Source organism: Streptomyces sp. CBMA291 (genome assembly GCF_014596525.1).
Classification (GTDB): Bacteria; Actinomycetota; Actinomycetes; order Streptomycetales; family Streptomycetaceae; genus Streptomyces.
Window position 1 is genome coordinate 1 of sequence record NZ_MSJP01000108.1, and the last position, 56,675, is coordinate 56,675.

Here is a 56,675-nt window from a genome sequence, read left to right on the forward strand (position 1 = left end):
TGGGCCTCGCCCGCGCCATCCGGCTCGTGGCCCATGCCAGGTCCCGCATCCGCAGGTCCGGCGCCCCAGACCCCGCATCCGCAGGTCCGGCGCCCCCAGGCCCGGCACCTCCAGCCCCTGCACCCCCCCCCCCCCCCCGCCCCCCCCCCCCCCCCCCCCCCCCCCCCCCCCACCCCGCCCGCCGCCCCCGCGCCCGCCGCCCGAGGCCGAGCCGCCGCCCCGTACGACCAGTTCGTGGTCGCCGATCCCGGTCGGCTCGCCGGGTCTGACCGGGAGCTGGCCGCCGCCCCGGGGGCGTAGCAGCAGCTCGCCCGCGCCGTTGCGGCGCAGCACATGGGCGGCGGAGGAGCCGCCGCCGGAGAGGCGGCGGAGGGTCGGGGGTGCCCCGTGGGGGTCGTCGACGGTGAAGGCGAAGGCGCCGCCGGGGCTCTGGCCTCTGCGGATGGTCAGGGAGTCCAGTTCCTGCCCGTCCCGGCGCAGTACGAGCGTGACGCCCGTGAGGTCGCGGCGGCGGCGCCGGGCGGCGAGGCGGATTCCGGCGAGGACGCCCACGAGGAGGAGGACGGCCGCGCCCGCGACGACGGCCTTCCACCACCGCTCCCACCAGGTCGGCGGGGCCTTCACCCGGATGTCGAGGAAGGCGGCGTTGAGGGCCCGGTCGCCGTCGGTGGTGTCGATGGCGACGACCCTGCCGCCGAGTTCGCCGAGGGGCGTGTCCTCGCCGAGGCCGATGGTGAAGGGGACCCGGGTGGCCTGGTTCGGCGGGGCGGTGACGGTCGCCGGGGCGACGGCGAGTTCCGCGCCCGGGATCTGGTCGGCCAGGGCGAGGCGCAGGGTGTGCGGGGCGGAGTCGTTGTTGGTGACGTCGAGGGTGCCGTGGACGGTGCCGCCGGGGTACACGGTCGTCGCGTCGGTGACGATCCCGGCGGTCACGAGCGGGACGCCCGCCGCCGCGCGGGCGTGCAGCGGGCGCCGGTCGGAGGTGATGCCGGGCGCCGCCATGCGGGTGCGGAGTTCCAGGTCGCCGGTGGCTCCGGCGGGCAGGGTGAACGTACCGGTGAACCGCACGTCGGCGGCCTTGGCGTCGGGGGCCTTGCCGTCGTCGGCGAGCCGGAAGCCGACGGGGCGGAAGCCGTCCCCGCTGAGTTCGGCGGTGACCGCGAGCCCGGTGAGCTGGCGCGGATCGGTGATGACGACCCCGCGCCGGGTCTGCATCCGCACCTCCACCTTGACCGGCTCGCCGGGGCGCGGGGAGGCCGGGTCGAGGACGACGGTGGAGCGGAGGCGCCCCTGCCAGATGGCCCGGACGGCGACCTCGCGGTCCCGGTGGCCCTCCGGCGCCTCGATGTGCACCCGCCAGCGGCCGGGCAGCGGGTTCTTGACGCGCAGCGCCTCGACGGGGCCGTTCTGGCCGCTGACCTCGAAGACGGAGCCGTCGAACTCGCCCCGGGCGGGGACCTTGCGGCCGGCCGGATCGTAGTAGGTGACCCGGACCTTCGGGTCGTGCTTGGCGACGGTGAGGGAGCCGTCGGTGGCGATGGGCGGGATGGTGACGGTCAGGTCGGCGGGGGGCTTGCCGACGGTGCCGTTGGCGATCCGGGCGCAGCGGGCGGCGGCGAAGGTCTCCTGGAGTGCCTGGTCGATCCCGGCGGAGGTGTCGACGACCCGCATGTGCGGGATGGCGCCGGGGATGTCGGAGCAGGCGCCTTGGTAGCCGCCGGCGGCCATGGCGCCGAGGGCGGACCGGTCGATCTCGCCGCCGAAGCCGAGGGGCCAGATCTGGACTCCGGCGCGCCGGGCGCGGGCGAGTTCCTCGGTGAGCCTGCGGGCGCCGTTGGCCTGCCGGCTCTCGCGGTCGGTGCCGTACTCGGGGCTGTCGGCGACGTCGAGCTTCCCGTCGGTGAGGAGGAAGACGACCTTCGGGACGGGGACCTTCGGGGCGGCGGGCTTCGGGGCGGCGGGCTTGCCGCTCGCGGGGGCGTCCTGGGTGAGCCGGGTGACGGCCTGCCGGACGGCGGCGGGGAAGTCGGTGCCGGGGCCGATGCGGTCACGGTCGCGGCGGTTCAGCTGCTGGACGCAGGTGCTGAGCCGCTCGCGGCCCGCCGCGTCGGCGACAGTCGGTTCGCAGATGTCGCGTACGGGCGACTGGCCGGCCTTCTCCGAGCTGCCGAAGCCGATGACGGTGGCCCGGGAACGTTCCGATATCTCGCCCTGGACGAGCAGTCCGGCCGCCTCGGTCTCACGCGCGAGGTCCTTGTCGGCGAGGCTGGCCGACTGGTCGACGACGACGGCGAAGTCGAGCGGATCGGGCCCTTCGACGGGGTCGGCGGAGGCGTACGGGGCGAGGGGGGCGCCGGGGGCGTGCGCGGAGGCGTACGGGCCGGAGAGGGCGACGAGCACCCCGGCGAGGAGCAGCAGGCTCCCCTTGGTGGTCCACTGCATGTTCTCTCTCACCACAGTTCGCTGAGGAGGGCCAGGAGGGCGCCGAGCGCGAGCGCGAAGACGCCCAGGCGCAGCCACCGGTACTTCGCGGCGAGCACGAGGCCGTGCACACCGGCCTGTTCGAGAAGCCAGTCGGCGGAGCCGGAACCGGAACCGGCGAGCCGGGCGCGCAGCGCGGCCCCCGAAGGGCCGGTGGTCAGCTCGCGCAACAGGGTGCGGTCGGCGCCGACGCGGGTGCGGGGCAGCACCACGGAGACGAGCATGACGACGCCCGCGGTCCACAGCACGCCCGCCACGAGCAGGACCACGAGTCCCGGCCCCTCGGTGGGCAGCGGGCTGCGCTCCCCCGAGAAGACGACGGCGAGGAAGGCGAGCGCGCCGGAGAGCAGGATCGCGGCCTTGGTGTCGGCCCGCCCTATGTCCTCACGGACGGTGGAGAGCAGATGCTCGGCCATGAACTTGAGCTCTTCTTCGGGAAGTACGGGAACGGGTCGCGGCGCGGATCCCGGCCCGCTCTCCGACCCGGCCCCGACGACGGAGCCCCGCCCTGGCCCCGCCCCACCCCGGGCCACGGCCCCCGGCGAGGCTTCGGAAGCGGGGTCCCGGGCGGGACCCGGCACAGGACCCGGTGGCGAGCCCGTAGGGGAGTCCGCGGCGGGGCCCGTAGGGGGGTCCGGTGCCGGGCCCGGCACGGTCATGTCTCGTCCCAGTCGTCGAAGGCGGAACTGGCCCTGCCGGGGCGGGAGGTCCGCCGGGTCCGGTCGCCGCCCTCACGGTCGTAGGGGTCGTCCCGGTCGTAGCGGTCGCCGCGCTCGTAGGAGTCCGTCCGCCCGTCGGGGTCGTCCTGGTCGTACCGGTCGTGGCCGCCGTCTCCTCGGCCCGGGTGGGGGTCGTCCCGGACATCGTCACGGCGCTCGCCCCGGTGACGCGACCGGCCCCGCTCCCTCCCTCGTTCCCGCTCCCGCTCCCGCTCGGAGCCCGACTCGACGCGGGTCGGTTCGTAGACCCGGGGGTCGCGCGGGGCGTCCCCGTGCTCCTCCTCCCCGTGCTCCTCCTCCCCGTGCTCCTCGTCCCAGTCCGGGAGGCTCGGTTCGGGCAGGGCGGGGCCGGGGTCGAGACGGCGGCGCCCGGTGTCCCCCGGCGGGTTGAGCACCCGGGTGGTGATGTCGTTGAGCACGCTGCCGGTCTGGGTCCGCAGATACATGAGGACCTGGTACATCTGCTCGCCGATGTCGTGCCGTTCGAGGACCCCGGTGTCCAGGAGCCGGTTGAAGACGGCCAGGTAGTCGTCCTGGCCCTCCCGCCGCTCCTGCTGGAGCTGGTTGCGGATCTCCCACTGCTTCTCGGGGTGCATGGCCATGTGGTGGGCGATCTGCGCGAGGTCGCCGCGCTGGAACAGGGCCTCCAGTTCACGGGCCCGCTCGGCGACCAGGGACCGCGCGGCGGCGTCCCGGCGCCGCTCGGCCTCGGCCACGCGCTCGTCGGCCTCCATGGCGACGTCGGCCCGGTCCCGCCGGGAGACCTCCGCCTTGACGGAGTCGTCGAGGTCGATGAAGACGAGGACCCGGGTCTTCAGCCCGATGTCCCGGCCGAAGGCGAGGCGCCCGGTGTTCAGTTCCTCCCGTACGGCCTCGTCGGCGCGCTGCGCCTCGGTGATCCGGAACCTGCGGGAGAGCCTGCGCAGCCCGTCGAGGAGTTCGTCGTGCAGGAACTCGGCGATGTCCTCGACCTGTTCGCGGACGACGAGGTGGGGATCGGTCACCATCCACTGGACCTTGGCGACGGCCTCGAAGAAGACACCGTCCCCGGCGGCCGGCAGCCGGAGCCGGAACTCGGTGACGTTCCGGCCCAGACGGACCTCGAAGACGGTGTACGGGACGCCGAACAACGGCTTGTTCACGTCCTCTACGCGGTCCGGCCAGACGATCCGATGGCCGCCGTTGCGGTAGAGGAGGACGGCCGCGACCCGGCCGCTCCTGCGCCGGTACGGGGGCGCGAACTCGCCGATCAGCGGGCCGCGCGGACGCTCCCACGCGGCGGAACCGGAACCGGAACCGGAATCGGCGTCCCGGTCCCGGCCCGTGCCCTCGCCTTCGCGGCCCGCGTTCCGGCCCGCGTTCCGGTCCCCGTCACGGTCGCCGTTCCGGTCGTCGAACCGCTGTCGTTCCCGGTCGTCCCCGGCGCGGGCGCGGCCGTCGCGGAGGCGCTCGTCACGGCGCTCCCGCCGGTCGCGCCCGTCGCGGTCCCGGTCGGACGCGCGGTCCCGGTCGGACCGGCGGTCCCGCTCGTCCGGTCGCGGGTTCCCGTGCTGCTCGGACCCGGTCATCGGTTGACTCCTTCCGTCACGGCGTCCCACGTCCGGCGCGCCGCGCCACGGTCCAGGGGCCGGTCACGGTCCCTGACCAGTTCGTTCAACAAGCCCCTGAGCCGGTCGCGGTCCCTGCGGTCCACCGCGAGGAGCGGCAGGAAATCGCAGACGTGCCCCAGCGACTCGGGGTCCTTGGCGGCCCGCCGCAGCAGACCGCCCAATGCCTCAAGGGCTGCTTCCCCGGATCGGGCCGTGGCCAGCGCGTGCTGTAGCAACCAGGCCAGTTGAGGGGCGAGTTCCGGACGGGTGGCGAGCAGGGCGACGAGCAGCGGGCGGGCCGCGTGCCGGTCGAGTTCGGGCACCTCGCGCAGCCCCCACAGATGGGTGGTGCGGGTGCTGAGCGCCCGGATGACGGAGAGGTGCACGAGGTTGGCGAGATTGAGCCGCCCGTCCTCCAGCCACTGCCGCAGCCGCAGGAGCACCGGCTCGGGTTCGCCGGAGGCGAGCAGCCGCGCCACGCTGAAGGAGGCGGGCACCAGGACGTCGCCGTCGGTTGCCTCCCGGGTCCTGACGACCCGGGCCAGCGCGTCGAGCGAACCGTCGACGCTTCCGGCGGCCAGGACACCGCCGTGGGCGAGCAGCGCGGTCCTGACCAGGGAGTCCTGGCCCGACTTCGCCCATTCCTTGAGCACGTCGGCCACGGCGGGCCGGACGCGCGGGTCGCGGGCCGCCTCGGCGAGGGCGGTGGCGGCGGCCATCCGGGCCACCGGCTGGTCGGCGGCGGCGAGCGGCACGATCAGTTCGCGAAAGCCGTGGATCCAGTCCCAGGAGCAGAGCACTCCGGCCGCGATGGAGGCCCGTACCCACACCTCGGGGCGCGAGTCGTCGCAGAGCGCCCGCAGCCAGCGGGCCACCGGGCCGCGCACGTTGTGGTAGCCGTGCCAGACCTCGCCGAGGACGGCCCTGGCCAGCGCCTCGCCCTGGAAGCGCACCGCCCGCACCGGCACCTTGGCCGGTCCGAGGTCCAGCTCACCGTCCTCCAGGACCGCGCGGGCCCGCATCGGACGGTGCTCGGCGTGCGTACCGAACAGGCGGCGCCCCGGCGCGTGTTCGGGGTCGAGCGTGACGGCGAACTCCCAGGCCAGCAGCTCGGCCGCCTCGGCGGCAAGGCTGTAGGCGGAACCGTTGAAGACGGCGACGGCGATACGGAACGCCCCGGCTCCCAGCGCGGGCAGCGCCTCGGGGAGCACACCGGGCCGATCCGCTCCGGCGAACCACTCACGGGCCTGCGCGTGGACGAAGGAGCCGCATTCGGCCACGAGTTGCTCGTCCGTCATCTCGCCGCGCCAGTGCCGGGCGAGATGGTCGGCGAGCCGGGCGGCCTCACGGGGCCGCAGTTCTTCCAGGCCGAGGGCGGCGGTGACGTCCCGCCGCCCGGCGCGCGCCCGCGCGGCGGCGAGCGCCTCGCCGGACTCGGCGCGCAGCAGATACCAGAGGTGCCGGTGCAGGACCTCCTCGGCGGGTGGCGGCGCGCAGTACATCCCGTAGCGGCCGCGCAGCAGCCGGTCGGCGAGTTCCCCGTCCTCGACGAGGACGACACCGTAGGCGTCCCGGCCGCGCAGCAGATCGCCGAAGCGGTCCAGGTGCAGCTCGCTGAGCCGGGCCGGGGGGCGGCGCGGACCGGCGCCGTCGCCCCGGGCGGCGGGCGGCTCGATCTCGGCACGGACGTCCTCGGCGAGGAGTTCGAGGAGATGGCCGCCGTTCTCCTGGAGGACGTCCTCGGTGATCTCGTCGACGCCGTGGCGCGGGTCGAGACGGAAGACCTTGCCGCCGGTCAGCTCGTCGAGCAGGGCGAGCGCGGTGGCCTTGCGGCCGCTGCCGGGCTCGCCGCACAGGACGAGGACACGGTGGTCCCGGAGGCGTTCGCGCATCCGGGAGTAGGCGGCGGTCGCGCAGTACACCCGCCCGAGGTGGTCGAGCGTCTCCTGCGGCACGGCTCCCTGGACGAAGTGCGCGGCGCGGTCGGAGCCGTACAGGGCGAAGAACTGGTTGCCCTCGAAGACGGTGCCGTCGCCGTGGATGGTGGTGAGCCGGTCGGCGCTGCCGGCGGCCCAGGTGCGGACGGCCCAGCGGGCGGTGGCGGCGCCGCCGGTCTCGCTCTCGCCGCCGAGCGGGCCCCGGTCGGCCGTCTCGAAGACGCTGGGCTCGCGGGGCGCCTGTTCGCCGCCCTCGCCCCCGTCCCGGCGCGTATCGCCGTCGCGTCCCCCTCGGTCGCTCCGGTGCCCCCGCTCGTCCCGCTGTCCCCGGTCGTGCCGGTCGCCCCGGTCGTTTCGATCGCCGCGGTCGCCCCGGTCGTTTCGATCGCCCCGGTCTCGGTCCTCCCGGTCGCCGGGCCCTCCTCCGGGGTCGGGGTCGTCGTGCGGTGCGCCCTCGTCCTCGTCGCTCACTTCGCGTCACCCGCCCTCGGCCCGGTGTCCGCGACCGTGTCCTCGTCCCGGTCCCAGCCCCGGTCCGTCCTTCCCGGGCCGGGCGGCGGGGTCACGTTCTTGCGGATGCCGGTGAACCCGCCGTGGATGGTGTTGCCGTGGACGTCGACCAGATCGCCGCCCACCTGGTACGTACGGTTCCCGCCCCCGGACCGGGGCGTTGGGCCGTCCCCCCGCGACGGCCCAACGCCGGTCCGTGCCGCCCGCTCCCTCTCGGGCGCGGACGAGGTCGGGGGCGTGCCCGGGAACGGGGAGGGGGGCGCGGGTGCCCCCTCGTCCTCGCCCGACGGATCCCGGTCGGGCCCGGACAGCGGCGGCTCGGTCCTGCGCGGTACGTGGAACCAGGCCGTCTCGTCGGTCTCCTTGGCCCGGACGCGGGCCGCCCGGTAGTGGCGGGGCTCCACGTACGGCCCGCCCTCGGCGACCACGCTCGTGTACAACCAGTCCGAGACGACGACCAGCAGGTCGACCTCGGGCGCCCCGTCCATGAGCCGCTTGGCCGGGGGGCTGTCGCAGAGCCGGGCGGCGAGGTCCACCGCCCGCCCGACGAGACCGTGCCGGTCCTGGACGACGAGCCCCGCGTTCATCCCGATCCGCAGCCGCAGCCGCCTGCTCCGCCCCTGGTTGCAGGCGCGCAGGCTCTCGTACAGGGTGTCGATCCACCGGCCGACCATCAGGGCCGGTGGCACGTCGGGCCGCAGCGCGGCGAGCACGCCGTCCCCCCGGTCCTCCTGGTGGAAGGTGCCGGGCTCGACGCCGACGGAGTCGTACGCCTCCTCGAAGGCGGAGTACATCGCCGCCCGCTGGGCTCTCTTCTCCGCCAGGTCCAGGGTCCCGGAGCCGCAGATGTCCCCGAAGACCACGAACCGGTGGATTCCCGCCGGTTCCCCGTCCGCTCGCCCGTTCCGTACCGCAGTGCTCACTCTCGGACTCCCTGTGTGATGCCCGGTGGCGTTCGTGCCGTGGTGCCACGTCCAGACTGGCCGCGTGGCGCGGCCGGCGATGTAGCCGTTTACACACCCGGCGGAGATTCGCCCGCCGGTTCCCCGCCGGGGTGCGCGTGCCCCGCCGCGAGCAGCACCAGGACCCGCTTGTCGAGGATGACGACGGTGCGGTTCGCGGTGCGGACCACGTTCTGCTCCCGTAGCAGCCGCAGCGCCTTGGCCACCGCCTCGCGGGTGGCTCCGATGGCGGCGGCCAGATCGTGCTGCGGCAGCGGGAGTTCGAGTACGGTTCCGGCGCCGTCCCGCCGCCCGGCGCGCTCGGCCAGCTCGACGAGCCGGGCGGCGAGGCGCTGGAGCACGGTCTCGGAGGCGAGCGAGCGGCGCTCCACGTCGGCACTGCGCAGCCGGGTGGCCAGCTGGCGCAGGATCAGCGAGGTGGCGTGCGGCCGGGCGGCGAGGAAGCGCCGGAACCGGTCGCCGGAGATCGCCACCGCCTCGACCCTGCCGAGGGCGGTGACGGTGGCGCTCCGCGGGCGCCGGTCGACGGCTGCCAGGTCGCCGACGACCTCCCCCTCGCCCCGGAGGGCGAGGATGAGGCGCGAGCCGCGTTCGGTGCCGACGGAGACGACGGCCCAGCCGGAGAGGAGCGCGAGGACGTAGACGCTGGTGTCGCGTTCGCGGATCATCACCTCGCCGGAGGCGTAGACGCGGCGGGCGCCCTCGGCGAGCAGCGTCGTGCGGTCGGCCGGTGGGAGGGCGTGGAGAAAGGCCCTGTCCTGGCCGAAGAGACTCACCCTCGCTCACCCCTGTACCGTCCTCGGGCCCTCCGGGGAAGACCGCCGCCGGTGATCGACCGGCCCGCTCGCGGGTACCTCCCCGTCCCATCCGCCGTATGGCGTCACAGTATTGACGCTGCGTCACGTCATGGGGTGAGAACGCTAGAGGGTGCAAAAGAAGGCGTCAACGGTTACGGGGGGCGCGTGGGAGCGCTGCCCCCGGACATCCCTGCGCCCCCTGCGAAGACCGCGTGAAGCCCCCTCGAAGACCTTGCGAAGGCCCGACGGGGGCGGGCGGGGGCGGTGCGCGGGAGCGGAGAGGCGGTGCGGGCCTGCGGGACGGGGGGCGGTGGCGGGGGCACCGGGACGGAGGGCGGGGACTTCAGGGCAGGGGCGTCGGGGCAGGAGCTTCGGGGCAGGGCCCGGCCGTACGGTTCCCCCCGCCGGGGTGGGAGGAGCCGGCCGCAGAAGGGGCGGCAGGGCCCGGCCAGGTCCCCCTGGCGCGGGCCCCGCCGTCTCACAGTCTCGGGTCCACCGGCTCCGATTCCAGGGCGAGGACCGCGAAGACCGCCTCGTGGACCCGCCACAGCGGCTCCCCGTCCGCGAGCCGGTCGAGTGCTTCGAGACCGAGCGCGTACTCACGGAGCGCGAGCGAACGCTTGTGCCCGAGGAAGCGCTGCCGCAGCCGCTCCAGGTTCTCCGGCCGGGTGTACTCGGGTCCGTAGATGATCCGCAGATACTCCCGGCCGCGTACCTTCACGCCCGGCTGCGCGAGCCGTCCCTTCCTGTCGCGGACCAGTGCCGCCAACGGCTTGACGACCATGCCCTCACCGCCCGCACCGGTCAGTTCCAGCCACCAGTCGATGCCCGCGCGGACCGAGGTCTCGTCCCCGGTGTCGACGAACAGCCGCCGGGTGACCTGGAGGAGCCCGGTCGGGTCGTGCTCCACGAGCCGGTCGAGCCACCCGAGCTGGCTGTCGTGCGGCTCCCCCGCCAGCGAACGCCCGCGCACCGCGAGGAGCTGGAAGGGCGCGAACCGCACCCCTTCCAGGCCCTCGGTCGGCCAGCAGTACCGGCGGTAGGACTCGGTGAACGCCGCCGCGTCCACCGCCCGCTCCCGCTGCCGGGCGAGCAGCCCGCCGACCTCGCCGACCCCACGCGCCACGGCTCGTTCGAGCGCCGAGACCGCCGCGGGCAGAACCGCGCCCGAGGCCGCGCCGACCGCCGCGTACTGGGCGCGCAGCAGCCCGGTGGACTTGAGCGACCATGGCATCAGCTCGCCGTCGAGGATCAGCCAGTCGGTGTCCAGCTCGTCCCAGAGCCCGGCGGCGCCGATCGCGCTCCGCAGCCGTGCGAGGACCTGCTCGGTGACCTCCCGGTCGTCGAAGAAGGGCCGTCCTGTCCGGGTGTGGAGCGCGCCGGTCACCCCTTCGTGGTCGATGCCGAAGCGCTCGCGGGCCACGACGGCGTCCCGGCAGACCAGGGCCACGGCCCGGGAGCCCATGTGCTTCTCCTCGCACACGACCCGCTCGACGCCGTCCGCCCGGTACTGGGCGAAGGCCTCGGCGGGGTGCTCCAGATAGCCCTCCTCCTTCGAGGTGGCGGTCGGCGCCATCGTCGGCGGCAGATAGGCGAGCAGCCGGGGGTCGACCGCGAACCGGCTCATGACCTCCAGAGCCGCCGCCGCGTTCTCCTCCCGTACGGCGACGTTGCCGAGCCGCCGGGTCTCGACGGTCCGCCGTCCGTGCACGTCGGTCAGGTCCAGCGGGCGCGCCGGGTGTCCGTCGGGCGTCTCGCCCGCGAGCGGCCGGATCGGCTCGTACCAGACGCGTTCGGCCGGTACGTCGACCAGTTCGCGCTCGGGCCAGCGCAGCGCGGTCATCCGCCCGCCGAACACGACTCCGGTGTCGAGACAGAGGGTGTTGTTGAGCCAGGAGGTGTGCGGCACGGGGGTGTGGCCGTAGACGACGGCGGCCCGCCCCCGGTAGTCCTCCGCCCACGGGTAGCGCACCGGCAGGCCGAACTCGTCGGTCTCCCCGGTGGTGTCCCCGTACAGCGCGTGCGAGCGGACCCGTCCGGAGGTGCGGCCGTGGTACTTCTCCGGCAGCCCGGCGTGGCAGACGACGAGGTCGCCGCCGTCGAGGACGTAGTGGCTGACCAGCCCCTCGACGAACCGTCCGACCTCGGCCCGGAACTCCTCGCTCTCCCGGCCCAGTTGCTCGACCGTCTCGGCCAGACCGTGGGTCACCTGCACCTTCCGGCCCTTGAGCAGGCGGCCGAGCTTGTTCTCGTGGTTCCCGGAGACGCACAGGGCGTCGCCCGCCGCGACCATCCCCATGACCCGGCGCAGCACCCCCGGCGAGTCCGGCCCCCGGTCGACGAGGTCGCCGACGAAGACCGCCGTACGGCCCTCGGGGTGGTGTCCGTCGACATAGCCGAGCGTGGCGAGCAGGGTCTCCAGCTCGGACCGGCAGCCGTGGACGTCCCCGATGACGTCGAAGGGCCCGGTGAGGTGGCGCAGATCGTTGAAGCGGCGCTCAAGGACCACCTCGGCGGCTTCGACCTCCTCGACGGAGCGCAGGACGTGGACCTTGCGGAAGCCCTCGCGCTCCAGTCCGCGCAGCGAACGCCGCAGCTCGCGCCGGTGCCGTGCGATGACGTGCGCGGGCATGTCCGCCCGGTCGGGCCGGTGCGCGTTGCGCTCGCGGCACACGTCCTCCGGCAGATCGAGGACGATCGCGATGGGCAGCACATCGTACGAACGGGCCAGCTGGACGAGTTGCCGCCGTGCCTCCTGCTGCACGTTGGTCGCGTCGACGACGGTCAACCGCCCGGCGGCGAGCCGCTTGCCCGCGATGTGGTGGAGGACGTCGAAGGCGTCCCTGCTCGCCGACTGGTCGTTCTCGTCGTCGGCGACAAGGCCCCGGCAGAAGTCCGAGGAGATCACCTCGGTCGGCTTGAAGTGCCGCCGGGCGAAGGTCGACTTGCCGGAACCGGTGGCCCCGACCAGCACCACGAGGGACAGATCGGTGACGGGAAGCGTACGGCGCTGGACGGTGTTCACGCCTGTCCCTCCTTTTCCTTGGCCGGATCGTCGGCGCGGGTGAAGACGGCCATCTGGGTGGGCGGCCCGACCTCGGGGTCGTCCGGTCCTACGGGGGTGAACCCGACGCCGTACCCGTACCGTCCCGCGACCGATTCCGCCCAGCCCCGGAACTCCTCACGGGTCCACTCGAACCGGTGGTCGCGGTGCCGGACGTGTCCGGCGGGCAGCGATTCCCAGCGCACGTTGTACTCGACGTTCGGCGTGGTCACCAGGACCGTACGCGGCCGGGCGGAGCCGAACACCGCGTAGGCGAGGCCGGGCAGCCTCGGCAGGTCCAGATGCTCGATCACCTCGCTGAGCACGGCCGCGTCGTAGCCGACGAGCCGCTTGTCGGTGTACGCCAGCGAGCCCTGCACGAGGGTGACGCGGGCGGCCTGCCGCTCGCCCATCCGGTCCAGTCGCAGCCGTCGCGCGGCGACGGTCAGGGCCCGGACGGACACGTCGACCCCCACGATCTCCGTGAACCGGGCGTCCTTGAGCAGCGCCTGCACCAACTGTCCCTGGCCGCAGCCCAGATCGAGGACCCGGCTCGCTCCCGCCGTCGTCAGGGCGGCGAGGATCGCTCCCCGCCGCTGCTCGGCCAGCGGCACCGGCTTCTCCTCGGTGTCCGCCGACTCGTCGACGGCGTTGTCCACGTCCTCGACCTCCAGCCCCTCGGCCTCGGCGAGCCGCACCAGCTCAAGGCGCTCGTTCGCCTCCCGGGCCAGCCCCCGGCGCCGGGAGAGGTACCGGTCCGTGATCAGCGCCCGCTCGGGGTGTCCGGCGAGCCAGCCGTCCCCGGCGCGCAGCAGCTTGTCGACCTCGTCGGGCGCGACCCAGTAGTGCTTGGCGTCGTCGAGGACCGGCAGCAGGACGTACAGCTGGTTGAGGGCGTCCGCGAGCCGCATCTCGCCTTCCAGGACCAGCCGCACATACCGGGAGTCGCCCCACTCGGGGAACCGCTCGTCCAGCACCACCGGCTCCGCCTCCACGGAGTCCCAGCCCAGCGGCCCGAACAACGCGCGCACCAGGGCCGCACCGCCCCTCGCGGGCAGGACGGGCACCTCGACACGGAGCGCGATCGGCGCCTCGGCCCGCTCGGGCAGGGCCTTGCACACTCCGTGCAGCGCCGTCTTGAAGACCCGCGCGAGCGCCACGGCCAACAGCGAGGACGCCGCGTACGGCCGGTCGTTCACATACTGCGCGAGCGCGGAGTCCGGGGCGCCGCCCCGGCCCTTGCCCTTGCCGCGGCGCACCAGCGCCACGGGGTCCACCTCCAGGAGTAGCGCCGCCGTACACCGCTCGTCGCCCGCCTCCGGGTAGAAGACGTGCGCGGTGCCATGCGCGGTCGAGAACGCCTGCGTCCGCTCGGGATGCTTGTGCAGCAGAAATCCGAGGTCGGTCGCGGGTCGCTCCGGGCTGCCGGTCGTACTGATGGGTCAGGAACACCCCACCGAGTATGTCCACCACCACCCGCTCTGACGAGGCATTTTCCGGGAGGGGCACGCCTCTTCATCGGTTTCGGTACGCGTCGAGCGCCGCACCGAGACGCCTGATCGCGGAGGGGCCCACGCGGCAGCAGCCGCCGATCAGACGGGCCCCCGAAGCGGCCCAGCCGAGGGCTCGGCCCGGATCGAAGGCAGGGCCGCCGCGCCACTCCCCCGTTCCGGCGTCCCACCGCTCCCCGCTGTTCGGGTAGACCACACCCGGCCGTCCGGTCACGGCCACCGCCGACCCCACGGCCTCCCCCGCCTCCGCCGGGTCACAGCAGTTCACCCCGACCGCCACGACCTGCTCGTTCCCCTCGGCGACCGCGAAGGCCTCCGCGAGATCCTGCCCGGCCCTTGTCCTGCCTCCCTCCACCGTGTACGAGAGCCATACGGGCACCCCGCACCCCTCGGCCGCCCGCAGCATCGCCTCCGCCTCCACCGCGTCCGGCACCGTCTCCAGGGCCAGCACATCCGGCGCCGCCCCCGCGAGGACCTCGATCCTCGGCCGGTGAAACGCCTCCAACTCCCGTACGGACAGCCCGTACCGTCCCCGGTACTCGCTCCCGTCCGCGAGCATCGCGCCGTACGGTCCCACCGACGCGGCCACCCAGACCTCGTCGTCGGTCCGCTCCCCGGCCGCCCGCGCCAGCTCCACGCTCCGGACGAGCAGCCGCGCCGCCTCCTCCCTGCCGACTCCTCGCCCGGCGAAGCCCTGGAACGTCGCCTGGTAACTGGAGGTGACGAGCACCCGGGCGCCGGCCCGTACATACGCCGTGTGGGCCGCCTCGATCCGCTCGGGTCCGTCGGCGAGGAGCCGTGCGGACCAGAGCGCGTCCGAGAGGTCGCAGCCCTGGGCCTCCAACTCGTTGGAAAGCCCGCCGTCGAGGAGGAGCACGTCCTCCGCGAGGGCCTCGGCCACCGTACGGACCGGCTTCATCGGACCGCCCCCGCTCAGCCCAGCTGCGACTGGACCCGGGCGGAGATCAGCTCCAGGTGGTCCAGGTCGTCCAGGTCGAGGACCTGGAGGTAGACCCGGGAGGAACCGATGGCCGCGTACCGTCCGAGCTTCTCGACGACCTCGTCGGGCGAGCCCGCGAGCCCGTTCTCCTTCAGTTCGTCCACGTCCCGCCCGATGGCCTCCGCCCTCCGGGCCACCTCCGCGTCGTCCTTGCCGACGCAGACGACCAGCGCGTTGGAGTACACCAGGTCGTCGGGCGCCCGCCCGGCCGCCTCTGCGGCGGCCCGGACCCGGCCGAACTGCCGCTCACTGTCCTCCAGGGAGGCGAACGGGATGTTGAACTCGTCCGCGTACCGCGCGGCCAGGCGCGGCGTGCGCTTCGCGCCGTGTCCGCCGACGAGGACCGGGATCCTGTCCTGCGCGGGCTTGGGCAGCGCGGGCGATTCGGTGAGCCGGTAGTACTCGCCGTCGTAGTCGAAGGTCTTGCCGACCTCTGTCCGCCACAGACCGGTGACGATCGCCAGCTGCTCCTCCAGCCGGCCGAACTTCTCCTTCGGGAACGGAATGCCGTAGGCCTGGTGCTCCTCCTCGAACCAGCCTGCTCCGAGGCCCAGTTCGATCCTGCCGCCGGACATCCGGTCCACCTGGGCGACCTGGATGGCGAGGACACCGGGCAGCCGGAACGTGGCGGCCGTCATCAGCGTCCCCAGCCGGATCCGCTTGGTCTCCCGGGCCAGCCCGGCCAGGGTGATCCAGGCGTCCGTCGGCCCGGGGAGCCCGTCGGCGGCCCCCATCCGGAGGTAGTGGTCCGAGCGGAAGAACGCGTCGAACCCGAGGTCCTCGGTGGCACGGGCCACCGTGAGGAGGGTGTCGTAGTCGGCCCCCTGCTGGGGCTCCGTGAAGATGCGAAGGTCCATGCCTCCATCCTGCACCGCCCGGTGCCTGTCAACCTCCCCGTCAGCCTCCGGTCGGCCCCGGCTCGGCCGGGTGAACATTCCGGGCACCCGGCTGACCGCCCGGCCCGGCCGGTGACCGTCGCCCGGCACCCCTCGTTCTGCCCGGCGGAGCCGGACCCCCCGGCCCGCGCGCCTGCGGCCGATGCCGGTGCGCCGCTCTCTCCCGTACTCCCGTCCTCGGCGGCGGGGCCGGGCCGAGGAGACCGCCATGTCCCAGGATGCCGCGCCGGAGCGGGCCGTACCCGAGCAGTCGACGCCACGATCCGCACCCGGTCCGCAGCCCTCCGGTGCCCCCGGAGGGCTGCTCCGGCGGATGGAGGAACTGATGGCGGCGCTCACCGCCGACCTCACCCGATGGGACGCCGACCTGCGGCCCGCCGCCGACGCCCGCCAGGAAGCCGAGCACGGCACCGCGAAGCGCGACCCGGCCGGCCAGGCACCGGGCCGAGGCGCTTCCGACGACGGCGCTCCTGGCCACGGTGCTCCTGGCCACGGCGCTCCCCGCCACAGGGCTCCCCGCCACGGTGCTCCCGCTCCCGGCGACGAGCCCTCGGGCCCCGACGCTCCGGGGCGCGGCACTCCAGGCCCCGGCACCCCGGGCCCCGGCACTCCAGGCCCTGGCACTCCGGGCTGCCACGCGGCGGACCACGACGAGCCCGAGCAGCACGAGCACCACCGCTTCTAGAGCACCTCCCACGCCTTCCACGCCGCCTCCCGCTCCCTCCACGACGCCTCCCGTCCACTCCTCACCGGCCCGACGCCCCTGGCGCCGGACTCCGCCTGCGTCTCTTCGGATTCCGCTCCCCTCACGACAGGCCCCGTCCGAAACCCTCCCGGTCGCGCGCGCGGTCGGGAGGGCGGGCCCGTTCTCCTTCCCGGACCGCGAGGCGGTGCAATATCCCCCGCACCCGGTCGCTCGACTCGTCCGCCGCGTCGATGGCCTCGATACAGGCCCAGTAGAGCCCCTCCTCGTCGGTGGCACAGGCCACCCCGACCAGCGCCATGCCCACCTCTCCGAGAAGCGACCCCAGCGCGGTCAGCGCCCTCTGGGGGTCCGACACCTCCGTCAGCCGGGCCGCCCTCGGCCCACCGTCGCCCCACGCGGGGGACTCCCCGATCTCGCTCAGCCCCCGCGCCTCGCCCCGCAGCTCCTGGGGCCCGCAGAGCGCCAGCCGATTCCCTATCGCCTGGGCCAGCGCCTGCGCCTGCCAGGCCTCCGCCACGATGTCCTGCGCCGTTCCGCTCTCCGCCAGCGCCTGCCGGCCGAGTGCGATGAGCCGTTCCGCCTCCATCAACACCGCCCCCGTTCACACGACTTGTCCGCCCATTCATTCCATTACCCAGAGTGAGGCGACCTGAGCCCCAACAGCAGAGGAATTCGGAAATCTGTGGACAGGCAGCCCGATGTGGACAAGTCGATCACTCCGAAGAGTGACGACCTTCCTCCGAAAGGCCTGAAGAGGCCTCGGGAGGGGCCTCTTCAGGCGTCTTCTCGGCGGCCTCCCTTCCCCCGCCCCTCCTCCGTACGGGAAAGCGGACCTCGTTCCGCTCGATCTTGGCCGCGAGCGCCTCCAGCGGGTTGACCCCGAGGACCTCGCAGAACTGGAGGAGATAGGCGAGGACGTCCGCGACCTCGTCGGCGACCCGGTGCGCCGACTCTGGGTCGTCCATCACCCGCTCCGCCTGCTCGGGCGTCAGCCACTGGAAGATCTCCAGCAGTTCGGACGCCTCCACGCTGAGGGCCGCCGCCAGGTTCTTGGGAGTGTGGAAGGGCTGCCAGTCGCGGGCGGCCGCGAACGCGGCCAGCCTGCGCTGAAGTCCCACTACGTCGTTGTCCGTCACCCGATCAGGTCTACCACCCGCCCGCCGGGTGACGGGTCCCGACGAGGCCGACGACGGCCGCCCCTCACTCCGCCAAATCGACCACCGTCACTCCCGCCGTCCGGCGTGCCTCCTCCGCGGCCCGCTCGCCGACCGTGCCCGTGAGCCGGATGTGTCCGTCGGCGGCGATGTCCACGGCGAGGTCGAGCAGCCCGCGCACCTGCCGGACGTCGAGTCCCCGGTCGAAGCCGTCCATGAGCAGGGTCAGGCACTGCATCGCGTCGGGCACCTCGGCGATCCGGTCCATCGCGAGGACTCCGGGGCCGGTGAGCAGGGTGAGCGCGAGGGCCAGGTAACGCAGTTCACCGTCGCCGAGACGGCTGAGCGGGGTGACGGGCCGACCGCCTCGTTCGAGGACCGCCCGGACGAGCCCCTCCGGCAGTTCCTGCACGCCGAGCCCCGTGACCGGACCCACGCACCCCGCCCTCGACACGGACGCGAGGCGCTGATGGCGGCGCGGGCAGTCGGTGTGGGTGCGGTGCAGGACCTCGGCGAGGTTGCCGCAGTCGCGGTGCAGCCGCCCTTCGCCCGGGGGCACGGGGGCCCGCATTCCCTCCGGCCGGGGGTCGCAGGCGAAGACCGACCGGAGCCCGATGACGACCTGTTCGGCGGCGGCGAGGACTTCCAGCTGTCCTCGGGTCTTGCCCGCGACCCGCAGCGGCAGCAGGGCCGTGCCGAGAAGGTCGTCGGGGAACGGAGCGCGGGTGACCGGTGTGGTGCCCGCCGTGCGCCACTCTGCCTGGACGCTGGAACGGCCTGGGTCGCGGAGGGCGGTGGCGAGCAGGGTGTGGCCTCGGCCGGTGAGGCGTTCGCCGACGATACGGAGCTGGGGTTCGGCCTGGATCGCGAGGTCGAGGTGGACGGGGCCCTGGGGCCCGTCGACGGTGCATCCGATCCGGAAGCCGCGCCTGCCCTGGGCGTCGGGGCGGGCCCATTCGGGGACGCAGTCGGCGGCGTCGGGGAAGACCTCTTCGAGCGGGTCGCCCGCGCCGAGCCGGGAGAGGGCCTCGTACGCCCTGAGGGTGGTGGACTTTCCGCTGCCGCTGGCGCCGGTGAAGAGGGTGACGGGTCCCAGCGAGAGGACGGCGGCGCGGTGGCCCGCGAAGGCGGAGAGACGCAGTTCGGTGACGGCGGGCCGGGTGAGGGTGCCTTCGCCGCCGCCCCCGGTCCGCCGCTCACGCGGAGCGAGAGCGGCGACCGGAGGGGTGGCGACCGAAGGGGTGGCGGCCTGAGCGGTGGCTACAGGCGGGATGGCGACCGGAGCTGCCGGGGCCGGGGCGGCGAAGGCGGGAACAGTTAAGGCCCGGACAGCCGGCACCGGACCGGCCGGGTCCGGGTTCTGTGCGGCCGAGGCCGGGACAACCGGGATCGCGGCGGCCTGGTCCGGGACTGCCGGGGCCTGTGCGGCCTGGTTAGCGTCCGAGGCGGCTTGGGCCTGGGGCGGACCGGCCTGGGCGGGAACGATCGGGGGCGGACCGGCCTGGGCCGGGACGACCGGGTTCGTGCCGACCGGGCCGGCGGGGGCCGGGGCAGGGTCGGCCTGAGCGGAGGCGACGGGGGATGGGACGTCTGACGTACGGGCGAGCGCGGAGCCGCCGGTGAGATCCATGCCCGGACCGTATGCACTCCATGCACTGACGAACCGTTACGTCTAGATGACCTTCCTACGATCGAGGGACGCTGGCGGCCTTGCCGCCCATCACCTCGTCCTCGCCCTCTCCCACGATGCCCTCGACCTCCGTACCCGCGGGGGCGAGCAGGAAGACGTTCCGGTCGACGCGGTGCATCCCGCTGCCGAGCCCGAAGACCACGCCGCTGCTGAAGTCGAGGATGCGCTTGGCGACCTCGGTGTCGGCACTCGTAAGATCGAGGAGCACCGGGATCTGGGCAATGAGGTACTCGGCGACCTCGCGTGCGTCTGCGAACACCTGCACACGGATCACGACCATGCGGCGCTGTTCGGCGGATTCGTACTGCTCGGGGATCGTGCGGTGGTCGACCCTGGACGGCCATTCGTCGCGACCGCGCAGGGGCACGACCTGGGCGAGGCCCTCCCACTGCTCGTCGGTGACGTCGTACCTCTCGTACCTACTCATGGCCCCATCCTCCCGCTCCTCACCCGTTCGGCCCAACAACGACACGAGGTGATGACCGGGGACGACGCGCGGGGCGCGGGCCCCGGGCGCCGTGGGAGGTTCCGCGAAGGCTACGCGAAGATCTTGGAGAGCCTCCGGAGCCCTTCCCTGATCTCGTCCGCCGAGTGCGTGGTGAACGAGAGCCGCATCGCGCCCGGGTCCGGCTCGCCGCAGAAGAACGGCGCTCCCGGCACATACGCCACCTCGTGGCCGACGGCGGTCGCGAGCAGCGTCGTCGCGTCGTATCCCGCGGGCAGGGTCGCCCAGATGAACATGCCGCCCTCCGGCCTGTTCCACCGGCTGCCCTCCGGCAGCGCTCCGGCCAGCCCGTCGAGCATCGCGTCCCGGCGCTCCTGGTAGGCGGCGCGTATCACGGCGACATGCGCGTCGAGGTCGCTGTCCCGCAGGTAACGCGCGGCCGCGGCCTGGTCGATGGTCGAGGTGTGCAGGTCGGCGGCCTGCTTGGCGATCACGCAGGCGCGTCGCAGCCCGGCGGGGGCGCGCAGGTAGCCGAGGCGCAGCCCCGGTGCCATCACCTTGGAGAAGGAGCCGATCAGGGCGGTGCGGTCGGCGGCGACGGGGTCGGCGGCGACGAAGGGGACGCGCTCTCCTTCGTAGCGCAGCTCACCGTACGGGTCGTCCTCGACGATCCAGAAGCCGTGGCGTGCCGCGGCGGTGGCGACGGCGTGGCGCCGCTCGGCGGGCAGGGTGCGGCCCGTCGGGTTCTGGAAGGTGGGGACGAGGTAGAGGAGGGTGGGCTGCTCGCGGACCGCGATCTCTTCGAGCGCCTCCGGGATGATGCCCTGGTCGTCAGTGGGGACGGGAACGATCCGGGCGCCCGCGAAGCCGAAGGTCTGGAGGGCCGCGAGGTAGCAGGGGTCCTCGACGAGGACGACGGAGCCGGGCTCGACGAGCGCGGTGGTCAGGAGCGTGAGGGCCTGCTGCGAGCCGGTGGTGACGAGCAGGTCGTCGGCCTCGGTGGGCAGATCGCGTGCGGTGAGCCGGGCGGCGACGGCCGTACGCAGTTCCGGGTCGCCCTCGGTCGTCGAGTACTGGAGCGCGTACTGCGGGTTCTCCGTCAGGGCGCGGTCGTACGCGGCCCGGAGGCCCTCGACGTCGAACAGTTCGGGGGCCGGGAGGCCGCCCGCGAAGTTGATCACCTCGGGCCGCGCGGTGAGTGCCAGGATCTCCCTTACCGGCGACGGACCGACGTCGGCCAGCCGGGAGGAGACGGCCGGGACGGGGGCGGCGGAAGGGACATGGGGGGTCGCGGGCGCGGCGGCAGAAAGCATGCTGTCAGCATATAGAGCGCCAAGGCACTGTCCAGATCCCGGGATTCCCTTCTGTCGCAGGCGAGTTGGGGTCGTCAGGGCCGCTGACCAGGGCGGGGCTCCGGGGCGCTTCGAAGCCGTCCGTCAGGTCCGGCGCGGGGTGGGGGCTGGTGGGGGTGTCCTCGTCGATCCCTACCCGCCGACATCCCGGCCGGAAACCACCCGGATGATCGAACGCATGCTCGTCGCATCCGTGTCCGCCGTCGCACTCGCCGTGGTGCTGCTCTGCGCCGTCGCCCGCCCGTTCGGCCTGCCCGAGGCCGTCTTCGCCGTACCCGCCGCCGGGGTCGTCCTCGCCGTGGGTGCGATCACCCCCGGGGCGGTGCGCGAGGAGGCGGAACGTCTCGGTCCGGTGATCGGCTTCCTGGCCGCCGTCCTCGTCCTCGCGAAACTCTGCGACGACGAGGGGCTCTTCCAGGCGTGCGGCACCTGGACGGCCCGCTGGGCCGACCACAGGCCACACCGGCTGCTGGGCGCCGTGTTCGCCCTGGCTTCGTCGATCACCGCCGTCCTCAGTCTGGACGCGACGGTCGTCCTGCTCACTCCGGTGGTGTTCGTGACCGCCACCCGGATGGGCGCCCGCCCCGGACCGCACGTATACGCGAGCGCCCACCTCTCCAACACGGCCTCGCTGCTCCTGCCCGTGTCGAATCTGACGAACCTGCTCGCGTTCACGGCGAGCGGTCTCGGATTCACCCGGTTCGCCCTGCTGATGCTGCTCCCGTGGCTCACCGCGATCGCGGTCGAGTACGCCGTCTTCCGCCGCTTCTTCGCGCGCGATCTGGCCGCACCCGCGACCCCGGCCACTCCTCCCCCGGCAGCACCGCTTCCTCTGTTCGCCCTGCTCACCGTGGCGGGGACCCTCGGCGGCTTCGCGGTGGCCTCGGCGGCGGGGGTCGACCCGGCGTGGGCGGCGGCAGCGGGCGCAGGCGTCCTCGCCGTACGCGCGCTGGCCCGTCGGCGTACGACTCCGCGGGCTCTCGCGCGGTCGGCGGCGCTGCCGTTCCTCGCGTTCGTCCTGGCGTTGGGCGTCGTCGTACGGGCCGTCGTCGACAACGGTCTCGGGTCGGCCCTCTCCCACGTCCTGCCGGACGGCACCTCCCTTGCCGCGCTGCTCGGGATCGCCGCGATCGCCGCGGTCCTCGCCAACGTCATCAACAACCTTCCCGCGACCCTCGCCCTGGTCCCGCTGGTGGCGCCCTCGGGCCCGGGGGCGGTGCTCGCCGTGCTGCTCGGGGTGAACATCGGACCGAACCTCACCTACGCGGGCTCCCTCGCCACCCTCCTCTGGCGCCGCATCACCCAGGAGCACGGGCACCCCGTGGCCCTGCGGGAGTTCACCCTCCTCGGCCTCCTGACGGTTCCGGCAGTGCTGGCGTCGTCGACGGTGGCGCTGTGGCTGTCGCTCCGGCTCAGCGGCGGCTGACGGTCCCGTCCGGCCCTGCCGACCCGCGAGTTCCTCGCCGTCCCGGGAACCCCGTGACCCGCTGCTACGTTCTACACCAACGTAGAAGTTATCGACGTCTGGAGTACTCATGGCCCTGTGGGACCGCATCAAGGAATCCGCATCGACGATGCAGACCCAGCTGGTGGCGAAGAAGAACGACCTGAAGAGCGGCGCGTTCCGGGACGCGAGCATGGCCATGTGCGCGCTGGTCGCCGCCGCCGACGGCACGATCGACCCCGCCGAGCGCCGTCGCGTCGCCCAGCTCATCGCGACCAACGAGGTGCTTCAGAACTTCGACGCGATCGACCTCCAGCGCCGCTTCGACGACAACCTGAACAAGCTGACCGCCGACTTCGACTTCGGCAAGGTCAGCGTGCTCCAGGAGATCGCCAAGGCGAAGAAGAAGCCGGCCGAGGCCCGTGCCGTGGTCCAGATCGGCATCGTGATCGGCGGCGCCGACGGCGACTTCGACAAGACCGAGCAGGCGGTCGTCCGCGAGGCGTGCTTCACCCTGGACCTGCCGCCGCACGAGTTCGACCTGTAAGGGACGGCTCGGGGAGAACCCTTCCGGGCCGGGCGACCGGCCCGGCGGGGCGGGCGGGCGACCCCGTACGAGAGGGGGCGCCCAGCCCAGCCCGACCCTGCCGCCAGGGCGTCAGGCCCGCACCGATGCCCGGCGACCGGTCCGCACCGCGCCCTCCTGCGACCGGTCACAAGAAGGCGGGCCGCTCGCGCCGAGAGCCCGCCGCACTACATCGGCGCCGCGACCCCGCGCAGGACGAGGATCAGCGTGACCGCAGAGTTCGCGGAAGCCAGCGCGGACACTGTCGTGCCGAAGGCGGCGCACCACGCGGCCAGCCCTGCGGCTGTCCAGGCCGGCGGCCAGGCCCGGCCGGCCGGGGCCGGACGCATCAGGGCCGCGACTCTGCGGGGCACCGGACCCGCGCCCGCCAGGGCGGGAAGCGTGGCGGCGGGGGCGCGGGGCGCCAGCAGCGCCGCCTTGCCGATGGCGCGGGCGACGGCGCGACGGCTGCCGACCTCGGCGGCCGCCTCCTCGTCGGCCCAGCGTTCGGCGGTGTACGAGACGGCGGTACGCAGCGGCCGCAGGAACGGGTTCGCCCGCGCCGCGAGAAGGACCGTCAGAAGATGCCGGTGATGACGCCCGGCCAGATGGGCGCGCTCATGGGCGAAGAGGGCACGTCGCTCGGCCGAGGTCAGCCCGGTGAGCATGCCGGTGCTGACGACGATCCGCCCACGTCCGCCGGGCAGCGCGTACGCGTACGGAGTGCGGTCCGGCAGTACCGCGACGGATGTCGGCGGCAGCCCGGCGAGCGCGCCCGCCGCCCGGCGGCGCATCCGGAGCTGACGCCAGGCCGCCACTCCGCAGGAGACGAGGACCGCGAGGAGGGCGGGGATCGCCGCGCGACCGACGATCTCGTCGTACGGAAGGGCCGCCCGCACATCAGGGTCGGACCAGCTGTCGGGGAGCGGGTTGCCGGGCAGTTGGGCGGTACCGACGATCATGAGCAGGCCGAGACAGAGCGTGCTGCACACGGCAAAGACGCCCGCGACGGCGGAGAGCAGCCGGGTGGCGGTCCGGGGATCGAGCCGCTGTTCCGCGAGGCGGGCGACCGGCCACGCGGTGAGCGGGAGGACCAGGGGGAGGAAGACGAAGACGCCCATGACGGTCAGCCTTCCTCCTCCTCGGCGTTCTGGGCGAGGAGTTCACGAAGGAGTCGCTCTTCGTTCGGCGAGAGTGCGGTGACGAAGCTGGCCAGGACCGCCTGACGATCGGCTTCGGCGTCCAGCACCCGGCGCATGCGCAGGGCGGCGAGCCCGGCTTCGTCGGCGACGGCCGTCCAGTGGAATGAGCGTCCGGCGCGCTCGCTTTCGACGGCACCCTTCGTCCGGAGACGGGTGAGGATGGTGATGACGGTGGTGTAGGCGAGGCCGCCGCCGAGGCGCTCGCGCACCCAGGCCACCGGGACCGGTTCGGATGCCTCGCGCAGTGCGGCGAGCACCTGGGTCTCCAGTTCGCCCTGTGCTCGTCTGCGCGGGAAGGGCCCAGCCCCACCCTCGCTCCGGTCCGTCATTCGTCGCCCTCCTCGGCTTCGGATCAGCGACTCATCGTACTGAACGGCCGCGTCCCCTAGGGGAGTCAATGGGTGACAACACCCATATCCCCCAGGACTTCCGCGTGGAACAATTCTCGATAAGGAAAGAGATCTAAAGGGATCGAGAGGGACCGCGACAGAACCAGAGGGGGATCGGTTCGCATGGGATGGTTTCTGGGATTCGGTATCGCGGGACTGGTCGTCCTCGCGCTCTCCCTCGTCTTCGACGGGCTTCTGGAAAGCCTGGGCGGCGGTCTCGACGGATTCCTCTCGCTGCCGGTGATCGCCGGTTTCGTCTCGGCGCTCGGTTTCACCGGGGCGATCGTGACGGGCGCGACCGGCGCCGGGGTGCTCGTCGCTACCCTCGTCGGGGTCGCCGCCGGTGTTCTCGCGGGCTGGTCGACCTGGTGGTTCGGCAGGACTCTGATACGTGACGGGGATGCGCCCGCGCCCCGGGGAGAAGACCTGACGGGCACGTCGGGCGCGGTGGTCACGGCGATACCCGCCGAGGGGTACGGCGAGGTTCTGCTGTATCTCGCGGGGCAGCCGGTGAAGTACGCGGCGAAGTCGGCCACGCCGGTCGCCCGGGGCTCCCGGGTCTGGGTGGACGCGGTTCTGTCGCCCACCTCGGTGACCGTCCGCCCCGTCGACTGACGACACCACTCTCCCGGTACTCCCCCTTTCCGGAATCCTCCTTTCCCGACCCCGCCCCACATTCTTTCCCTTCTCTCCTCTCCCCCTCTCTCCTCCCCCCCGCCCCCTTCGTACCTGTCCTTCCGCTCATTTCATTCAAGGGGATTTCTTCATGAGCCCTGTCCTCACCGCCGTGGTGGGCATCGTCGCCCTCGTCGTGCTGCTCGGCCTCGTCGTCGTCACGCGCTACAAGGTCGCCGGTCCCAGCGAGGCGTTCATCATCACCGGCCGGCGTGGCAAGAAGGCCACCGATCCCGCGACCGGCCGGGTGTTCACCGACAACAGCGGCCAGAAGGTCGTGGTGGGTGGCGGAGTGTTCGTCATCCCGTTCGTGCAGCAGAAGTACACCCTCGACCTGTCGAGCCGGCACATTCCGGTGGCCGTACGCGGCGCGGTCACCCTGCGCGGGGTGAAGGCGAACCTGGAGGGGGTCGCGATCGTCAAGGTCGGCGGCAACGAGGACTCGATACGGGCGGCGGCGCAGCGGTTCCTGATGCAGCAGAACGGGATCGTCGGCTTCACCCAGGAGGTGCTGTCCGGGGCGCTGCGCTCCATCGTGGGCCGTATGTCGGTCGAGGACATCATCCGGGACCGGGCCGCCTTCGCCGGGCAGGTCGCCGAGGAGGCGGAGGCCAGCCTCTCCGGGCAGGGCCTGATCCTGGACGCCTTCCAGATCCAGGACATCACCACCGAGGGCTCCTACCTGGAGGACCTGGGGCGCCCCGAGGCCGCCCGTGCCAAGCAGGAGGCGGACATCGCCGAGGCCGTCGCCCGGCGCGCCGCCGAGCAGGCGCGGCTGAAGGCCGAGGAGGAGATCGCGATCGCCCAGCGGACGCTGTATCTGAAGCAGGCCGAGATCAAGGCCCAGACCGACGAGGCGGCCGCCCAGGCGAACGCGGCGGGTCCGCTCGCCGAGGCCGCACGTCAGCAGGACATCCTGACGGAGCAGGAGAAGGTGGCCGCGCGCCAGGCCGAACTCACCGACCGTCAGCTCGACACCGAGGTCCGCAAGCCGGCCGACGCGGCCCGCTACCAGGCCGAGCAGGAGGCCGAGGCCCGCCGGATCGCCCTGGTGAAGGAGGCGGAGGCGGACGCGCAGCGGGCCAGGCTCACCGGTGAGGGTGAGAAGGCCCACCGCGCGGCCCTCGCCGACGCCGTACGGATCGAGGGCGAGGCCCAGGCCGCGGCGATCGCCGCAAAGGGCTCCGCCGAGGCCGAGGCGATGGAGAAGAAGGCCGACGCCTTCGACCGGTACGGCGACGCGGCCGTGCTGCAAATGCTCGTCGAGGTACTGCCGCAGGTGGTGGCGAAGGCCTCCGAGCCTCTGTCGGCGATCGACAAGATGACGGTCATCTCCACCGACGGGGCGAGCCGCTTGTCCCGTACGGTCACCGACAACGTCGCCCAGGGCATGGAGCTGCTCTCCTCCACCACGGGAGTGGACCTCGCGACGCTGCTCCAGGGCTTCACGCGGAAGGACGCCGGTGGCGCCAGTCAGGAAGCCGTCCGCGGGGACGCGGCTCGTCGGGAAGCCGTCAGGCGGGAAGCGGTCGAGCCGGAGTCGATAGCGATATCGGACTGAGCCGTACGCCGCCGCTCACCCGCTCGTTCACGCGGCCGGTGGACCCCGTCGGTCACACGACGCGGTCGGCGGACTCCGTGTCCCGCACGGGCCCGGGAAGCGTCTCCGGGGCGGCGGCAGGCTCGGGTTCGAGGGCCGCGGAGGTCCGGCGCCGGATGAAGTAGGCGGCGACCGGCTCGGTGAAGCGGGCGGTGAGCGGACCGATCACCACGAGGATGAGGACATAGGCGGTGGCGAAGGGCCCCAACTGGGGCTCCACCCCGGCGGTGACGGCGAGTCCGGCGATGACGATGGAGAACTCGCCGCGTGCCACCAGGGTGCCGCCCGCCCGCCAGCGTCCCTTGGCGCCGATGCCGGCGCGACCGGCAGCCCAGTAGCCGGTGGCGATCTTCGTGAGCATGGTGACGAAGGCCAGCGCGAGCGCCGGGACGATCACCGGGGGGATGCTGGTCGGGTCGGTGTGCAGTCCGAAGAAGACGAAGAACACCGCGGCGAACAGGTCCCGCAGGGGGCTCAGCAGGGTGTGGGCTCCCTCGGCGACCTCCCCGGACAGGGCGATGCCGACGAGGAACGCGCCGACGGCGGCGGACACCTGGAGCTGCTGGGCGACTCCGGCGACGAGCAGCGTCAGGCCGAGAACCACGAGGAGGAGCTTCTCCGGGTCGTCGCTGGAGACGAACCGGGAGATCAGACGCCCGTAGCGGAGGGCGACGAAGAGCACGAGGCCCGCCACGCCCAGGGCGACGGCGAGCGTCACACTGCCGGCCGCGAGACCGACCCCGGCGAGCAGGGCCGTGATGATCGGCAGGTAGACCGCCATGGCGAGGTCTTCGAGGACCAGGATGCTGAGGATCACCGGGGTCTCCCGGTTGCCGAGGCGTCCCAGGTCGCCGAGGACCTTGGCGATGACTCCGGAGGAGGAGACCCAGGTGACACCGGCGAGGACGACGGCGGCGACCGGCCCCCAGCCGAGCAGCAGCGCGGCGGCCGCACCGGGCAGGGCGTTGAGGGCGAAGTCGACGAGACCGGCGGGGTACTGGGTCTTGAGGTTGGAGACGAGATCGCTCGCCGTGTACTCCAGACCCAGCATGAGGAGCAGCAGGATGACGCCGATCTCGGCGCCGATGGCGACGAACTCGTCACTGGCGTTGAACGGCAGCAGGCCGCCCTTGCCGAAGGCGAGCCCCGCGAGGAGGTAGAGGGGAATGGGAGAGAACCGGAGCCGTCCGGCGAGTCGTCCGAGCAGGCCGAGCCCGAGGATGATCGCGCCGAATTCGATCAGGAAGACCGCGGAATGCACGCCGTCCTCACTCCCGACCGAGGATCGCGGCGGCCGCGTCGACACCCTCGCGGGTGCCGATGACGATGAGCGTGTCACCGCCGGCCAGCCTGAAGTCCGGCGTCGGGGACGGTATCGCCCCGGAGCGGCGCAGTACGGCCACGATGGAGGCGCCCGCCTCGGTGCGCATCCGGGTGTCGCCGAGCACCCGCCCGTTCCAGTAGGAGTGCGCGGACAGTTCGATCCGCTCGGCGACGAGGCCCATGTCGATGGTGTGCAGGACGTTCGGATTGTGGTGCGCGGGCGTCAGCGCGTCGATCAGCGAGGACGTCTCGGTCTCGGTGAGGTGCAGCGACTGGGCGCAGGCGTCGGGGTCGTCGCCCCGGTACACGTTCACGGTCCGGGTCCCGTCGCGGTGTGCGATGACCGACAGGTGCCGGTGTTCCCGGGTCGTGAAGTCGTACTGGACTCCGATGCCGGGCAGGGGTGTCGTTCTCATCCGCGGAGCAGGCACAGGCCCGTCCCTTCCTTGGGGTCGTGGGTGAGGGTGGATGGTCGTGGTGCGCGGGACATCGTGCCATCCGCAGGAAGCGCCGGAACATGGGTGTCGGCACGGATGGACAAGACACCGCGAAGCCGGTCAGGATGGGGCGGGGAGAGAAATCCCGCCGCAGGTCGGGAACCCGTCCGAGGGCTTGGCGTACGACTCGACGGGAGAGCCGGAGCAGTGTCGCTGTACTGGCGTATCTTCCTTCTCAACGCCTGCGTCCTGGTGACGGCCGCCCTGCTCCTCTTCGGCCCGGTGACGGTCTCCACCCCCGTCCTGCTCGGCGAGGCGATCGTCCTGATGGGCGGGCTGCTCGCGACGCTCCTCGCCACCGGCTTCCTCCTGCGGGTCACCCTGGCGCCGCTCCGGCGCCTCACCCGGGCGATGCGGACGGCGGACCTGCTGCGGCCCGGTCGGCGCCCGGAGGTGCCGGGGCGCGGCGAGATCGCCGATCTGACCCGGACGTTCAACACGATGCTGGACCGGCTCGAAGCCGAGCGGGCCACGAGCACCGCGAGAGCGCTCTCCGCGCAGGAGGAGGAGCGCCGGCGGATCGCGCGGGAGCTGCACGACGAGGTCGGGCAGACCCTCACCGCCGTCCTGCTCCAGCTGAAGCACGCGGCGGATCACGCCCCCGAGGGGCTGCGGTCGGAGCTGCACCAGGCACAGGAGACGACCCGTGCCGGTCTGGAGGAGATCCGCCGTATCGCGCGTCGGCTGCGCCCCGGGGTCCTGGAGGAGCTGGGGCTGCACAGCGCGCTGCGGTCACTGGCCTCGGAGTTCTCGACGCGGTCCCTGACCGTGCGGCCGTACGTCGAGCCGGGACTGCCCCGGCTCGACGAGGCGACGGAGCTGGTGCTCTACCGGGTGGCGCAGGAGGGTGTGACGAACACCGCACGGCACGCGGGCGCGAGCCATGTCGACGTGCGTCTGAGCGGCCTCCCGGACGGCGGGGTGGGGCTGCTGGTCAAGGACGACGGGCGTGGGATCGGCGGGGCGCCCGACGGCGCGGGGATCCTGGGCATGCGGGAGCGGGCCCTGCTGATCGGCGCGGAGCTGACCGTCCGCGAAGGCGACGACGGCGGAACGGAAATCCGCCTCCACACGCGAGGTACGAGGGCGACGTCATGACGGAACCGAACTCCCCCACCCGCATCCTGCTCGCGGACGACCACGCGCTGGTCCGCGGCGGGGTGCGGCTGATCCTCGACGCGGAACCGGACCTGATGGTCGTGGCGGAGGCCGCGGACGGCGCGGAGGCGGTGGCCCTGGCCCGTTCCGAGCCGGTCGACCTGGCCGTCCTCGACATCTCGATGCCCCTCAGGACCGGGCTCCAGGCCGCCAGGGAACTCAGCAGGCTCCAGCCGGAGCTGAGGATCCTGATGCTCACCATGTACGACAACGAGCAGTACTTCTTCGAGGCGCTGAAGGCGGGTGCGAGCGGCTACGTCCCGAAGTCGGTGGCCGATCGCGACCTGGTGGAGGCGTGCCGGGCGGCGGTGCGCGACGAGCCGTTCATCTACCCGGGCGCGGAGACGGCCCTGATCCGCACCTACCTCGACCGCGCGGAGCAGGGCAGGCCCCTCCCCGCCAAGGCGGTCACGGAGCGCGAGGAGGAGATCCTGAAGCTCGTGGCGGAGGGCCACAGCTCGAAGGAGATCGGCGATCTGCTGGTCATCAGCCCCAAGACGGTGGAACGGCACCGGGCGAACCTCCTCCAGAAACTGGGCCTGCGGGACCGTCTGGAGCTGACGCGGTACGCGATCAGGGTGGGGCTGATCGAGCCGTAGGGCCCTTCGGGTGGCCGTTACCCGTCTGTCGTCCGCGGAGTTCTCACGGTGGGATGGCTTCGCTACGGAATGACGGAACGACGGACCGGTTTCCTGGAGGTACGGCACAGTGACGGACGACGGCACCCCGCAGGAAGCGCCCGCCATGCGGCCCACGGTGCGCGAGACGTACGGACCGGCCGATCTGGGCGCGCAGAAGATCTTCGCCGGTGGGTTCATCAACTTCGGGTACTGGCGGGCCGTCGACCTGGACCGCCCGCTGAGCGAGGCGGACCGGGTCCGCAGCCAGGAGGGCCTCTACCGGTACGTCCTGGACGCCGCCGCGCTGCCGAAGGACGCCCGGCTCCTGGATGTGGGCTGCGGGCTCGGCATGGGATGCGCGGTGGCCCTGCGGGAGTACGGTCCCGCCGCCGTGACCGGCATGGACATCCATCCCGAGCAGCTGCGGCGGGCGCGGGCCGCCCAAGCCGAGTTCCTCGCGGCGGAGGGCGGACGGCTGCGGTTCGTCCAGGGAGCGGCGGAGCGCATGCCGCTGGCGGACGGTGAGGTCGACGCCCTCGTCAGCGTGGAGGCGGCCCAGCACTTCCCCGACCTGGAGGCCTTCGGCCGGGAGGCGGCGCGGGTGCTGCGGCCGGGCGGGCGGGTGGCCGTCACCAGCTTCTTCACCGTGGACGACGCGCCCGGCAGGGCCGAGGAAGCGGCCCGGCTCCTGGAGACGTTCGCCAGCGGTCTGGACATCGCCCGGCCGGTGGGGGCGCTCACCGGCGCGTTCGTGGCGGCCGGGCTCGCGGAGGTGCGCGTCGAGTCGATCGGCCCGGACGTCTGGCCGGGGTGGGACCGCTGGCTCGCGCAGTGGTGGGAGCCCGGGACCTGGCCCCGTAACTTCCTGCGTGCTCACGAGGAGGGGGTCCTCGACTACTACGTCGTCACCGCGAACCGGCCGGAGTAGGGCGGGGCCCTGCGAGGGCGGGGTCTTACGGGTGCCGGTGCGGGCACCACACCCGTAAGACCCCTTCGTGCCCCACGCCGTCCGTCACCGACGGCGCTTGCCGACCCCCAGCTCCATCAGGTCCTCGCCGACGATCAGCTTGCCGCCGTACCCCTTCTGCGCGGTGCGCCAGCGGGACACCGGGTTGTTCATCGGGACCATGTGGGTGAGGACCAGGTTGCGGGCGCCCGCCCGTTCGGCGACGTCGCGGCCCACCTGCTCGATGGTGGTGTGCGATTCGAGGAGGTGCTGCCGTACCGGTGCCTGGGTGGCCTCGGGCAGGGTCGCGACCATCTGGTCGACGTAGCGGGGGTCGATGACCTCGTGCACCAGGTAGTCGGTGTCCTTGGCCAGGTCGATCAGGTTCTCCGAGGGGCCCGTGTCGCCGGAGACGACCACGGAGCCGTCGGGGGTGTCGAAGCGGAAGGCGAACGCCGGGGCCGTCGGCCGGTGGTCGACGAGCGTGGCGGTGATCGTCACATCGCCGTCCCGCCACACCGGGATGCGGGTTCCGGCCGGGAGCCGGGGCGGGATCCCGGACGCGTCCACCGTCCAGTACGGCGAGATGTCGATGTCGTGGAGGGCGAACATGGCGTCCGGGTCGACCATGTTGGAGTCCCGGATGCGGTCCTCGAAGTCGGCGGCGAAGGCCGGGCGGAGACAGCGGGTCATCTCGGAGATGCCCGAGATCGGACCGCCGGGGTTGACCGGCTCCGGCTCCGGGCGCGTGGGCGGGAAGACCCGCGCGGGCACCGGACGGTCACCGGGACCGAAGACGTGGATGCGGTCCTGCGGGTTTCGCAGCCGTCCGTTGACCGGCCCGGTGGCGTAGAGGGCCGGCCATTCGGCGACGTGGTCGGAGTGCATGTGCGTGAAGAAGATCCCGCGCACCTTGCCGAGGTCCGACGGGTCGCCCAGGAGACCCGAGCGGTAGAGCTGGAGGGGCGCTCCGTGCCCGAGGTCGACCACGTACACCTTGTCCTCGTACACGACGGCCGTCGCGATGCCGTTGCGATGACCGCTGAGCACAATCGGGCCGCCGCCGGTGCCGAGGAGGACGAGCCGGGTGCGGTGCTTCGCGCCGTTGCCGTTGCCATTGCCGTTGGCGTTGGCGTTGGCATTGGCTGCGGGGGCCGCGGCGGCGCTGGCGGTGCCGCCCGCCGCGGCGAGACCGGCGCCGAGCGCCACGGCCCCGGCGCCGCCGAGGAGCCGCCGTCGGGATACGGAGGAAACGCCTGCTTCGTTCGCGTGGCTGGGGAGGTCACACACTTTGCTGCTCCGTTCAAGCGATGCGGCCGGTGCACGTACGGGTGGACTCCCGTACGGGCGGACACCGACCGGAATTCGGATGGTTCCGGGGACAGGGGAAAGCGAGAGAAGGGGAAAGAGGGGACACGCGGGGACGCCGGCTCGGTCGCGCTCGCCCGGTGGCTCGGACGCGCGGGGCCCGGTGGCTCAGACGCGCTCGCCCAGGAACAGCAACGCCTGCTCGGCGAAGCGCTCCGCCTGTTCGATCTGGATCCAGTGCCCGGCGTGGGGCAGGACGTGGAGCTGGGCGTTGGGCAGGTGTTCGGCGAGGTAGTAGCCCGCCCGGACCGGCAGCATCCGGTCCTCCCTGCCGTGGAGCACCAGGGCCTCGTGCGGGATGCGGGCCAGCTCCTCCTCGGTGTACTTGACGGGTCCGTGCTCCGGGTCGAACGTGGCCAGGTGGGAGCGGCGTACGTCCGGCCGGTTGGCCTTGGTGGCCCGGTCCTCGGCTATCTCGTCGAGCCTGCCCGCGAACAGACCGGGGTCGTCGACGAAGCGCACGAGCAGGTCGGCCATCGCCTCGGGCGAGGGGTCGTCGTAGAAGGTGATGAGCCGCATGAGGTCGGCGGTCGGGGCGAGGGGCGCGCCGCCGGAACCCATGAGGATGATCTTCGAAAGGCGCTCGGGGGCGATCTGCGCGATCCGGAGGGTGATCATGCCGCCCATGGAGTTGCCGACGAAGTGCGCCGTACGGACGTCCAGGGCGTCGAGGAGGGCGATCAGGGAGCGGGCGCGGAGATCGGTGTACGCCACCATGCCGCCCGGGGGCGCGGGGTCGGGGTGCGCGGAGTCCCCGAACCCGAGGACGTCGGGGGCGAGGGCGAAGTACCCGGCCGAGGCGAACACCGGCATCAGGTGCTCCCAGTTGGAGGGGGCGCTGACACCGGGGCCCGACCCGTGGACGAAGACGACGGCCGGGTTTCCGGGGTCCCCGCAGGTGTAGACCCTGAGGCGGTGTACTCCGGCGTCGACGTCCCGGCTCCGGACCTCCGGCAGGGGGCCGGTCGCGGGTGCGGGAGTGACGGGGCGGTTCACGACTGCCGCTCCCCGTCCTCGGCCGCGACGGAATCGACGGTGCCGGACTCGGCCGGGGCGGACCCGGCGGCCTCGTCCCCGGCGGTGACGCCCTCGGCGACCTCGTCCCCGGCGGTGACGACGGCCCCGGACGTGACGGCCGCCGCCGCGACCGCCTCGTCGACGGCGGCGCGCTGGAGCGCGTCGCCCCGGTCGGCGCTCTCGATGAGCCACTTCCCGAGTTCGCGGGCGTTCTTGTGGCCCCAGAGGCTGATCGCGTCGTACCGCGCGACCTCCCACGCCTCCTCGTCCTCGATGATGAGGCCGCCCCAGCCGAACTCGACGGCGATGCCGGAGGGCGAGTGGGCGTAGAAGGAGAACATCTTGTCGTTCGGGTGCATGCCCAGGGTCATGAGCAGCGGGACCCGGGCCTGGGTGACGCGGTCGTAGGCCCAGCCGACGTCCTCGCGCGCGTTGTTCTCGATGAGGAGGTGGTGCAGCTTGAACGGCGCGGGCGCCTCGGCGAAGGCGATGGTGTGGTGGCGGCCGTTGCAGTGGGTGAAGGCGGCGTCGATGAAGACGCCCGGGGCCATCTCCTCCTTGATGTAGTCGGAGATCCGGAAGCCCAGGTGGCCGTAGAAGTCGAGCATCGCCTGTCGGCCGCCCGGCTTGCAGAGCAGGAAGATGTGCCCGGCGCCGCCCTGGTCGGTCTGGAAACCGAACTTGTTGACCTCGTTGTGGTACGGCTCGGTGGCCTTGCGCAGACCGTTGACGAGTTCGACGCGGATGCCCTCGGGGTCGTGGGTCACGAAGATCCGGGCGACCCCGCGTTCGGTCGTGAGCGCCTCGTCGCCCTCGTCGACGGTGTGGCCCTCGGCCCGCAGCAGCGCGACGACCTCGTCCAGGTCCGCGTCGGAGCCGCAGTCGAAACCGGCGAACGAGATGTCGTTCTTCGGGCCTCGCTCGACGATGGTGCGGTGGATGTAGTCGTCGAGGCGGAAGGTGCGGACGTCGTCCTCGACGCGGGCCGGCATGACGCCGAGCAGCTCGCCGAGGAAACCGCTCCAGGCATCAAGGTCCGAGGCCTCGATGCCGACGTACGAGAGCTCCTTGATGGTGGCGCTCATGGTGAATGCTCCTGGGGGGATTGATGATCGGGGTCGCCGATCGGGAGTCGCCGATCCGGATTCGCCGATCGGAAGTCGTCGATCGGAAGTCGTCGATCGGAAGTCGTCGATCGCTGGCGGAGGGGTTCAGGCCGGTACGGAGAGGCCGGTGGTGTCGGCGGCGGCGACGAACCGGTCGGGGCGTACGGCGATCACGCGGGCGCCGTGTTCGCGGAGCCAGTCGACGAGGGTGCCGTCGATGTCGACGATGTCGTCGGTGCCTTCGGAGGCCCGGTCGGTGGAGCGGAGGGCGACGAACCGGGCGCCGAGCGCCGTCCAGGCCTCCCGCTCCTCCTCGGTGAGCAGGGTGCGCGGGTCGACGTTGTCGCCGAGGACGACGAAGGCGTCGCCGAGGAGGTCGTCCAGCGGGCCGATGAGACCGGTGACGGTCGCGGCGCGCGGCTGCGGGATCATCCGGCCGACGATGCCGGTGGGACGCCCGGCCGGTGCGTCGATGCCGGTGAACCAGCCCGCGGCGTACGCGGGCGGCCACAGCAGCGGCGGCAGTTCGCCGTTCTCCTGGGCGGCGGCCATGCCCGCCTGCTCCTCGGGGGTGAGTTCCTGCTTGATGAGGCGGCCCAGTTGGACGGAGACCTGGGTGTAGAAGTCGACGTCGGGGCGCCGCTCGGCCTCGTAGGAGTCGAGGATGGACTCCGGCAGGGTGCCGCCGAGCACTCCGGCGAGCTTCCAGGCGATGTTGAACGCGTCCCGGATGCCCGACTGCATGCCCGAACCGGCCCACGGGGGCATGAGGTGGGCGGCGTCGCCGAGCAGGAAGAGGCGTTCGCCGATGCGCCAGCTCTCGGCGGAGCGGACGTGGTGGCTGTAGAAGGCGTGGCCGTGGATCTCGATGTCGTCGCGGGAGACCCCGAGCGAGTCGAGGAGCGGCCAGAGGTCCTCGTGGTCCGCGAAGTCGGCGTCCGTCTCCCCCGGCTTGAGCGGGAACTCCCAGCGGTGGTTGTCGCCGCCGAGCGCGATGTCCACGACGGGACGCTCCCGGTCGGACCAGAAGGTGAGGATGTGCCGGTCGGGCCACCAGCGCTTCACCTTGCCGTCGATGACGACCCAGCGGACGTCGAGCGTGTCGCCGACCAGGTTGACGCCCAGGCGTTCCCTGGTCGGGGTCTCGCCGCCGTGGCAGGCAAGGGCGTAGCGGGCGCGGATGGTGGAGGTCTCGCCGGTGGCGAGGTCACGGACGGTGGCGGTCACGCCGTCCGCGTCCTGGACGAGGTCGGTCACCTCGGTGCCGTACGAGACGCGGATCCCGTCGCCGAAGCGGGCGGCTCCTTCGCGGAGTGTCTGCTCCATGGCCGGCTGGTAGATCGCGTACGAGGTGGCGTGGCCGAGCGTGCCGGGCGGGAAGGGCACCCGCATGAGTTCCCGGCCCTCGTAGGTGATCCAGCGCAGGGCGGCGGTGGGGTCCATGTCGGCCTTGACCCGCTCGTCGAGACCGATCTGCTGGAAGAGGCGCATCGTCCAGTCGTTGACCGTGACGGCACGGGCCCGGTTGTAGACGTCCTGGTGACGTTCGAAGGCGAGGGCACTGATTCCGAGGCTGCCGAGCGCGTTGGCCGCGGCGACGCCCGAGGGGCCATAGCCGATGATCACGACGTCGGTGTCGTAGTGGTGGCGCATGTGTCTCACTTCCGGAATGAACATTCCAGACAGAATGTGGGGCCCATTAGAAGAGGGCGGCCGACACCTGTCAAGGGTTCTGGAACAAACACTCCAGCTAGAATGTGGCCATGCCGACGACTATCGCCGGGCGCCGCAACAAGCGCCTGCTCCAAGGGGATCGCTCGCGTGACGAGATCCTCGACGCCGCCTCGCGCATGATGTCGATCCGCGGCTACGACGGCACGAGCATCGCCGACATCGCACGGGAATCGGGGCTTCCCAACAGCTCGATCTACTGGCACTTCAAGTCCAAGCTGGGCATTCTCGCCGCCGTCATGGAGCGCGGGGCGAACCGCTTCTTCGCGGACGTCACCACCCCCTCGGCCGAGCCGGGCGAGACCCCGGAGACGTATCTGCGCCGCACCCTCGCCGAGGCGGGCGCCAGGGTCGTCGACCATCCGGAGTTCCTCCGGCTCTTCGTCCTGCTGCTGCTCAGCGGCGAGTCCCCCGAGACCATCGAGATCGTCGCCCGGGTCAGGTCCCACGCCCGCTCCAACCTGCACACCCTGATCACCCACGCCTTCGAGACGATCGCCCCCGACCAGGCCGTGCGGGTGGCCGACGAGAGCGTCGATTTCGCCATCGCGAGCTTCGACGGGGCCTTCCTTGCCCTCCAGGCGAACCCCACGACGCTCCACGACCGCCTGATGGGACAGCTGGCCACCGCCCTGACGAGCGTCGGCGAGCGAGCGCTCACGGGCCAGGACCAGGCCAAGGACCAGGACCAGGATCAGGGCCGGGACCAGGCCTGATCCGGTCCCGGCCGTACGCCACGGCCTAGGCTTCGGGCATGACGGATACCCCTCGCGCCGCAGGAACGCAGACGCTCGCCCGCGGACTGCGCGTCCTGCAACTCGTCAGCATGGCCGGTGACGGCCTGAGCATCCAGGAAGTCGCCGCCCGGCTGGACGTCCACCGGTCCATCGCCTCACGTCTGCTGGCCACGCTCGCGGAGTTCCATCTCGTGACCCGGGGCGCCGACGGCCGGTACCGCACCGGCGCCGGGCTCGCCGCCCTCGCGACCGGTATCCAGGCCACGCTCCGCTCGGCGGCGGAACCGGTCATGCACGGTCTGGCGGCCGAACTGGGCGCCACGGTCTCGCTGCTGGTGGTCGAGGGCGGTCAGGCCGTCGCGCTCTCCGTGGTCGAGCCGCCCGGCGCCTCGTACGTGCTCAGCTTCAAGACCGGCAGCCGTCACCCGCTGGGCCGGGGCTCGGCGGGGGTCGCGCTCCTCGCCGCCCAGTCGCCCTCGCCCGGCGAGGCGCCGAACGTCACCGAGGCGCGCGAACGGGGCTTCGCGTCGACCTTCGGCGAGGTTGAACCCGGCGCCTACGGGGTGGCGGCCCCGCTCGCGGTCGAGGGCCTACCGCCCGCGTGCCTGAACCTCATCACCTACCGCCCGGAGACCGCCGAGGGCGCGGGACCGGTGCTGGTAGCGGCGGCCGAGAGAGTGCGCGCCGACCTCGTCGGCTGAGCGCCCCGGCCCGTACGGGAAGCACGCCGCCAACCCGTATGGGAAGCGCGTCGGCAGACCGTACGAAAGCGCCCCGACCGGCTGCACGCGGCCACGCCCAAGCACCTCCCTGGGCCGTACGGCGGCACGTCGGCCGATCGCACAAGGCGCCCGCCACCTGTTGACATTCCCCTCACCTGGGCGTTCCATGAAGTTCGTCGTGCATTTATCAAGCGTCAGCGTGCATATAGTGCACGAGAAGGTGTGCAGGTCATGTCTCTCAGCAAAGAAGCCGCAGCCCGCGACATCGCCCTCCCCTCCGGCCTCCGGATGCGCTACTACGAGGCCGGCCGGCCCGGTGCCACCCCGGTCGTGCTCCTGCACGGCTCGGGCCCCGGCGCCACGGGCTGGTCGAACTTCTCGGGCAACATCGCGGCCGTCGCGGACGCCGGTTTCCACGTCCTGGCGCCCGACATGCCCGGCTGGGGCGACTCCGACGCCCAGGCGACCCGGGACATGGACCACGACGCGACGCTCGTGGAGTTCCTGGACGCACTCGGACTCGCCCGGACGGCCCTGGTCGGCAACTCGATGGGCGCGCACACCGCCGTCCGCTTCGCGACCCTGCACCCCGAGCGGCTCACCCACCTCGTGACCATGGGCGCCTCGCTCGGACGCGGTCCCGCCTCCCTCTTCGGCGCGGGCGGCGGACCGAGCGAGGGGCTGAAGGTCCTCGTCAAGGCGTACAAGGACGCGAGCCCCGAGAACATGCGGGCGCTCGTCGAGATCATGACCTACGACAAGGAGCGGTTCGCGACCCCGGAGCTGACCCGCGCCCGCTCCGAGGCGGCGCTCGCCCGCCCCGACCACCTGCGCAACTACGTCGAGGGGCTGGCGCACGGAGCGCCGATCCCGATCAAGGTCGACCGCGACGCCATCCCCGGCATCACGGCGCCGACGCTGCTGATCCACGGCAAGGACGACCGGGTCCTGCACTACGAGACCAGCCTCTGGCTGCTGGCCAACATCCCCGACTCCCGGCTCGTCCTGCTCAACCGCTGCGGCCACTGGGCGATGATCGAGCACGCCGAGGAGTTCAACCGCCTCGTCGTCGACTTCCTGACCCACCACTGATCCGGACCCGGTCATGAACGCACACGACAACGAGCCCGGAAACGGGACCAGGGCCGACACCAGCACCGGCACCAGCACCGACGACGCCCCCGACACCGACGTCCTCGTCATCGGTGCCGGTCCGGTCGGACTCACGCTCGCCAACCTGCTCGGCGCGCGCGGCCACGCGGCCCTCGTCCTCGAAGCCCGCCATGAACTCATCGACTACCCCCGGGGCGTGGGGCTCGACGACGAGTCGATCCGCACCCTGGCCACGGCGGGGCTGTGGGAGAGGGTCCGCCCCTTCACCGTCCCGCACCACGTGGTGCGTCTGGTGAACGGCCGGGGGCAGGTGCTCGCCACCAACGACCCGAGGACGCGGGAGTTCGGATATCCGCGCAAGCACGGATTCATCCAGCCCCTCGTCGACCGGGAACTCGCCGCCGGGCTCGGCCGTTTCCCGAAGACCGTGCTCCACCACGGGCACCGGGTCGTGGGCATCGAAGAGCAGGGCGACCGCGTCCTGGTCAGCGCCGAGCGGCTGGACCCCGACGGCGGCGTCGAGGGGACCGTCTCCTTCACCGCCCGCTACGTCGTGGGGTGCGAGGGCGGAAGTTCCTTCACCCGCAAGTGGATGGGTGTGGGCTTCGAGGGCCGGTCGCCCTCCACCCGCTGGGTGGTCGTCGACGTCGAGAACGACCCGATCGGCACCCCTTCCGTCTATCTGGGCGCCGACCCCCGCCGTCCGTACGTCTCCATCGGTCTGCCCCAGGGCGTGCGCCGCTGGGAGTTCATGCTCCACGACGACGAGCCCACCGAACTGGCCGAGGACCCCGTCTTCATGCGCGGGCTGCTCGCCCGGCACGTGCCGGACCCCGCCGCGCTGACCATCATCAACCAGCGGACCTTCACCCATCACGGGCGGGTGGCCACCGACTTCCGCAAGGGCCGGGTCTTCCTCGCCGGGGACGCCGCCCATCTGATGCCCGTCTGGCTCGGCCAGGGCTGGAACTCCGGCATCCGGGACGCGACCAACCTGGCCTGGAAGCTGACCGCCGTCCTGCGCGGCGACGCCCGTGACTCCCTCCTCGACACGTACACCGCCGAGCGCCGCAAGCACGCCTCCGACATGATCGATGTGAACATGGCGGCCGGTACGGTGATGAAGATGGGCCCGCTCGGCGGCCGCCTGCGCGATGTCTCCGCCGCCGCGCTCAACCTCGTGCCGAAGTGGAAGTCGTACTTCACCGAGCTGCGGTTCAAGCCGATGCCCCGGTACGCCACGGGGGTCGTCGTCGATCAGGCGACCCTGGCGCCGGGACGGGCGGACGCCGGGTTCAAACGCGGTCGGCTGGCCCCGTTCGTCGACTCGGCGAACGGTATCTCGCCGGTCGGGCTTCAGTTCATCCAGCCCCGCGTCTCCACCGCCGACGCCCCGGACGTCCTGCTCGACGAGGTCACCGGCGACTGGTGGGCCCTCGCCACCTGGGGAACCGACCCGACGGCGTACCTCTCCCCGGCCGATCTGGACCTGATCCGCCGCCATCGCGTCCGGCTCGTCTCCTTCGTGCCCGAGCCGCAGCGCGCCTGGGCCGAGCGCCGGTTCGCCGACTCCGCCGTGCCGGTCACCGTCGCCGGGGACCTCACCGGGGCGCTCAAGGACTGGTTCGACGTCCGGGCCTGCGGCCTGGTCGTCCTGCGCCCCGACCGGTTCGTGGCCGCCGCCTCGCTCGCCGCGCAGGCCCCGCGCGCCCTCGCCGCGGTCGTCTCGGCGGCTGCCCTCACCCGGGAAGGGGACCGAGGATGAGCCTCGCCCTCGTCACCATGTCGCACAGCCCGCTGCTCGACTTCGCCGAGCCGCCCCCGGAGGTGACCGAGGCGGTCGAGACCGCCTTCGACCAGGCACGGACGTTCGTGCGGGAGTACGAACCGACTCTGGTCGTCTCCTTCGCGCCCGATCACTACAACGGCTTCTTCCACGATCTGATGCCGCCGTTCTGCGTCGGTTACGCGGCCGTCGGCGTCGGGGACTACGGGACCGCCGAAGGCCCCTTGGACGTACCGGAGGAGCGGGCCGGGGAGCTGGCGCAGTGGCTGGCCGAGCACGATCTGGACATCGCGATCTCACGGCGCATGGAGGTGGACCACGGGGCGGTCCAGCCGCTGGAGATCCTTTTCGGGGGCGTCGACGCCGTCCCCGTCGTCCCGGTCTTCGTCAACGGTGTGGCCCGGCCGTTCGTGCCCATGCGCCGGGTCCGCAGGCTCGGCGAGGCCATCGGCTCGTATCTCGCGGGTCTGGAGAACGAGCGGGTCCTGCTCCTCGGCTCCGGCGGGCTCTCCCACGATCCGCCGGTGCCGCAGTGGGCCACCGCCGACGCGCCCACCCGGGCGATGCTCCTGAACGGCCGGCATCCCACGGCCGCCGCGCGCGAGCTGCGGCAGCGGCGGGTGATCGACACGGCGAGGGACTTCGCGGCGGGCACCGCCACGATCCGGGACCTGAACCCCGAGTGGGACCGGGCCCTGATGGACGTCCTCGCCTCCGGGGACCTCTCCCCCGTGGACGCGATGGATCCGGCGCGGATGGCGGTGGAGGCGGGCAATTCCTCCCACGAGGTGCGGACCTGGGTCGCCGCCTTCGCCGCGCTCGGCGCCGCCGGTCCGTACGAGGTCGCCTCCTCCTTCTACCGTCCGGTCAAGGAGTACATCGCGGGCTTCGGGGTGATGACGGCCCGCTCGACGGGGTGACCCGACCGGTGCGACCGACGCAGGCCTCGGCAAGGTCGGCGAGCCGACCCCGGGCATCGCGGCGGTCGCCGCCCGACGCGCGGGGGCGGGCCGCAGGACGGATGTCCGCGGCCCGCCCCCGTGAGGTACGGCCCTGGTAACGCGCCCTCGGACGGGCTCAGTTCGACGCGTCCTTCTTCTCTTCCAGGTCTTCGAGAAAGTCCTTGGCCTTCTCGACACCCGCGTCGATCTTTTCGCTGTACTTGCCGTCCGTCTTGTCGTCGACGAGGTCGGCGACCTTCTCCAGGCCCTGCGCGACGACGTCGCCGTGCTCGGCGGCCAGGTCCATCGCCTTGTCCTTGAGGTCCTTCAGCTGGTCGAACATGGTGCGGTCGAGTTCCTTCTTCCTGGTGCGGTGTGGGCGTTCGGCAAGTCGACCGGTCGGTCAGTCGAGCCTTCAGTTACGGGAGTTGCCGAAGAGGAGTCGATAGGCGACGAGGAGGACGAGGGCGCCTCCGATGGCCGCACCCCAGGTGGCGGGGTCGTAGAACTCGTTCTGGATCGGCCGGTCGAGGAACTTCGCGGAGCCCCATCCTCCGATGAAGGCGCCCGCGATGCCGATGAGGGTGGTGCCGATGAGGCCGCCCGGATCGCGTCCGGGAAGCAGGAACTTGGCGATGGCGCCGGCCAGGAGGCCGAGCACGATCCAGCTGACGATGCCCACTGATGAGCCGCCTTCCGATGGAGGGGAGTGCCGGGAACGACACCGGTCCGGTGGCCGCCTCGACCGCTCTCCGCGGCCGCTCTCGCGACCGCCGGGGCGAGGCGGGCCTTTCCTAACTCCGAGCAGTATCCGCGCTGTCGGCGGCGCCATGCCCCTGGTCGGACTTCATCGCCCTCGCCTCGCTCTTGAGAATGCGCGTCGACTTGCCCAGGGACCGGGTGAGTTCGGGAAGTCTTTTGGCGCCGAGGACCGCGATGACCACGATGAGCAGGATGGCGAGTTCGCTGATGCCGAACATGCGGTACGTCTTCTCCCGGTGGCGGGTGGCGGGTGACGGACGGCAGGTGTCTGCCTGGTCGGAGATGCCGGAGCCGTGCGCCGGGACCTACCGGTCCCCGCTGCGGCAACCCCCCTGAATCTACAGCACTGTAGAAGCCCTGGACAGGGGCACCTGCGGCGCGGACCGGGGTCGCACTGCCGTGCGTGAGCACCCCGTCGCCGTGAGTGCAACCGTGGAGAGGGGCCTGCCGTCTCCTCCTTACGGGCTGGGACGAACGAGGACACGAAGATGGCAGGCGGAAACCACGGCAAGCGCGCGCACCGGACCACGGCGCCGGGCGGCCGCAGGACACGGCGCGGGGGCGGGCGGCTGCTCACGACGACGCTCGCGCTCGTCGTGCTGGCGGGCGCGGGAGCGGGCTGGATCTATCTCGAACTGGGCGGCGGCATCGCCACCTTCGGTGCGGACGGTCTCTCCGACGACCGGCCCGCCGCCTCCGCCGACGGGCAGAACGTCCTGGTCATCGGCTCGGACGCGAGGACCGGCGGCAACAGCGACCTCGGCGGCGGGGACGCGAACGGCATCGGCCGTTCGGACACCGCCTTCCTGTTGCATGTGTACGGGGATCAGCGGCACGCCGTCGCCGTGTCCTTCCCCCGGGACACCCTCGTGGACATCCCGGCCTGCCGGCTCCCCGACGGTTCCTGGACTCCACCGCGCGAAGGGGCCATGTTCAACTCGGCGTTCACCGTCGGCCAGACCGTCGAGGGAAACCCGGCGTGCACCCAGAACACCGTGGAGCGGCTGACCGGGCTCCGCGTCGACCACACCGTCGTCGTCGACTTCAAGGGCTTCGCCGCCCTCACGGACGTCGTCGACGGGGTACGGGTGTGTCTGCCCGGCGACGTCTACCAGAAGGACCTCAACCCGAAGCGGGCGACCCGGGGCGATCTGCTCTTCCCCCGGGGCGAGCAGACCGTGTCGGGGCAGCGGGCCCTGGACTACGTACGGCTGCGCCATGGCATCGGCGACGGCTCCGACATCGGCCGCATCAAGCGGCAGCAGGCGTTCGTGGCCAGTCTGCTCAAGAAGGTCAAGAGCGAGGGGTTCACCCCGACCAGGCTGCTGCCGCTCGCGAACGCGGCGACCGATTCACTGACCGTGGACCCCGGGCTCGGCTCCGCCGAGAAGCTGATCTCGTTCGCGATGTCCCTGAAGGACGTCGACCTGCACAACACGAAGTTCGTCACGATCCCCTGGCGCTACCAGGGCGCCCGGGTCGCGATCGTCGAACCCGAGGCGGATGCCCTGTGGGCGGCACTGAAGGCCGACCGCCCACTCGACGCCGGAACAGCCGAAGGTGACGGGGCCGGCGGAGCCGGTGGGGCCGCCGTTACTGGCGGAGTCAGGGGTACTGGCGGAGGCGGCGGTACAGGCCGAGGCGGCGGTACTGGCGGAGGCGGCGGGGCCGGAAGGGCCGCCGCCCCACCGTCCACCGTCGAGGCCACCCCCTCGCCGGTCTCCGGTGCGGGCATCGCCGTCGCCGTCTACAACGGCACCCGGACCAGGGGGCTTGCCGCGCGGGCGGCGGAGAGCCTGCGGACCGCCGGATTCACCGTCACCGGCACGGCCACCGCCGCCACCCAGGACTACTCGGGCACCGTGATCGAGTACGGCCCCGCCCAGCGGGACCAGGCAGCGGCCCTCGCCCGGTTCTTCACCGACGCCGAAGCCCGCCAGGTCCCCGCCCCGGGAATCAGTGTGATCCTCGGACGGTCCTACGCGGACACCCCCTCGGCGGCCCCTTCCGGCGCACCCGCGACGGTGCCCGCCGAAGACACCCGCTCCGCCGACGACGACCCCTGCTCCAACCTCTCCTATGGATGAATCGAGCCCTATCCTGGCCTTCGGAACCGGGAGGAAGGACGACGAATGACCTGGCTCTGGGTGGTACTCATCCTGTTCTGGACCGGTGGCTTCGCCTGGGCGGTCGACAACGGCCGCACCGCGCTGCGCCACCGCCACGAGCGCAAGCTGGAAATCCTTGAGGCGGCCAAGCAGGAGCGGCTGGCCCTCGAAGCCTCCCACCGCACCCCGGAGCCGATCTGCGGGTGCACCCACCATCTGGCCAAGCACGACAAGCAGGGCCTCTGCCACGAGCGGGTCGAGGTCCCCTCGGCCTGGGACGAGAACAAGAAGCCCGTCCGCTACGAGGCGGGCCAGTGCAACTGTCAGCGGTACGTGGGCCCGCAGCCCCTCTCGCAGATCTACGCGGAGGATCTGACGGACCGCGCCTGACCGCGCGCCGTGGTCTCCCCCTCGGCGAGCACGACGACGGCGTCATCGGGGCCGAGGGTCAGTGGGGCGGTCCTCGGCGGATTGAGGTGGATGCCGTAGCCGGGCGGCTCCTCGCCGTGCCGGGCGAGCCGGTAGCCGATGGCCGTCTCGCCCGCGCGGCGGGCCGCTTCGACGACGGTGGCGAAGGTGGCTTCGACGCCGGGGACGATGTAGTGGGGTGCGGGCTTGAGGTAGATCTCCGAGCCCTCCGGGTCGAAGAGGTCGGCGAACACGTCGTACAGGTCGTGGTTCTCCGTGAGCTGGGTGAGCAGCAGGCTGATCACCTTGGTGCTGACGATGAAGTCGTCGGCCTTGGTGACCTGGGCGACCTCGCGGTTGGCGTCGTCGTTCATCTCGGTGACGATCGAATAGGGGTCGCCCAGGCGTTCCTCGATGTCCCTCAGATGGAGCAGGGTCACAAGGGTCCGGTCGTCGGCCGGACCGGGGGCGACGGTCTCGTCCGAGAGGACGACGATGTGCTGGTAGCCGCCCAGGCCGAGGCCTTCGAGGGAGGACCGCCGCGTCGGCTCGCAGTGCTTGAAGCCCACGGTGAGATGGGAGACCGGCTGGTCCAGGGCGGTGTCCGGCCGCCGGGGCGCCGCGATGTCGAGGGTCGAGCCGGGCTGGACGAAGCTGTCGAGCAGGGCGACGAGTTTGGCCGTGCGGGAGTTCTCGCCGATGAGCAGGGTGTGGTCGCGCCGGGGCGGCCGGGCGGGCGCCGAGGTGATGGCCGCCTCGACGATCCGGGGCCGGGCCTTGGCCGGTCGTATCAACAGATCGTCCTCGGCGATCACGAGCAACTGGTCGCCGGGGCCGATGACCGTGTCCATGGCCGGGTTGACCTGGATCCGGCCGTCGCTTCGGCGCAGTCCGGCCGTCGCGCCGACCTCGAAGGCGTGGAGCGCCTCTCCGTAGGTGGTGCCGACGAGGGAGGTCTCCTCGCGGAAGTAGAACTCGTTGCCGACGAAGCTCAGCAGTTCGTCGAAGACGCCGGAGAGACCGGTCTGCCGGTGGGCCTGGGCCATGAGGCGTACGGCGATGTCCTCGGCGTCGATCACCAGGGCGCCCTCCCCGGCGGCGAGGCGGGCGGCGGCGAGGTTGTCCGAGTCGTGCACGGCGGCCACGACATGGGGCCGGGGGCCCTGCCAGGTGCGGCTGTTCAGGAGCAGCAGGACCTTGATGACGTCCACGTCCTTGTCGTCGCCGACCGGCGGCAGGACCATGACCGACTTCGCGGTGTCCGGGCTGACGAGTTCCAGATCGGCGCGGACCAGCGGGCTGCCGGATCGGCAGATCACCCGGGTGCGGCCCATGTCGGGGATCCTGGCCCGGATCGCGTCCTCCATGGTGACCTTGTCGCGGTCGGCGAGGACGACCACGCAGGAGCGGCGTTCGCTCTGGTTGGCCTCGACGAGTTCCGCGATCACCGTGAAGACCTGGTCGGACCAGCCGAGCACGATGGTGTGGCCGCGCTCCACCAGTCGCGAGCGGCCCTTGCGCAGTTCCTGGATCTTCTGGTTGAGGCCGGTGGTCAGGACACCGATGAGGGCGCTGACGATGAAGATGCCGCCGATGGTGACCGTCAGCATCAGGGCGAGGAACACCGGTCCTCCGGTGTCCCCTCCCATGGTGCCCGGGTCGAGGGTGCGCAGCAGGCTCATCCAGGCCACGCCCGACCAGCCGCCGTTCTCCTCGGCGTCGCTGTCCGTGAGGAGGGAGACCAGGGTCGAGACCGCCACTATGAGCAGGATCGAGGCCAGCGCCAGCCAGCTGATCAGGGCTGGGGTCCCCCGGTCCATCGTGCCGTCGAACCAGTACCTGAACCGCGCCCTCAGCCTGTTCCCCCGCACCGAAAGACTCCCCCGTCCCCGTACTTCCCCGTGTGACCGCGCCTGTCCGTCAGCCGCGGGCCTTGAACCGTTCGAGCGCCGTGATGCCCACCACGGCGAGGCCGATCTGGATCAGCCATTCGATCCAGTCGATGCCCTTGGTGTCGGCCACGCCCAGCGCCGAGGCGACGGCGGTGCCGATGACGGCGGCGACGATGCCGACCGCGATCGTCCACAGCACACCGATCCGCTGCCGTCCGGGCATGACCAGCCGTCCCAGCGACCCGATGACGATGCCGATCACGACCGCACTGATGATGCCGGAGATCTCCATCCCGTTTCCTCTCTTTCCCGAACCGGCCCTTGGATACGCCGACTTGTCCCGATGAATCCCTTCGGTACGGAATCGGCCGAGCCGTCGACTCTTCTACACCACTGTAGAACACGGAGGCGCGAGCGATCGTTCCCCGCGAGCGGAGCCGGATGCAAGCGGCCGAACAGCCCGGTCAGGGCAGGAAGTCGACAGCGGCCAGGATGTCGGCCGGTTCCGCGCGGGCGGTGCAGTCCGTTTCGATGAACGCTCAATGGACGGCGCCGTCAAGGCCGATGACGTACGCAGCGGGCAGCGGAAGGGTGGGCGCGGGCGGGCGGGCAGGCGGGCAGGCGGGCAGGCGGGCAGGCGGGCAGGCGGCGCCACCGAGACCACACGACCACGGGGCGCTTCCGCATCCCCGACTCCCCTTCCCACCAAGCCCTTTAGAGCCCCTTAGGTTCTGTCGTCAAATGTCACGCCCACATCAGGAGTGAGGCGAGTGCGACGGCGGCTTCGTAGGACTCGGCGGTCTTGTCGTACCGGGTGGCAATGCCGCGCCACTGCTTCAGTCTGTTGAAGCAGCGTTCGACGACGTTGCGGTGTTTGTAGGTCTCGCGGTCGAAGGCCGGCGGGCGGCCTCCGTGGCTGCCTCGCCGGGCCCGGTTGCGGGCCTGGTCGGCCCGTTCGGGAATCGTGTGGGCGATGCTCCGCCGGCGGAGCCAGGCGCGGATCGCCTTCGAGCTGTAGCCCTTGTCGCCCAGGACGTGATCGGGCCGGACGCGGGGCCGTCCCGGTCCGATCCGGGGCACCCTGATCGCTTCCATCACGGCGGTGAACCGGGTGCAGTCGTTGGTGTTGCCGCCCGTGACAACGAAGCCGAGCGGACGGCCCCGCCCGTCGCAGGCCAGATGGATCTTGCTGGTCAGCCCGCCTCTGGACCGGCCGAGGGCCGGGTCGCGGAGCCCCCTTTTCTGGCTCCGGCCGCGTGCTGGTGGGCACGGACGACCGTGGAGTCGACCGACACCAGCCACTCAATGTCGCCTGCCGCGTCCGCCTTCGCCTGAGCGGCCCGCAGCATCCGGTCGAACGTGCCGTCCGCAGCCCACCTGCGGAAACGGGTGTGGAGCGTGGCCCACGGACCATAACGCTCGGGCACGTCCCGCCAGGCCGTCCCAGTCCGGAACTTCCAAACGATTCCATTCAGGACCCGGCGGTCATCCAGCCGCTTGCGTCCCCGCGACGACTCGGGCAACAGCGGCCGGACGAACTCCCACTCGGCATCAGACAGTTCATGACGACGTATCACGACCCCATGATCCACCAACCGTGATCATTTTGAAGACACCCCCTAGGACCCCTTAGCCGGGCGATAGCGGCACGACAGCGGGGCTTCCTAGCCTGGTACGCATGAACCCGAAGAAGATCATGGCGCTCGCGGTCACCGCCGCCGCCTGTCTGGGCCTCGCCACACAGCCGGCCCAGGCCGCGGACTACTGCTCTCGTGGTGGTGGCCTGTACATCTGCGAGTACGGATTCACCTCGACGACCCTGCCGGACGGTTCCAAGCAGGAGTTCATCATCGGCACCGACCACGCGGTGTGGTCCCGCTGGACGCTCGGCGGGAAGTGGACCAACTGGTCCTCCATGGGCGGCTACGCCACCAGCCCCGCGTACGTCTACGACTACGACACCAGCGACCCCTGGTCCTTCAACGTGAACGTCTACGGCAGCGACAACGGCCTGTGGACCAACCACCGTTACAGCGGCGGCACATGGACCGGCTGGTTCCCCAGCAAGTACCCGGACTGAGACTCCGGTCCGGCCTTCTAGTGGTCGGAGAACGACGGGCGCGGGCCGTGCTCGGCCGCGTCCGTCTCACCGGCCACGGGAGCGGCTCGCGGCCGGCCTCCCAGCGCGAGCACCACGACCGCGACGAGTGTCATGGCGCCGGACAGCAGGACGAATCCTGCCGAGAAGGTCGCGACGTGGGCGGCGAGGCCGAGGAGCAGGGACCCGATTCCGGTTCCGGAGTCGTAGCCGATGTTCCAGGCGACGGAGGTGGTGTGCCGGTTCTCGGCTCCGGCGCGGTCGAAGGACTGGACGAAGGTGAGGCTCTGGAGCCCTCCGTACCCCGCCCCCAGAAGCACGAGACCGGCCAGGAGCAGGACGAGAAGGGGCCGGTCGGAACGGACGGCCAGGGCGACGAGCGCGAGCCCGGTGGCGGCGGTGACCAGAAGGGCGCAGGTCAGCGGGCGGAGCGGGAGGCGGTCCGCCAGGACGCCGGCGCCCCAGCGGGCGCCCGCACCGGTGGCGGTGAAGAGGAACAGCGCGAGCGCGGCAAGGGCCGGCCGGTCGAGGAGCTGAGGGGCGAAGGTCAGGACGGCGCCTCCGGCGGCCGTGACCAGGAGCAGGGTGAGCAGGGGCAGCAGGATGCGGCGGAGCACGGTGGTTGCGGGGGCGGCTCCCTCGACCGCGTGTTCCGTCGCGGAGGCGGTGGTACGGGCGTCGACCGCCCGGCCGAGACCTCGGGCGAACGGCAGGCCGAGAACGGGCAGTACACCGCAGGCGAGGATCGCGGGGAGGGCGAGGGCCGAGGCCAGGGCGGGGGCGGCCGGGGTCAGTACCACTTGGGGCAGGGTGAGGGCGAGACCGTACAGGCCGACGGCCGCTCCCCGGCGTCCGGGCGGGGCGAGGGTCGCGGCGGCGGTGGACCCGCAGACGGTGATGATGCCGAAGCCGAGCCCGCGCAGGGCGGTGGTGAGCAGAATCGTCCAGAGGCTGTCGTCGAGGGCCTGCACCGGCGCGGGAAGGCCGAGCAGCAAGGCGCCCAGGGCGAGGGTGCGGGCCCATCCGAGCCTGTCCAGGGCCGTCTTGACGAGGAGCTGGGCCAGCACGGTGGCGGCCATCAAGGTGGCGGTGACGAGTCCGGCGCCGAACTCGTCGGCGCCTCCGTGGACGGCCCACTGCGGGGAGAGCGGCAGCAGGAGCGCGAAGCCCGAGAGGCAGCAGAGGACCAGCAGGAGCAGATGCGGCATGCCGGGGGCGGATATGACGGGTGTATTCGTACGAGTCATCGACAGGCGTGCTTTCTGCGCCACCGCTTGGGCCGACGGGAATCAGGGCGGTACGGACTGACGGGTGGCCAGGGGGCGCGGCCGGAGGGCGTGGGCCTCGGCCGGGGGGCGCGGGAGCGCGAGCCATCGCCTCTGCCCCCGACCCTACGGCCCCATCCGCCGCTCTCCCCCCCTTGTTCACACCCCTGACATCACCGCCGTCGGGCCCGCTACGGGGGCCGCGTCCCGTACGGGCGGTCCCGGAGAGGACGGGCGGTCCCGGGGGAGGACGGGCGGTCCCGGGGGAGGACGGGCGGTCCCGGGGGAGGACGGGCGTGGCCCGTACGCCCTGCCCCGCACCCGCGCGTACCCGTGGAATACCGCCTCCCCACCGGGGCTCGTCCCGGGCGGAGAGGCGGCCTTCCCGTTTACGCGGGGTGTCCCGCCGGGCACCGCGCGATCAGGCCGCGCCGGCCGCCATCGGCACCCTCGACCGGTCCGATCCGGCCTCCGGCGAGGGCGCGGGTCCCCCGGACGGGGTTCCGGCGCGGGGCTCGGGGCGTTGCACCGCCCAGCCGTCCTCCGTGAGGCGCCGTGCCATGCGGACGGCGACGGAGTCGTCCACGACCAGTTCCACCAGTCCGCTGCGCTCGGCCGGGGAGTGGTCGATGGACACCTCCTCGACATTGACGTCCAGGTCCGCCACCCCGGCCAGGAGCCGGGCCAGTTCGCCCGTCTGGTCCCCGATGAGCACATGCACCGCGGTGAGGCGGGACGGTTTCTGTCCGTGCTTGCCGGGCAGGCGCCCATGGCCCTTCCTGCCCCGGCCGAGCAGGTCGGCGACGCGTACGGTCCCTTCCGCGCGCGCCGCGGCGTCCCCGCCCGCCACCGCCCGCAGCGCCGCCACGGTCGTGACGAGGTCGGCGGCGAGCGCCTCCAGGACGTCCGCGACGGGCGTGGCGTTGGCGTCCAGGATGTCGCTCCACAGCCGGGGGTCGCTTCCCGCGATCCGGGTGACGTCCCGCAGCCCCTGACCGGCGAGGCGTGAGGCGTCGTCGGGGATGCGCTCCAGGCGCGCCGCCATCAGGGAGGCGACGAGGTGCGGGGTGTGCGAGACGAGGGCGACCGCCCGGTCGTGCGCCTCGCTCTCCATGACCACCGGCACCGCCTCGCAGAGGGCCACCATCTCCAGGGCCCGGTTCAAGGTGTCCGTCGAGGTCTCGGGGGTGGGCGTGAGCACCCAGGAGCGGCCTTCGAAGAGGGTGGCCGACGCGGCGAGCGGCCCGGACCGCTCGCGCCCGGCCATGGGGTGGCCGCCGATGTGGCAGGAGGGGTCGGCGAGCCGGTGCACGTCCCGCTGGGGGCCGGTCTTGACGCTGGCCACGTCGGTGTAGCTGCGGGCCAGCCCGCGCGCCTGCTGCTCGGCGAGCACGTCCCCGACCCTCCCGGGCGGCACCGCCAGGACGGCGATGTCCACCGGTCCTGCGGGCGGGTCGACGGTTCCCGCGCCGAGCGCGGCCGCCGTACGGGCCGCCGACTCATCCGCGTCGAACAGATGGACGCGGATGCCCCTGCGGGTCAGGGCGAGCGCCACCGAGGTGCCGATCAGGCCGGTGCCCACGACCGCCGCCGTACGGATCACCGGAAGTCCCCCGTCGGTCCGGTGCCCGTCCCGAGCGGGGCGGCCGACAGCGAGAGGTCCCGGTCGACGGTCCGTTCCTGGTACAACTCGGCTGCCTGGAAGGCCAGATCGAGCGACTGGTAGCGGTTGAGGCGCGGGTCGCAGGCGGACTCGTAACGGTGTCCGAGGTCGTCGAAGCGGACCTCGGTTCCGCCGCCGACGCATTCGGTGACGTCCTCGCCGGCCAGCTCGATGTGAATGCCGCCGGGGTGGGTGCCGAGGCCTCGGTGGACCTCGAAGAAGCCCCGGACCTCGTCCAGTACGTCGTCGAAGCGGCGGGTCTTGTGGCCGCTGGGCGCGGTGAAGGTGTTGCCGTGCATGGGGTCGCAGATCCAGGCGACCCGGGCGCCGGAGGCCGTCACCTTCTCCACGAGTCCGGGAAGGACGTCCCGGACCTTCTCCGAGCCCATCCGGGTGATGAAGGACAGCCGGCCCGGCTCCCGGTCGGGATCGAGGCGGTCGATCAGTGCCAGGGCCTCGTCGGCGGCGACGGTGGGCCCGAGCTTCACCGCGATCGGGTTGCGGACCTTGGAGGCGAACTCGATGTGCGCTCCGTCCAGTTGGCGGGTGCGTTCGCCGATCCACAGCAGGTGGCCGGAGACGTCGTACCACTGACCGGTACGGGAGTCGCGCCGGGTGAGGGCCGCCTCGTAGTCGAGGATCAGCGCCTCGTGGCTGGAGTAGAACTCGGTGGAGCCGAACTCGCCCGGCTGCGCCCCGCAGGCCTTGAGGAAGGCGAGCGCCCGGTCGATCTCCCCGGCCAGCCGTTCGTACCGCTCGCCGATCGGGGATCCGGCCACGAAGTCCTGGTTCCAGTGGTGCACTTGGCGGAGGTCGGCGTAGCCGCCGGTGGTGAAGGCGCGGACGATGTTCAGGGTGGCGGCGGAGGCGTGGTACATGCGCCGGAGCCGCTCGGGGTCGGGGGTGCGGCTCTCCGGGGTGAACGCCAGGCCGTTGACGGCGTCGCCCCGGTAGACCGGGAGTTCCACGCCGTCGCGCCGCTCGGTGGGCCGGGAGCGCGGCTTGGAGTACTGCCCGGCGATGCGGCCGACCTTGATCACCGGTACGGAGGTGGCATAGGTGAGCACGGCCGCCATCTGGAGCAGGGTCTTGACCTTGTCCCGGACCTGGTCGGCAGAGACGGCGTCGAAGGTCTCGGCGCAGTCGCCGCCCTGGAGGAGGAACGCCTCACCGCGTGCCACGGCGGCCAGCCGGTCCCTCAGTCGGTCGCATTCACCGGCGAAGACGAGGGGCGGCGAGGCGGCGAGATCGCCGATCACGGCGTCGAGGGCCTGTTGGTCGGGCCAGGTCGGCTGCTGCTCGGCGGGCAGGCTCCGCCAGCTCTGCGACGGGTCGTCCTGCGATGCGTTCATGGGGGACGTTCCTCCATCCTTCTCAGGGGGTACGGCGAGGGGGCGGCGGGCCGCTCACTCGCCCGGCAGGCGGGTGGTTCACTCGTCGAGCAGGTCGGGCTCCTCGCGGACGATCTCGTCCCAGAGCAGCTGGAAGCTGAACCAGCCGAGCTGGGCGTCACCGAAGCCCTCGCCCGCCGCCACGGCCTGTTCGTGGGTGAACGGCTTGGGAGTGCCGGCCCCGAGCGCGAGCAGCTGGACCTGGGCGCAGCTGTCGTAGGTGAAGAACCAGTGGACGGCCTCGTCGAGGGAGCCGCCGACCGTGATCAGCCCGTGGTGGCGGAGGAGGATGGCCCGGTTGTCGCCGAGCCGCTCGGCGATGTCGCGGCCCTGCTCCAGGGAGACGGACGGGCCTTCGTAGGCCTCGTACAGGGTCTGGCGGCCGTAGAAGGCGGCCGACTCCTGGTCGATGGGGTCGAGGAGGCGGCCGAGGGAGCCGAGGGCGCGGGAGTGGGCGGTGTGTCCGTGCGCGGCGGCGGTCGCGCCGGGGTGGAGTTCGTGGATCTGGGAGTGGATGACGAAGGCGCTGGGGTTGACGCGGTGCTTTCCCCGCACCACGCGGCCCTGGGCGTCCACGCAGATCAGGTCGGAGACCTTGACGTGCTTGAAGGAGACGCCGAAGGGGTTGACCCAGAACTGGTCGGGGTACTCCGGGTCGCGCACCGAGATGTGACCGGAGATGCCCTCGCCGAATCCGTACTTGCCGAACAGGCGCAGGGCCGCGGCCAGTCGCTGCTTGCGGTGCCGTCGCGTCTCCTCCGGGGTGTCGAAGACGGGCTCCCCGGGGATCGGCAGACCGGTCGCGGTGTCGGCGAGGAACTCCGCGCGGGGCTCGGTGGTGTGCTCGGTCGTCGTGGTCATGCTGGCTTCCTCTCTCGTTACGGCCGTGGGCGGGCGGTGCGGGGAAATTGCCGGTGGGCGGAGCGGTACTGGCCGTACAGGCGGTACGACCCGTGCGGGTGGTGCGGGTGGTGCGGGTAGTGCGGGTGGCAGGCGGGCCGGGCGGGGCCGCTCGGGACCCCGGCGGGATCGCCGGACAGGACCTAGGCGGGCGGGACCTAGGCGGGCAGCAGTACGTCCTCGGCGCGGGTCGCGTGGGTGTCGTCGGCGTGCTGGAGGATGGCGGCGACGATGTCCTCCGCGCGGTCCACCAGGGAGGGGACGCCGAAGGTGAAGAAGAGCGAGCCGGCGCCGATGGTGCCGAGTCCGTAGAGCCTGGGGTCCTGGCTGCCCTCGGTGAGGAGTCTGCTGGTCGCTCGGGCGAGGTGCAGCCCGCCGAGCGGGTGACGGCTCGCCGCGCCCGCCCTCGTCAGGGTGGTCACCAGGGGCAGGGCATCGGGGGTGATACGGCCCTTGGAGGCGTTGACCGCGTTGACGACCTTGTCGGCGCCGAGAGGCGCGGCGCCCTCGACGATCAGCTCGAAGCCGCCGATGGAGCGTTCCGCGACCTTCCGCAGGCCGGAGTGCATGCGCAACTGGCCCGAGTCGAGGAGCCGCAGCAGCGTCGCCGCGCTGGCGGGCGGCATGGGGCAGCACAGGCTCATGACGGTGCGGTAGTGGGCGCGGAGCAGTTCCGCCCGGTCTTCCTCCCGCAGCAGCGGCCAGACGTCGGGGCCGATGTCGGGGACGGCGTGCTGGAGCACCCGTAGTCCCGGGTCGGGCGAGTCCACGGCCGCGAACTGACGCCGCAGCCGGTCCGCCGGGGCCTCCTTGTCGAGGTGGGTGATCTCCGCGAGGACCGCGTCGAGGTCGGCCCCGGCGTCGCGCAGTTCGGTCCAGACCATCTGCGCGAACTCGCCGAGGGTCAGCTCACGGCCGCTCCGGGCCAGGGCCCGCATCCGCTCCTTGGTGAGGTGGCGGGGTTCGAAGGCGATCGGGCGCTGCCGGACGCCGGGGAGCACGCCCCGCCGGGAGAGCAGGCTGATGCGCCCCTGATGTCCCTGGGCCGCGAGGGCGAGGATGATGTCGACGGCGGTGAGGCCGCTGCCGATGACCGCCACGTCCTCCTGGGTGCCGATCTCCCGGAGGCTGTGGGACATCGGGTAGGGGTCCGCGATGAACCCGGGGGCGCCGAAGAGGCCGTAGGCGTCCATGGGGCTGTCGCCGCCCACGCAGAGGACGACGTAGTCGAAGGCTCCGGCGCTGCCGTTGGCCGTCTCCAGATGGACCTGGTCGGCGGTGCGCCGGGCCGAGGTGACCGCCGCGCCGACCAGGTCGACCCGCCAGCCGTTTCTGCGCAGCCCCCCGAGGGCCGCGTAGGCGGACTGCTCCAGGTACTCGCCGTAGACGGTGCGCGGCGGAAATCGCGTACCGGAGTACGGGTCGGCGCTGTCGAAGTCGTCGACGACGCGCTCCCGTGTCTCCAGCCAGCGCCCGAAATGGCCCGGGTCGCCCACGCGCACGGACATGTCCTCCGGCGGCGCATTCACCTTGATGGTCTCGATGTCGACCTGATAGGCCCGGCCGCGCCAGAGATTCGGCGACGGCTCGAACACCGTGATGCTGCCCGCCGGGCTCTGCGCCTGGGCCAGTGCGTCGACGAGGCAGACGGCGGACGCGCCCCCTCCGACCACAGCGATCGATATTCCAGACATGTGTCAGCCACCTATCGATGCAGGGAGGACATGGAGATCCTCGTCCATAGCTCTTCCGGTCCGCTCATATCGCGCTCTGGTCGACGCCGTGGAACTTCCCGTGCAGGAACACGAGCGACGACCCGGAGTTGCGTACGCCCGCGCCGACGACCTCGCCGAGGATCAGCAGATGGTCACCGGCCACCAGATGGGCGTGATAGCGGCATTCCATCCAGGCTGCCGAGTCGAGGATCAGCGCCCCTGTCTGACCACCGGGCTCCGCGGGCAGGCTGCGCAGGGCCTTCACGCGCTCCTCTGCGGGGCGGGCGAAGATCCTCGCGAGGTCCTCGCCGCCGCCGTCGAGAATGGAAAGGGCCCAGACCCGGGAGGACATGAGGTCGTCCACGAAGGCGGAATCGCGGCGGATGCTCAGCGACACCAGCGGCGGGTCCAGCGAGACCGACGTCAGCGAGTTGATCGTGAGGGCGTTGTGCCGTCGCGCGGATTCCGCGTCGGAGAACGTGCTCACCACACAGACGCCGGTGGCGAAATTGCGCATGACGGAACGCAGGTCGTCTTTCACGGCCACCGCTGGACGATTGGCCGATGACAGCTCACCCATGAAAGTTCCTTCCGGTTCTGAAAATAGCGAAACCCGGCTCTCCGCCGAAGACGTTACAGATCAGCCGGGTGGCGTCTTTGCAGAGGCGCGCACGGAAACTAGTCCGTCCACGACCGTGACGGGGGCATAAGCCCGCTGTCGTTCAATTTCTTGAAGCAATA

The 56,675-nt window shown here is 72.3% G+C and carries 51 protein-coding genes; 16 read left to right on the forward strand and 35 right to left on the reverse strand.

The window, feature by feature from the left end; genetic code table 11:
• From BU197_RS26410 to BU197_RS26455, 10 genes are all read right to left on the reverse strand, one after another.
• Positions 1-2,442, reverse strand: a 2,442-nt coding sequence (locus BU197_RS26410; protein WP_223184138.1) for a vWA domain-containing protein, incomplete at its 3' end; no start/stop codon positions are given.
• Positions 2,443-2,450: 8 nt separating this feature from the next.
• A complete protein-coding gene (locus BU197_RS26415; RefSeq protein WP_188270813.1) occupies positions 2,451-2,897 on the reverse strand; it encodes a Pycsar system effector family protein in 447 nt (148 codons plus the stop codon).
• 239 nt (positions 2,898-3,136) lie between these two features.
• Positions 3,137-4,768, reverse strand: coding sequence for a hypothetical protein (locus BU197_RS26420; RefSeq protein WP_188270814.1), 1,632 nt, complete (start codon positions 4,766-4,768; stop codon positions 3,137-3,139).
• Positions 4,765-7,197, reverse strand: a complete 2,433-nt coding sequence (locus BU197_RS26425; RefSeq protein ID WP_188270815.1) for a hypothetical protein — start codon at positions 7,195-7,197, stop codon at positions 4,765-4,767. The genes BU197_RS26420 and BU197_RS26425 overlap by 4 nt, the downstream gene beginning before the upstream one ends.
• A complete protein-coding gene (locus tag BU197_RS26430) occupies positions 7,194-8,159 on the reverse strand; it encodes a hypothetical protein (RefSeq protein WP_188270816.1) in 966 nt (321 codons plus the stop codon). Before BU197_RS26430 ends, BU197_RS26425 begins: the two co-directional genes overlap by 4 nt.
• Before the next feature lie 89 nt (positions 8,160-8,248).
• The gene (locus BU197_RS26435; protein ID WP_188270817.1) at positions 8,249-8,974 is read right to left on the reverse strand and encodes a Crp/Fnr family transcriptional regulator; all 726 of its coding nucleotides are present in this window, start codon (positions 8,972-8,974) and stop codon (positions 8,249-8,251) included.
• Positions 8,975-9,473: 499 nt separating this feature from the next.
• Entirely contained in the window at positions 9,474-12,020 is a 2,547-nt protein-coding gene (locus BU197_RS26440) for a polynucleotide kinase-phosphatase (protein WP_188270818.1), read from the reverse strand.
• On the reverse strand, positions 12,017-13,477 hold the full coding sequence (locus tag BU197_RS26445) for a 3' terminal RNA ribose 2'-O-methyltransferase Hen1 (RefSeq protein WP_188270855.1): 1,461 nt from the start codon (positions 13,475-13,477) through the stop codon (positions 12,017-12,019). Before BU197_RS26445 ends, BU197_RS26440 begins: the two co-directional genes overlap by 4 nt.
• Before the next feature lie 76 nt (positions 13,478-13,553).
• A complete protein-coding gene (gene mmuM / locus BU197_RS26450) occupies positions 13,554-14,468 on the reverse strand; it encodes a homocysteine S-methyltransferase (RefSeq protein ID WP_188270819.1) in 915 nt (304 codons plus the stop codon).
• A 14-nt stretch (positions 14,469-14,482) separates the two neighbouring features.
• The gene (locus BU197_RS26455; protein WP_188270820.1) at positions 14,483-15,406 is read right to left on the reverse strand and encodes an LLM class F420-dependent oxidoreductase; all 924 of its coding nucleotides are present in this window, start codon (positions 15,404-15,406) and stop codon (positions 14,483-14,485) included.
• Positions 15,407-15,653: 247 nt separating this feature from the next.
• Between BU197_RS26455 and BU197_RS26460 the strand changes: the two genes are divergently transcribed.
• The gene (locus BU197_RS26460; protein WP_188270821.1) at positions 15,654-16,130 is read left to right on the forward strand and encodes a hypothetical protein; all 477 of its coding nucleotides are present in this window, start codon (positions 15,654-15,656) and stop codon (positions 16,128-16,130) included.
• A 121-nt stretch (positions 16,131-16,251) separates the two neighbouring features.
• Here BU197_RS26460 and BU197_RS26465 read toward each other — a convergent pair whose 3' ends face one another.
• The 5 genes from BU197_RS26465 to BU197_RS26485 all read right to left on the reverse strand — a co-directional run bounded on the left by BU197_RS26465 (position 16,252) and on the right by BU197_RS26485 (position 20,753).
• On the reverse strand, positions 16,252-16,737 hold the full coding sequence (locus BU197_RS26465) for a DUF6099 family protein (RefSeq protein ID WP_188270822.1): 486 nt from the start codon (positions 16,735-16,737) through the stop codon (positions 16,252-16,254).
• A 127-nt stretch (positions 16,738-16,864) separates the two neighbouring features.
• A complete protein-coding gene (locus tag BU197_RS26470; protein WP_317452135.1) occupies positions 16,865-17,287 on the reverse strand; it encodes a nucleotide pyrophosphohydrolase in 423 nt (140 codons plus the stop codon).
• A gap of 64 nt (positions 17,288-17,351) precedes the next feature.
• The gene (locus BU197_RS26475; protein ID WP_411158538.1) at positions 17,352-18,644 is read right to left on the reverse strand and encodes an ATP-binding protein; all 1,293 of its coding nucleotides are present in this window, start codon (positions 18,642-18,644) and stop codon (positions 17,352-17,354) included.
• A gap of 346 nt (positions 18,645-18,990) precedes the next feature.
• Entirely contained in the window at positions 18,991-19,422 is a 432-nt protein-coding gene (locus BU197_RS26480; RefSeq protein ID WP_188270823.1) for a cell division protein SepF, read from the reverse strand.
• Positions 19,423-19,532: 110 nt separating this feature from the next.
• Positions 19,533-20,753, reverse strand: a complete 1,221-nt coding sequence (locus BU197_RS26485; protein ID WP_188270824.1) for a PLP-dependent aminotransferase family protein — start codon at positions 20,751-20,753, stop codon at positions 19,533-19,535.
• Positions 20,754-20,970: 217 nt separating this feature from the next.
• Between BU197_RS26485 and BU197_RS26490 the strand changes: the two genes are divergently transcribed.
• Both BU197_RS26490 and BU197_RS26495 read left to right on the forward strand, forming a co-directional pair.
• Positions 20,971-22,218 carry an SLC13 family permease gene (locus BU197_RS26490; RefSeq protein ID WP_223183041.1) on the forward strand — a complete coding sequence of 416 codons (1,248 nt, stop codon included), beginning with the start codon at positions 20,971-20,973 and terminating at the stop codon, positions 22,216-22,218.
• Positions 22,219-22,327: 109 nt separating this feature from the next.
• Positions 22,328-22,783, forward strand: a complete 456-nt coding sequence (locus BU197_RS26495; protein WP_188270826.1) for a tellurite resistance TerB family protein — start codon at positions 22,328-22,330, stop codon at positions 22,781-22,783.
• Positions 22,784-22,989: 206 nt separating this feature from the next.
• On the opposite strand, the gene BU197_RS26500 is transcribed toward BU197_RS26495, so the two are convergent.
• A complete protein-coding gene (locus BU197_RS26500) occupies positions 22,990-23,922 on the reverse strand; it encodes a M56 family metallopeptidase (RefSeq protein ID WP_188270827.1) in 933 nt (310 codons plus the stop codon).
• Between the two features lie 5 nt (positions 23,923-23,927).
• On the reverse strand, positions 23,928-24,332 hold the full coding sequence (locus BU197_RS26505; protein WP_188270828.1) for a BlaI/MecI/CopY family transcriptional regulator: 405 nt from the start codon (positions 24,330-24,332) through the stop codon (positions 23,928-23,930).
• 183 nt (positions 24,333-24,515) lie between these two features.
• Here BU197_RS26505 and BU197_RS26510 point away from each other — a divergent pair, with 183 nt between their 5' ends.
• Positions 24,516-25,007 (forward strand): hypothetical protein, encoded by a 492-nt coding sequence (locus tag BU197_RS26510; RefSeq protein ID WP_188270829.1) that lies wholly within the window; start codon positions 24,516-24,518, stop codon positions 25,005-25,007.
• 151 nt (positions 25,008-25,158) lie between these two features.
• Positions 25,159-26,628: a flotillin family protein gene (locus tag BU197_RS26515; protein WP_188270830.1), complete on the forward strand. Its 1,470-nt coding sequence runs from the start codon at positions 25,159-25,161 to the stop codon at positions 26,626-26,628.
• Between the two features lie 52 nt (positions 26,629-26,680).
• Here BU197_RS26515 and BU197_RS26520 read toward each other — a convergent pair whose 3' ends face one another.
• Positions 26,681-27,928: a cation:proton antiporter gene (locus BU197_RS26520; protein ID WP_188270831.1), complete on the reverse strand. Its 1,248-nt coding sequence runs from the start codon at positions 27,926-27,928 to the stop codon at positions 26,681-26,683.
• A gap of 7 nt (positions 27,929-27,935) precedes the next feature.
• The gene (locus BU197_RS26525; RefSeq protein WP_188270832.1) at positions 27,936-28,406 is read right to left on the reverse strand and encodes a cation:proton antiporter regulatory subunit; all 471 of its coding nucleotides are present in this window, start codon (positions 28,404-28,406) and stop codon (positions 27,936-27,938) included.
• Positions 28,407-28,634: 228 nt separating this feature from the next.
• Here BU197_RS26525 and BU197_RS26530 point away from each other — a divergent pair, with 228 nt between their 5' ends.
• The 3 genes from BU197_RS26530 (at position 28,635) to BU197_RS26540 (ending at position 31,193) form a co-directional block, all read left to right on the forward strand.
• On the forward strand, positions 28,635-29,585 hold the full coding sequence (locus BU197_RS26530; protein ID WP_188270833.1) for a sensor histidine kinase: 951 nt from the start codon (positions 28,635-28,637) through the stop codon (positions 29,583-29,585).
• On the forward strand, positions 29,582-30,244 hold the full coding sequence (locus tag BU197_RS26535; protein ID WP_188270834.1) for a response regulator transcription factor: 663 nt from the start codon (positions 29,582-29,584) through the stop codon (positions 30,242-30,244). Before BU197_RS26530 ends, BU197_RS26535 begins: the two co-directional genes overlap by 4 nt.
• 109 nt (positions 30,245-30,353) lie before the next feature.
• A complete protein-coding gene (locus tag BU197_RS26540; protein WP_317452136.1) occupies positions 30,354-31,193 on the forward strand; it encodes a class I SAM-dependent methyltransferase in 840 nt (279 codons plus the stop codon).
• A gap of 84 nt (positions 31,194-31,277) precedes the next feature.
• On the opposite strand, the gene BU197_RS26545 is transcribed toward BU197_RS26540, so the two are convergent.
• The 4 genes from BU197_RS26545 to BU197_RS26560 form a co-directional block, all read right to left on the reverse strand.
• Positions 31,278-32,501 carry an MBL fold metallo-hydrolase gene (locus tag BU197_RS26545; RefSeq protein WP_188270835.1) on the reverse strand — a complete coding sequence of 408 codons (1,224 nt, stop codon included), beginning with the start codon at positions 32,499-32,501 and terminating at the stop codon, positions 31,278-31,280.
• Between the two features lie 186 nt (positions 32,502-32,687).
• Entirely contained in the window at positions 32,688-33,575 is an 888-nt protein-coding gene (locus BU197_RS26550) for an alpha/beta fold hydrolase (RefSeq protein ID WP_188270836.1), read from the reverse strand.
• Positions 33,572-34,681: a VOC family protein gene (locus BU197_RS26555; RefSeq protein ID WP_188270837.1), complete on the reverse strand. Its 1,110-nt coding sequence runs from the start codon at positions 34,679-34,681 to the stop codon at positions 33,572-33,574. Before BU197_RS26555 ends, BU197_RS26550 begins: the two co-directional genes overlap by 4 nt.
• Before the next feature lie 126 nt (positions 34,682-34,807).
• Positions 34,808-36,355 carry a bifunctional 3-(3-hydroxy-phenyl)propionate/3-hydroxycinnamic acid hydroxylase gene (locus tag BU197_RS26560; RefSeq protein WP_188270858.1) on the reverse strand — a complete coding sequence of 516 codons (1,548 nt, stop codon included), beginning with the start codon at positions 36,353-36,355 and terminating at the stop codon, positions 34,808-34,810.
• A 110-nt stretch (positions 36,356-36,465) separates the two neighbouring features.
• On the opposite strand from BU197_RS26560, the gene BU197_RS26565 reads away from it, so the two are divergent.
• The 5 genes from BU197_RS26565 (at position 36,466) to BU197_RS26585 (ending at position 41,711) form a co-directional block, all read left to right on the forward strand.
• Entirely contained in the window at positions 36,466-37,149 is a 684-nt protein-coding gene (locus BU197_RS26565; protein ID WP_188270838.1) for a TetR/AcrR family transcriptional regulator, read from the forward strand.
• A 38-nt stretch (positions 37,150-37,187) separates the two neighbouring features.
• The gene (locus BU197_RS26570; RefSeq protein WP_188270839.1) at positions 37,188-37,871 is read left to right on the forward strand and encodes an IclR family transcriptional regulator; all 684 of its coding nucleotides are present in this window, start codon (positions 37,188-37,190) and stop codon (positions 37,869-37,871) included.
• Positions 37,872-38,123: 252 nt separating this feature from the next.
• A complete protein-coding gene (locus tag BU197_RS26575) occupies positions 38,124-38,984 on the forward strand; it encodes an alpha/beta fold hydrolase (protein ID WP_188270840.1) in 861 nt (286 codons plus the stop codon).
• Positions 38,985-38,997: 13 nt separating this feature from the next.
• Positions 38,998-40,770: a bifunctional 3-(3-hydroxy-phenyl)propionate/3-hydroxycinnamic acid hydroxylase gene (locus tag BU197_RS26580; protein WP_188270841.1), complete on the forward strand. Its 1,773-nt coding sequence runs from the start codon at positions 38,998-39,000 to the stop codon at positions 40,768-40,770.
• Entirely contained in the window at positions 40,767-41,711 is a 945-nt protein-coding gene (locus BU197_RS26585) for a 3-carboxyethylcatechol 2,3-dioxygenase (protein WP_188270842.1), read from the forward strand. Before BU197_RS26580 ends, BU197_RS26585 begins: the two co-directional genes overlap by 4 nt.
• 157 nt (positions 41,712-41,868) lie before the next feature.
• Here BU197_RS26585 and BU197_RS26590 read toward each other — a convergent pair whose 3' ends face one another.
• From BU197_RS26590 to BU197_RS26600, 3 genes are all read right to left on the reverse strand, one after another.
• Positions 41,869-42,075, reverse strand: a complete 207-nt coding sequence (locus tag BU197_RS26590; protein ID WP_188270843.1) for an antitoxin — start codon at positions 42,073-42,075, stop codon at positions 41,869-41,871.
• Between the two features lie 72 nt (positions 42,076-42,147).
• Positions 42,148-42,414, reverse strand: a complete 267-nt coding sequence (locus tag BU197_RS26595; RefSeq protein WP_188270844.1) for a GlsB/YeaQ/YmgE family stress response membrane protein — start codon at positions 42,412-42,414, stop codon at positions 42,148-42,150.
• Positions 42,415-42,526: 112 nt separating this feature from the next.
• Positions 42,527-42,712: a twin-arginine translocase TatA/TatE family subunit gene (locus BU197_RS26600; RefSeq protein ID WP_188270845.1), complete on the reverse strand. Its 186-nt coding sequence runs from the start codon at positions 42,710-42,712 to the stop codon at positions 42,527-42,529.
• 270 nt (positions 42,713-42,982) lie between these two features.
• Between BU197_RS26600 and BU197_RS26605 the strand changes: the two genes are divergently transcribed.
• Together BU197_RS26605 and BU197_RS26610 are read left to right on the forward strand one after the other, a co-directional pair.
• Positions 42,983-44,581: an LCP family protein gene (locus BU197_RS26605; RefSeq protein ID WP_188270846.1), complete on the forward strand. Its 1,599-nt coding sequence runs from the start codon at positions 42,983-42,985 to the stop codon at positions 44,579-44,581.
• 45 nt (positions 44,582-44,626) lie between these two features.
• On the forward strand, positions 44,627-44,992 hold the full coding sequence (locus BU197_RS26610; RefSeq protein WP_188270847.1) for a hypothetical protein: 366 nt from the start codon (positions 44,627-44,629) through the stop codon (positions 44,990-44,992).
• On the opposite strand, the gene BU197_RS26615 is transcribed toward BU197_RS26610, so the two are convergent.
• From BU197_RS26615 to BU197_RS26625, 3 genes are all read right to left on the reverse strand, one after another.
• Positions 44,962-46,881, reverse strand: a complete 1,920-nt coding sequence (locus BU197_RS26615) for a CASTOR/POLLUX-related putative ion channel (protein ID WP_317452137.1) — start codon at positions 46,879-46,881, stop codon at positions 44,962-44,964. The genes BU197_RS26610 and BU197_RS26615 overlap by 31 nt on opposite strands.
• A 49-nt stretch (positions 46,882-46,930) precedes the next feature.
• Positions 46,931-47,194: a GlsB/YeaQ/YmgE family stress response membrane protein gene (locus BU197_RS26620; protein ID WP_188270848.1), complete on the reverse strand. Its 264-nt coding sequence runs from the start codon at positions 47,192-47,194 to the stop codon at positions 46,931-46,933.
• A gap of 452 nt (positions 47,195-47,646) precedes the next feature.
• Positions 47,647-48,476, reverse strand: a protein-coding gene (locus BU197_RS26625) for an IS5 family transposase (protein WP_411158539.1) whose coding sequence is annotated in 2 segments (ribosomal slippage) — positions 47,647-48,137 and positions 48,137-48,476 — 831 coding nt in all. Because the reading frame shifts where the segments join, the coding sequence is not laid out codon by codon here.
• Between the two features lie 104 nt (positions 48,477-48,580).
• Between BU197_RS26625 and BU197_RS26630 the strand changes: the two genes are divergently transcribed.
• Entirely contained in the window at positions 48,581-48,982 is a 402-nt protein-coding gene (locus tag BU197_RS26630) for a hypothetical protein (RefSeq protein ID WP_188270849.1), read from the forward strand.
• Between the two features lie 17 nt (positions 48,983-48,999).
• Here BU197_RS26630 and BU197_RS26635 read toward each other — a convergent pair whose 3' ends face one another.
• From BU197_RS26635 to BU197_RS26660, 6 genes are all read right to left on the reverse strand, one after another.
• Positions 49,000-50,208 (reverse strand): MFS transporter, encoded by a 1,209-nt coding sequence (locus tag BU197_RS26635; RefSeq protein WP_223183042.1) that lies wholly within the window; start codon positions 50,206-50,208, stop codon positions 49,000-49,002.
• Between the two features lie 478 nt (positions 50,209-50,686).
• On the reverse strand, positions 50,687-51,865 hold the full coding sequence (locus tag BU197_RS26640; protein ID WP_188270860.1) for a prephenate dehydrogenase: 1,179 nt from the start codon (positions 51,863-51,865) through the stop codon (positions 50,687-50,689).
• The gene (locus BU197_RS26645; RefSeq protein ID WP_188270851.1) at positions 51,865-53,280 is read right to left on the reverse strand and encodes a class II 3-deoxy-7-phosphoheptulonate synthase; all 1,416 of its coding nucleotides are present in this window, start codon (positions 53,278-53,280) and stop codon (positions 51,865-51,867) included. Before BU197_RS26645 ends, BU197_RS26640 begins: the two co-directional genes overlap by 1 nt.
• Before the next feature lie 78 nt (positions 53,281-53,358).
• Positions 53,359-54,180, reverse strand: a complete 822-nt coding sequence (locus BU197_RS26650; protein ID WP_188270852.1) for a class II aldolase/adducin family protein — start codon at positions 54,178-54,180, stop codon at positions 53,359-53,361.
• Positions 54,181-54,377: 197 nt separating this feature from the next.
• Complete coding sequence (locus BU197_RS26655; protein ID WP_188270853.1) at positions 54,378-55,913, reverse strand: FAD/NAD(P)-binding protein; 1,536 nt, start codon at positions 55,911-55,913, stop codon at positions 54,378-54,380.
• Positions 55,914-55,977: 64 nt separating this feature from the next.
• The gene (locus BU197_RS26660; protein ID WP_223183043.1) at positions 55,978-56,514 is read right to left on the reverse strand and encodes a flavin reductase family protein; all 537 of its coding nucleotides are present in this window, start codon (positions 56,512-56,514) and stop codon (positions 55,978-55,980) included.
• Positions 56,515-56,675 lie beyond the last annotated feature (161 nt).

Excerpts from the sequence above, each read along its gene's own strand:
- BU197_RS26495 (WP_188270826.1), top strand. The coding sequence starts at position 22,328 with ATGGCCCTGTGGGACCGCATCAAGGAATCCGCATCGACGATGCAGACC.
- BU197_RS26610 (WP_188270847.1), top strand. The coding sequence starts at position 44,627 with ATGACCTGGCTCTGGGTGGTACTCATCCTGTTCTGGACCGGTGGCTTC.
- BU197_RS26565 (WP_188270838.1), top strand. The coding sequence starts at position 36,466 with ATGCCGACGACTATCGCCGGGCGCCGCAACAAGCGCCTGCTCCAAGGG.
- BU197_RS26575 (WP_188270840.1), top strand. The coding sequence starts at position 38,124 with ATGTCTCTCAGCAAAGAAGCCGCAGCCCGCGACATCGCCCTCCCCTCC.
- BU197_RS26465 (WP_188270822.1), bottom strand. The coding sequence starts at position 16,737 with ATGGAGGCGGAACGGCTCATCGCACTCGGCCGGCAGGCGCTGGCGGAG.
- BU197_RS26515 (WP_188270830.1), top strand. The coding sequence starts at position 25,159 with ATGAGCCCTGTCCTCACCGCCGTGGTGGGCATCGTCGCCCTCGTCGTG.
- BU197_RS26590 (WP_188270843.1), bottom strand. The coding sequence starts at position 42,075 with ATGTTCGACCAGCTGAAGGACCTCAAGGACAAGGCGATGGACCTGGCC.
- BU197_RS26485 (WP_188270824.1), bottom strand. The coding sequence starts at position 20,753 with ATGCTTTCTGCCGCCGCGCCCGCGACCCCCCATGTCCCTTCCGCCGCC.
- BU197_RS26555 (WP_188270837.1), bottom strand. The coding sequence starts at position 34,681 with ATGAGCGCCACCATCAAGGAGCTCTCGTACGTCGGCATCGAGGCCTCG.
- BU197_RS26490 (WP_223183041.1), top strand. The coding sequence starts at position 20,971 with ATGCTCGTCGCATCCGTGTCCGCCGTCGCACTCGCCGTGGTGCTGCTC.
- BU197_RS26415 (WP_188270813.1), bottom strand. The coding sequence starts at position 2,897 with ATGGCCGAGCATCTGCTCTCCACCGTCCGTGAGGACATAGGGCGGGCC.
- BU197_RS26580 (WP_188270841.1), top strand. The coding sequence starts at position 38,998 with ATGAACGCACACGACAACGAGCCCGGAAACGGGACCAGGGCCGACACC.
- BU197_RS26630 (WP_188270849.1), top strand. The coding sequence starts at position 48,581 with ATGAACCCGAAGAAGATCATGGCGCTCGCGGTCACCGCCGCCGCCTGT.
- BU197_RS26655 (WP_188270853.1), bottom strand. The coding sequence starts at position 55,913 with ATGTCTGGAATATCGATCGCTGTGGTCGGAGGGGGCGCGTCCGCCGTC.
- BU197_RS26660 (WP_223183043.1), bottom strand. The coding sequence starts at position 56,514 with ATGGGTGAGCTGTCATCGGCCAATCGTCCAGCGGTGGCCGTGAAAGAC.
- BU197_RS26460 (WP_188270821.1), top strand. The coding sequence starts at position 15,654 with ATGTCCCAGGATGCCGCGCCGGAGCGGGCCGTACCCGAGCAGTCGACG.
- BU197_RS26605 (WP_188270846.1), top strand. The coding sequence starts at position 42,983 with ATGGCAGGCGGAAACCACGGCAAGCGCGCGCACCGGACCACGGCGCCG.
- BU197_RS26650 (WP_188270852.1), bottom strand. The coding sequence starts at position 54,180 with ATGACCACGACGACCGAGCACACCACCGAGCCCCGCGCGGAGTTCCTC.
- BU197_RS26480 (WP_188270823.1), bottom strand. The coding sequence starts at position 19,422 with ATGAGTAGGTACGAGAGGTACGACGTCACCGACGAGCAGTGGGAGGGC.
- mmuM (WP_188270819.1), bottom strand. The coding sequence starts at position 14,468 with ATGAAGCCGGTCCGTACGGTGGCCGAGGCCCTCGCGGAGGACGTGCTC.
- BU197_RS26505 (WP_188270828.1), bottom strand. The coding sequence starts at position 24,332 with ATGACGGACCGGAGCGAGGGTGGGGCTGGGCCCTTCCCGCGCAGACGA.
- BU197_RS26600 (WP_188270845.1), bottom strand. The coding sequence starts at position 42,712 with ATGTTCGGCATCAGCGAACTCGCCATCCTGCTCATCGTGGTCATCGCG.
- BU197_RS26560 (WP_188270858.1), bottom strand. The coding sequence starts at position 36,355 with ATGCGCCACCACTACGACACCGACGTCGTGATCATCGGCTATGGCCCC.
- BU197_RS26525 (WP_188270832.1), bottom strand. The coding sequence starts at position 28,406 with ATGAGAACGACACCCCTGCCCGGCATCGGAGTCCAGTACGACTTCACG.
- BU197_RS26510 (WP_188270829.1), top strand. The coding sequence starts at position 24,516 with ATGGGATGGTTTCTGGGATTCGGTATCGCGGGACTGGTCGTCCTCGCG.
- BU197_RS26620 (WP_188270848.1), bottom strand. The coding sequence starts at position 47,194 with ATGGAGATCTCCGGCATCATCAGTGCGGTCGTGATCGGCATCGTCATC.
- BU197_RS26535 (WP_188270834.1), top strand. The coding sequence starts at position 29,582 with ATGACGGAACCGAACTCCCCCACCCGCATCCTGCTCGCGGACGACCAC.
- BU197_RS26420 (WP_188270814.1), bottom strand. The coding sequence starts at position 4,768 with ATGACCGGGTCCGAGCAGCACGGGAACCCGCGACCGGACGAGCGGGAC.
- BU197_RS26635 (WP_223183042.1), bottom strand. The coding sequence starts at position 50,208 with ATGCCGCATCTGCTCCTGCTGGTCCTCTGCTGCCTCTCGGGCTTCGCG.
- BU197_RS26455 (WP_188270820.1), bottom strand. The coding sequence starts at position 15,406 with ATGGACCTTCGCATCTTCACGGAGCCCCAGCAGGGGGCCGACTACGAC.
- BU197_RS26585 (WP_188270842.1), top strand. The coding sequence starts at position 40,767 with ATGAGCCTCGCCCTCGTCACCATGTCGCACAGCCCGCTGCTCGACTTC.
- BU197_RS26500 (WP_188270827.1), bottom strand. The coding sequence starts at position 23,922 with ATGGGCGTCTTCGTCTTCCTCCCCCTGGTCCTCCCGCTCACCGCGTGG.
- BU197_RS26570 (WP_188270839.1), top strand. The coding sequence starts at position 37,188 with ATGACGGATACCCCTCGCGCCGCAGGAACGCAGACGCTCGCCCGCGGA.
- BU197_RS26645 (WP_188270851.1), bottom strand. The coding sequence starts at position 53,280 with ATGAACGCATCGCAGGACGACCCGTCGCAGAGCTGGCGGAGCCTGCCC.